The sequence below is a fragment of the Massilia sp. Soil_C_3 genome, assembly GCF_057657035.1.
In genome coordinates this window covers 228,466-285,307 of the sequence record NZ_JBDGJG010000004.1, presented here as the reverse complement: position 1 = coordinate 285,307, position 56,842 = coordinate 228,466, and the positions used below count along the sequence as shown (strand labels likewise).

At 62.3% G+C, this 56,842-nt stretch carries 53 protein-coding genes (1 of these 53 cut by a window edge); 18 read left to right on the top strand and 35 right to left on the bottom strand.

From position 1 onward, the window contains the following. On the top strand, positions 1–1,484 hold the 3' portion of the coding sequence (locus tag AC3A6F_RS09480; RefSeq protein WP_487680083.1) for a phosphatidylinositol-specific phospholipase C/glycerophosphodiester phosphodiesterase family protein. It extends 214 nt beyond the left edge of the window; 1,484 of the gene's 1,698 nt are visible here — the last part of the coding sequence; the start codon falls outside the window, past its left edge; the stop codon is at positions 1,482–1,484. Here AC3A6F_RS09480 and AC3A6F_RS09475 read toward each other — a convergent pair. The 12 genes from AC3A6F_RS09475 to flgA form a co-directional block, all read right to left on the bottom strand. Then, positions 1,473–2,963, bottom strand: coding sequence for a glycosyltransferase (locus tag AC3A6F_RS09475; protein ID WP_487680081.1), 1,491 nt, complete (start codon positions 2,961–2,963; stop codon positions 1,473–1,475). The genes AC3A6F_RS09480 and AC3A6F_RS09475 overlap by 12 nt on opposite strands. An 11-nt stretch (positions 2,964–2,974) precedes the next feature. Further along, positions 2,975–6,181, bottom strand: coding sequence for a glycosyltransferase family 4 protein (locus AC3A6F_RS09470; RefSeq protein WP_487680079.1), 3,207 nt, complete (start codon positions 6,179–6,181; stop codon positions 2,975–2,977). 28 nt (positions 6,182–6,209) lie between these two features. Beyond that, complete coding sequence (wecB, locus tag AC3A6F_RS09465) at positions 6,210–7,355, bottom strand: non-hydrolyzing UDP-N-acetylglucosamine 2-epimerase (RefSeq protein ID WP_487680077.1); 1,146 nt, start codon at positions 7,353–7,355, stop codon at positions 6,210–6,212. A gap of 128 nt (positions 7,356–7,483) precedes the next feature. Then, the gene (locus tag AC3A6F_RS09460) at positions 7,484–9,823 is read right to left on the bottom strand and encodes a glycosyltransferase (RefSeq protein ID WP_487680075.1); all 2,340 of its coding nucleotides are present in this window, start codon (positions 9,821–9,823) and stop codon (positions 7,484–7,486) included. Positions 9,824–9,839: 16 nt separating this feature from the next. Then, positions 9,840–11,786, bottom strand: a complete 1,947-nt coding sequence (locus AC3A6F_RS09455) for a glycosyltransferase family 2 protein (protein WP_487680074.1) — start codon at positions 11,784–11,786, stop codon at positions 9,840–9,842. 98 nt (positions 11,787–11,884) lie between these two features. Next, a complete protein-coding gene (locus tag AC3A6F_RS09450) occupies positions 11,885–12,919 on the bottom strand; it encodes a DUF4214 domain-containing protein (protein ID WP_487680072.1) in 1,035 nt (344 codons plus the stop codon). Between the two features lie 477 nt (positions 12,920–13,396). Further along, positions 13,397–14,752 carry a chloride channel protein gene (locus AC3A6F_RS09445; RefSeq protein ID WP_487680070.1) on the bottom strand — a complete coding sequence of 452 codons (1,356 nt, stop codon included), beginning with the start codon at positions 14,750–14,752 and terminating at the stop codon, positions 13,397–13,399. Between the two features lie 298 nt (positions 14,753–15,050). After that, positions 15,051–15,488 carry a hypothetical protein gene (locus AC3A6F_RS09440; protein ID WP_487680068.1) on the bottom strand — a complete coding sequence of 146 codons (438 nt, stop codon included), beginning with the start codon at positions 15,486–15,488 and terminating at the stop codon, positions 15,051–15,053. A 129-nt stretch (positions 15,489–15,617) separates the two neighbouring features. Next, positions 15,618–16,853, bottom strand: coding sequence for a GGDEF domain-containing protein (locus tag AC3A6F_RS09435; RefSeq protein WP_487680066.1), 1,236 nt, complete (start codon positions 16,851–16,853; stop codon positions 15,618–15,620). A 211-nt stretch (positions 16,854–17,064) separates the two neighbouring features. After that, positions 17,065–17,535 (bottom strand): flagella synthesis protein FlgN, encoded by a 471-nt coding sequence (locus AC3A6F_RS09430; RefSeq protein ID WP_320476045.1) that lies wholly within the window; start codon positions 17,533–17,535, stop codon positions 17,065–17,067. A 3-nt stretch (positions 17,536–17,538) separates the two neighbouring features. Next, complete coding sequence (gene flgM, locus AC3A6F_RS09425; protein WP_005665849.1) at positions 17,539–17,853, bottom strand: flagellar biosynthesis anti-sigma factor FlgM; 315 nt, start codon at positions 17,851–17,853, stop codon at positions 17,539–17,541. Between the two features lie 117 nt (positions 17,854–17,970). Continuing rightward, positions 17,971–18,672: a flagellar basal body P-ring formation chaperone FlgA gene (gene flgA, locus AC3A6F_RS09420; protein ID WP_487680063.1), complete on the bottom strand. Its 702-nt coding sequence runs from the start codon at positions 18,670–18,672 to the stop codon at positions 17,971–17,973. A 166-nt stretch (positions 18,673–18,838) separates the two neighbouring features. On the opposite strand from flgA, the gene flgB reads away from it, so the two are divergent. The 11 genes from flgB (at position 18,839) to flgL (ending at position 29,850) form a co-directional block, all read left to right on the top strand. Next, a complete protein-coding gene (gene flgB / locus AC3A6F_RS09415) occupies positions 18,839–19,255 on the top strand; it encodes a flagellar basal body rod protein FlgB (protein ID WP_487680061.1) in 417 nt (138 codons plus the stop codon). A 14-nt stretch (positions 19,256–19,269) separates the two neighbouring features. Next, a complete protein-coding gene (flgC, locus tag AC3A6F_RS09410) occupies positions 19,270–19,671 on the top strand; it encodes a flagellar basal body rod protein FlgC (protein WP_071361650.1) in 402 nt (133 codons plus the stop codon). Between the two features lie 13 nt (positions 19,672–19,684). Then, positions 19,685–20,401: a flagellar hook assembly protein FlgD gene (locus AC3A6F_RS09405; RefSeq protein WP_487680058.1), complete on the top strand. Its 717-nt coding sequence runs from the start codon at positions 19,685–19,687 to the stop codon at positions 20,399–20,401. A gap of 40 nt (positions 20,402–20,441) precedes the next feature. Then, positions 20,442–21,977: a flagellar hook protein FlgE gene (locus AC3A6F_RS09400; protein WP_487680057.1), complete on the top strand. Its 1,536-nt coding sequence runs from the start codon at positions 20,442–20,444 to the stop codon at positions 21,975–21,977. A gap of 155 nt (positions 21,978–22,132) precedes the next feature. Continuing rightward, positions 22,133–22,873 (top strand): flagellar basal-body rod protein FlgF, encoded by a 741-nt coding sequence (gene flgF, locus AC3A6F_RS09395; RefSeq protein WP_123067759.1) that lies wholly within the window; start codon positions 22,133–22,135, stop codon positions 22,871–22,873. 64 nt (positions 22,874–22,937) lie between these two features. Next, a complete protein-coding gene (gene flgG, locus AC3A6F_RS09390) occupies positions 22,938–23,720 on the top strand; it encodes a flagellar basal-body rod protein FlgG (RefSeq protein WP_487680055.1) in 783 nt (260 codons plus the stop codon). Positions 23,721–23,730: 10 nt separating this feature from the next. Continuing rightward, positions 23,731–24,384 carry a flagellar basal body L-ring protein FlgH gene (locus AC3A6F_RS09385; protein ID WP_487680053.1) on the top strand — a complete coding sequence of 218 codons (654 nt, stop codon included), beginning with the start codon at positions 23,731–23,733 and terminating at the stop codon, positions 24,382–24,384. A 15-nt stretch (positions 24,385–24,399) separates the two neighbouring features. After that, the gene (locus AC3A6F_RS09380) at positions 24,400–25,512 is read left to right on the top strand and encodes a flagellar basal body P-ring protein FlgI (RefSeq protein ID WP_487680052.1); all 1,113 of its coding nucleotides are present in this window, start codon (positions 24,400–24,402) and stop codon (positions 25,510–25,512) included. A 31-nt stretch (positions 25,513–25,543) separates the two neighbouring features. Further along, positions 25,544–26,506, top strand: a complete 963-nt coding sequence (gene flgJ, locus AC3A6F_RS09375; RefSeq protein ID WP_487680050.1) for a flagellar assembly peptidoglycan hydrolase FlgJ — start codon at positions 25,544–25,546, stop codon at positions 26,504–26,506. Positions 26,507–26,596: 90 nt separating this feature from the next. Continuing rightward, positions 26,597–28,594: a flagellar hook-associated protein FlgK gene (gene flgK, locus AC3A6F_RS09370; protein ID WP_487680048.1), complete on the top strand. Its 1,998-nt coding sequence runs from the start codon at positions 26,597–26,599 to the stop codon at positions 28,592–28,594. A gap of 26 nt (positions 28,595–28,620) precedes the next feature. Beyond that, a complete protein-coding gene (gene flgL / locus AC3A6F_RS09365; protein ID WP_487680046.1) occupies positions 28,621–29,850 on the top strand; it encodes a flagellar hook-associated protein FlgL in 1,230 nt (409 codons plus the stop codon). Here the strand turns inward: flgL and AC3A6F_RS09360 are convergent, their stop codons facing one another. Next, complete coding sequence (locus tag AC3A6F_RS09360) at positions 29,851–31,878, bottom strand: AsmA family protein (RefSeq protein WP_487680044.1); 2,028 nt, start codon at positions 31,876–31,878, stop codon at positions 29,851–29,853. 197 nt (positions 31,879–32,075) lie between these two features. On the opposite strand from AC3A6F_RS09360, the gene AC3A6F_RS09355 reads away from it, so the two are divergent. Together AC3A6F_RS09355 and AC3A6F_RS09350 are read left to right on the top strand one after the other, a co-directional pair. Further along, on the top strand, positions 32,076–32,957 hold the full coding sequence (locus tag AC3A6F_RS09355; RefSeq protein WP_487680042.1) for a CPBP family intramembrane glutamic endopeptidase: 882 nt from the start codon (positions 32,076–32,078) through the stop codon (positions 32,955–32,957). A gap of 55 nt (positions 32,958–33,012) precedes the next feature. Beyond that, on the top strand, positions 33,013–33,498 hold the full coding sequence (locus AC3A6F_RS09350) for a GNAT family N-acetyltransferase (protein ID WP_487680040.1): 486 nt from the start codon (positions 33,013–33,015) through the stop codon (positions 33,496–33,498). Here the strand turns inward: AC3A6F_RS09350 and AC3A6F_RS09345 are convergent. The 14 genes from AC3A6F_RS09345 to fliF all read right to left on the bottom strand — a co-directional run bounded on the left by AC3A6F_RS09345 (position 33,495) and on the right by fliF (position 46,343). Then, positions 33,495–34,406, bottom strand: coding sequence for an alpha/beta hydrolase (locus AC3A6F_RS09345; RefSeq protein ID WP_487680038.1), 912 nt, complete (start codon positions 34,404–34,406; stop codon positions 33,495–33,497). The two genes, AC3A6F_RS09350 and AC3A6F_RS09345, sit on opposite strands and share 4 nt — an antisense overlap. Positions 34,407–34,457: 51 nt before the next feature. Further along, positions 34,458–35,303: a flagellar biosynthetic protein FliR gene (gene fliR / locus AC3A6F_RS09340; RefSeq protein ID WP_487680036.1), complete on the bottom strand. Its 846-nt coding sequence runs from the start codon at positions 35,301–35,303 to the stop codon at positions 34,458–34,460. A 79-nt stretch (positions 35,304–35,382) separates the two neighbouring features. Beyond that, a complete protein-coding gene (gene fliQ / locus AC3A6F_RS09335) occupies positions 35,383–35,652 on the bottom strand; it encodes a flagellar biosynthesis protein FliQ (RefSeq protein WP_005665867.1) in 270 nt (89 codons plus the stop codon). A gap of 10 nt (positions 35,653–35,662) precedes the next feature. Further along, on the bottom strand, positions 35,663–36,400 hold the full coding sequence (gene fliP / locus AC3A6F_RS09330) for a flagellar type III secretion system pore protein FliP (RefSeq protein WP_487680034.1): 738 nt from the start codon (positions 36,398–36,400) through the stop codon (positions 35,663–35,665). Then, complete coding sequence (gene fliO, locus AC3A6F_RS09325) at positions 36,390–37,073, bottom strand: flagellar biosynthetic protein FliO (protein WP_487680032.1); 684 nt, start codon at positions 37,071–37,073, stop codon at positions 36,390–36,392. Before fliO ends, fliP begins: the two co-directional genes overlap by 11 nt. 107 nt (positions 37,074–37,180) lie before the next feature. Beyond that, a complete protein-coding gene (gene fliN / locus AC3A6F_RS09320) occupies positions 37,181–37,621 on the bottom strand; it encodes a flagellar motor switch protein FliN (RefSeq protein WP_123067746.1) in 441 nt (146 codons plus the stop codon). Between the two features lie 65 nt (positions 37,622–37,686). Beyond that, entirely contained in the window at positions 37,687–38,670 is a 984-nt protein-coding gene (gene fliM / locus AC3A6F_RS09315) for a flagellar motor switch protein FliM (RefSeq protein WP_109346692.1), read from the bottom strand. 12 nt (positions 38,671–38,682) lie between these two features. Next, positions 38,683–39,204 (bottom strand): flagellar basal body-associated protein FliL, encoded by a 522-nt coding sequence (fliL, locus tag AC3A6F_RS09310; RefSeq protein ID WP_487680029.1) that lies wholly within the window; start codon positions 39,202–39,204, stop codon positions 38,683–38,685. Positions 39,205–39,662: 458 nt separating this feature from the next. Continuing rightward, the gene (locus AC3A6F_RS09305; protein WP_487680027.1) at positions 39,663–40,982 is read right to left on the bottom strand and encodes a flagellar hook-length control protein FliK; all 1,320 of its coding nucleotides are present in this window, start codon (positions 40,980–40,982) and stop codon (positions 39,663–39,665) included. A gap of 7 nt (positions 40,983–40,989) precedes the next feature. Continuing rightward, positions 40,990–41,433 carry a flagellar export protein FliJ gene (gene fliJ / locus AC3A6F_RS09300; RefSeq protein ID WP_123070708.1) on the bottom strand — a complete coding sequence of 148 codons (444 nt, stop codon included), beginning with the start codon at positions 41,431–41,433 and terminating at the stop codon, positions 40,990–40,992. 36 nt (positions 41,434–41,469) lie between these two features. Then, on the bottom strand, positions 41,470–42,903 hold the full coding sequence (gene fliI / locus AC3A6F_RS09295; protein WP_487680024.1) for a flagellar protein export ATPase FliI: 1,434 nt from the start codon (positions 42,901–42,903) through the stop codon (positions 41,470–41,472). Continuing rightward, the gene (locus tag AC3A6F_RS09290) at positions 42,903–43,646 is read right to left on the bottom strand and encodes a flagellar assembly protein FliH (RefSeq protein WP_487680022.1); all 744 of its coding nucleotides are present in this window, start codon (positions 43,644–43,646) and stop codon (positions 42,903–42,905) included. The genes fliI and AC3A6F_RS09290 overlap by 1 nt, the downstream gene beginning before the upstream one ends. Then, positions 43,646–44,650, bottom strand: coding sequence for a flagellar motor switch protein FliG (gene fliG / locus AC3A6F_RS09285; RefSeq protein ID WP_320476021.1), 1,005 nt, complete (start codon positions 44,648–44,650; stop codon positions 43,646–43,648). The genes AC3A6F_RS09290 and fliG overlap by 1 nt, the downstream gene beginning before the upstream one ends. Then, positions 44,643–46,343, bottom strand: coding sequence for a flagellar basal-body MS-ring/collar protein FliF (gene fliF / locus AC3A6F_RS09280; RefSeq protein WP_487680021.1), 1,701 nt, complete (start codon positions 46,341–46,343; stop codon positions 44,643–44,645). The genes fliG and fliF overlap by 8 nt, the downstream gene beginning before the upstream one ends. A gap of 189 nt (positions 46,344–46,532) precedes the next feature. Between fliF and fliE the strand changes: the two genes are divergently transcribed. After that, positions 46,533–46,910, top strand: a complete 378-nt coding sequence (gene fliE, locus AC3A6F_RS09275) for a flagellar hook-basal body complex protein FliE (protein ID WP_487680019.1) — start codon at positions 46,533–46,535, stop codon at positions 46,908–46,910. Between the two features lie 66 nt (positions 46,911–46,976). Here the strand turns inward: fliE and AC3A6F_RS09270 are convergent, their stop codons facing one another. Together AC3A6F_RS09270 and sugE are read right to left on the bottom strand one after the other, a co-directional pair. Further along, entirely contained in the window at positions 46,977–49,124 is a 2,148-nt protein-coding gene (locus tag AC3A6F_RS09270; protein ID WP_487680017.1) for a PAS domain-containing sensor histidine kinase, read from the bottom strand. Between the two features lie 149 nt (positions 49,125–49,273). Continuing rightward, positions 49,274–49,594, bottom strand: coding sequence for a quaternary ammonium compound efflux SMR transporter SugE (gene sugE / locus AC3A6F_RS09265; RefSeq protein WP_320468054.1), 321 nt, complete (start codon positions 49,592–49,594; stop codon positions 49,274–49,276). 105 nt (positions 49,595–49,699) lie between these two features. On the opposite strand from sugE, the gene AC3A6F_RS09260 reads away from it, so the two are divergent. Together AC3A6F_RS09260 and AC3A6F_RS09255 are read left to right on the top strand one after the other, a co-directional pair. Then, positions 49,700–50,602, top strand: a complete 903-nt coding sequence (locus tag AC3A6F_RS09260) for a LysR family transcriptional regulator (protein ID WP_487680015.1) — start codon at positions 49,700–49,702, stop codon at positions 50,600–50,602. A 136-nt stretch (positions 50,603–50,738) separates the two neighbouring features. Then, positions 50,739–51,158 (top strand): hemerythrin domain-containing protein, encoded by a 420-nt coding sequence (locus AC3A6F_RS09255; protein WP_487680013.1) that lies wholly within the window; start codon positions 50,739–50,741, stop codon positions 51,156–51,158. Positions 51,159–51,344: 186 nt separating this feature from the next. Here AC3A6F_RS09255 and AC3A6F_RS09250 read toward each other — a convergent pair whose 3' ends face one another. Beyond that, a complete protein-coding gene (locus tag AC3A6F_RS09250; RefSeq protein ID WP_137172863.1) occupies positions 51,345–51,794 on the bottom strand; it encodes an RrF2 family transcriptional regulator in 450 nt (149 codons plus the stop codon). Between the two features lie 148 nt (positions 51,795–51,942). Here AC3A6F_RS09250 and AC3A6F_RS09245 point away from each other — a divergent pair, with 148 nt between their 5' ends. Next, positions 51,943–52,569: a LuxR C-terminal-related transcriptional regulator gene (locus AC3A6F_RS09245; RefSeq protein ID WP_487680011.1), complete on the top strand. Its 627-nt coding sequence runs from the start codon at positions 51,943–51,945 to the stop codon at positions 52,567–52,569. 201 nt (positions 52,570–52,770) lie between these two features. Here AC3A6F_RS09245 and AC3A6F_RS09240 read toward each other — a convergent pair whose 3' ends face one another. From AC3A6F_RS09240 to AC3A6F_RS09220, 5 genes are read right to left on the bottom strand one after another with little or no spacing between them, the layout of a single operon-like run. Continuing rightward, positions 52,771–53,328: a hypothetical protein gene (locus AC3A6F_RS09240; RefSeq protein WP_487680009.1), complete on the bottom strand. Its 558-nt coding sequence runs from the start codon at positions 53,326–53,328 to the stop codon at positions 52,771–52,773. A gap of 3 nt (positions 53,329–53,331) precedes the next feature. Beyond that, the gene (locus AC3A6F_RS09235) at positions 53,332–53,985 is read right to left on the bottom strand and encodes an SCO family protein (protein WP_487680007.1); all 654 of its coding nucleotides are present in this window, start codon (positions 53,983–53,985) and stop codon (positions 53,332–53,334) included. After that, a complete protein-coding gene (locus AC3A6F_RS09230; protein ID WP_487680005.1) occupies positions 53,963–54,556 on the bottom strand; it encodes a c-type cytochrome in 594 nt (197 codons plus the stop codon). The genes AC3A6F_RS09235 and AC3A6F_RS09230 overlap by 23 nt, the downstream gene beginning before the upstream one ends. Then, entirely contained in the window at positions 54,553–55,155 is a 603-nt protein-coding gene (locus AC3A6F_RS09225) for a cbb3-type cytochrome c oxidase subunit II (protein WP_487680003.1), read from the bottom strand. The genes AC3A6F_RS09230 and AC3A6F_RS09225 overlap by 4 nt, the downstream gene beginning before the upstream one ends. Positions 55,156–55,165: 10 nt before the next feature. After that, the gene (locus tag AC3A6F_RS09220; RefSeq protein WP_487680002.1) at positions 55,166–56,824 is read right to left on the bottom strand and encodes a cbb3-type cytochrome c oxidase subunit I; all 1,659 of its coding nucleotides are present in this window, start codon (positions 56,822–56,824) and stop codon (positions 55,166–55,168) included. Positions 56,825–56,842: the final 18 nt, after the last annotated feature.

Genomic DNA, 56,842 nt, shown 5'->3' with positions numbered 1-56,842 from the left:
ATATCCCCTATTTTTTGCAGTTTGGATACGCAGTGGAAACTATCACTGGCCAATCGATAGCGGATTACCTAGAGGGTATCGCACCAGGAGCTAATGTAATTATAGCTTTGAAAGACGAAGGTACTCAGGCTTTAGACGAGGCTACCATTAAAAGACTTCGTGAACTTGGAATTTTGAAACTTTCCCGCTTGGATTTGTATGCTAGTTATATTTGGTGTGCGAAGAAAATAGAGGACGGTAAATTTGAGGTGCTATATGAGGCGTGTGCTCAATCAGAACTGTCTTGGACGGGATTACTGGGAGGAACGGAAGTAAACGTCATCAGTCAAGGGGCAAAGGTTGGAAACTCATGTGCTATATATGTTAGAGGAGTACAGATGAGTCTTCAACAGAGAGGACTGAATATTGTTACTTTTGACGGCGATGGCACATCTGCTCATGGTTTAAATTTCGATACCTTTGCCACTATATTCAGGAACGGTAGCCTATTCTTGGCCAAAAGTCCCAGATCTTCCACGAGCTATCTTGAAGATGAAATTTTAGTTTCCCATGCCGGAGGTGAAATAGGTGGTATTTGTTATACCAACTCCAAGGAAGCACTAGAGCATAGCTACAATCATCGCGAACATAGAGTTTTTGAGATCGACTTTGAATTAACTAGCGATAATCGTTTAGTTGCCAGGCATGACTGGCTCGATTACTTGTATGATCATCTGGCTCAAAGCAGGCCGCAAGGAGTTTCTCGAGACGAGCCTGCCTCCTTTGATTGGTTTATCAATCAGAAAATTTTAGGTAACTACTCTCCGCTTTCTATCGATGAAGTACTAAGATTTCTGGGGGAGAGAAAAGATGCCTATTTAATCACTGATACAAAATACTTGGACTTGAACCTAGTGAAGCTTCAATTCGAAAAAATCGTAACTGCCGCAAAAAAAATTGGGCCTGAAGTGTTGAATCGTGTCATGCCTCAAATTTATAATGCGGAAATGTTTAGCGCAATTGAATCTGTTTATAATTTTCCAAGATATGTCTATACGCTATATCAGACGGCTGATTCTGATGAGGAAGTTTTAGATTTCGCCAGTCGCACTCCGATCGCATATGTGACTATGAGCTGCGATCGTTATAATGAGGATTTCGTTTCCAGCCTCAATAAAATTGGCGTTAGAACTTATATTCACACAATTAATGATGTAGACGTCGCGAAGAAACTGCTAAAAAACGGGGTCTTCGGATTTTATACTGACATGTTTTTGAGAAATGAAGTTGTTCTCGAAAAAAGGGTGATGGACGCGGAGAAAAACATTCAAGTCGAAATTTTGCAAAAATTCGCCAGAGGATTTCTTTCAATCGAAATAACTAATATCGATAAACTTCTCTCATTAAATAATATGCAGATTGAGAAAATCGTATCTTCTATATTTCAGGAGAAAACGGCATCAGGCGCGGAGACAGCCCTCCGCGAAGCTAAGTTAATTCGATAATTGCATATCAATTTCTCGTAACCGCAATCGATAAGACTCTCCGACGTTGCTCACGGAAAACTGTGAGCTAAGTGCAAGGCTTTTCCCTGTTTTTCTGCCATAGACTTCTGTCATACGCTCCGCTGCATGATCTACGTCGGGATCTGCCCATACTTGATCGTCGTGGTATGGATACTCACCCTGCTTGACGGGAATCAAGCTGCTTCGCACCAATAGTGTCTGAGGTGCTGCGCAAAAGTCGACATTTCCTGAGTAACCTGTAGTAATGACGTTCAGTTTTAGAAGAAGAGCTTCCGCTATCCCCCGACCAAAACCTTCGGCGCGATGTAACGAGATAAAGGTGTTACATGCCCGATAAAGCGCTAGTAGGTCGGGGCGAGATAGCGTCTTCTCTACAATATGAATACGTTCATCCTGAGACACTACCTCTTTCAGTTCATCCCATGCTGCATTGGGCTTGCTGGGCTTGTGAACTTTGATAACTAGACCTACTTCGTCTTTTGAGAATGATCTAATGTTGTGTGGGAAAGCCATCTGAAAGGCCTTCACGGATGCCATCGGGTTTTTACGGTGCATCGAAGAATTAAGGTCGAACGAAAAACAAAACAGATGAGCTTTGGTTGGTAATCCAAAATTCTCTCTGCTCAGATCGTTTATAGGCCCCAAGTCAACAGCCATTGGCATAAATTTTAACGGGACCTGGCATTCTGGTGCGATTGAATTAAAGGTATGTTTCGATGAAGCCCATACTTCATCGACAATACCAAAAATTTTCCGCCACGATTTAGGCCATCGGCTTAGCTCCCATGGCCAGTACCCTATATTATAACGTCCTCGAGTTAACGATTTTCCATTTGTGAGTACGAACCTCGCATGCTCCAGTGCCGTTAAGCAAAAAATGTTGATGGAATAGGGCGCTTTAGTGTCGACATACTTTTCTATGGAGCGGTCTCCAACTGGAATATCCGTCCCTGGTGGAAAGTTGATAATAGTGAATGGCACACCAGCCGCGTGTAAGGCGTGCGCAGCCATACGTAAATCTTCACCAATACCGAGCTGGCCAAAGGCGTAGCCAATCAAATTTACACCGAAAGAAAGCTTCTCCTCGATATTTGGACGCCGGACTTCATCGGCATTCCAGCGTCCGAGATCATATTCCACAACGCCATGTAAGTCATACCATTCGAGGAAACCCTTTATTTGTCCCGGAAGGGGAAAAGCCGCCTGCACATCATCCCGGATTTTGTATATCCAATATTGCAAAAAGGTGAGTCCAGGAATTGGACTCGGTGCTTTCAGGTAAGCATGAAATTCCTGGTCTTCAAGTAGAAATGCATATTCTTTAATTCCGTTTGTGAGGAGCCACTCGAAAAACCATAGGTTCCCTTCATCTGCGGATTTCATGGAATATTGCAGAGTTACTAGATCGGGGCGCAGTTGTCGTAAAATCGACAACCCCCATGGCTCTTTCTCGCTCACCTGATTATCCATTAGATAGTAAATTCAACCTCGACGTACTCCCAGTCCAACACAACCCGCCGCTTACCGTGCTGATTTGGTATTTGTAATGGAAGCTGTAATTGTATGCATATCTGTTCGAAAACCGAAGAAATGTTCTCGAGATCAATCAAAACCAAGCCGTTTGTAGCTGGTCTAGCATTGCCAAGAAGTTCATACTGCTTTCCATTCTTGCCAAATACTTCAAGAATTACATCTTTAAGCAATGCGATATCTTTGTTAAGACGTAGTCGCAAGTTGCATCTTTTTAGAATAGCCTCCGTAGCAGGGACCAAATCCCAGCGCGGGGCTAAACGAACATCTAAATCCGCTGGCATTTCGAGAATGAACTTGCTATCAACGTTGCTGGCTTGTACTCCTGGCGTTTGTACTGACGCCGGAACAAACCAAACTGCCAAATCATGTTCACTCATCAATAAGCGTTGTTTATGAGCACCTGCTTTATTAACCTGCTTTAAAAGAGGGCCGGAATCAAACGCAAAAATACGCGGTGGTAGCGCTAATCGTTCTAGGCGGTTACCTTCCAGTAGGAACCTAATGGCATTTCCAAAGGACATGTCCTCGTCTACTAAATGAACCTGTCGTCGTTCGGACTGGGACATACGGACTACTTGTGCTTTCAATTCACCGGTAGAACGCGCAATCACAGGCAGGCCGAGAGCCAGATATTCCCAAAGTTTGAGAGGGTTCACATGCTCTGTCACTGAATTCGATTTGAAAGGAATGAGCGCGAACTGGGCAAGTCGTGATAATTGTGCCAGTCCGACAGGTTCCATATATTCGATGTGTGTACAAATAGAAGAACTTCTGATTTGTTGACGGATTTTCTTATCCGAAATGGGACCAACGAGAATATACCGAACCAGATGATTATGTTCATCTAAAAACGAAACATCATTCCAGTCTGCAAGGGCGCCCCAGTAGATTCCTATCTTATAACCGTCGCGTCGCCAAGCCGCAACGTCTTGCATTACGTCAGACGATAATACTGCCGACATAGTGTTCGGGCTGCTTCGTCTAGAATTGCCTGATACTGCCTGTAACCAATCCATGGAAACAGCATTGCCCAAGTAAACGACATCGGGACGTTCTGGCTTAATCGTTTCTGAAAGAAGTACGGACGAAGTGGTCAATATATCTGCGTATTTGATTCCCAGCTCAATTAAGGTTTTTGCATCTTCGTCAGGGTGGATATCCTTGTGATCGAGATAATCGAACCAGAAGGAAATTTTCTTAGCATATAGATTCGGTTGGCGAGTTATGTGGTGAGCATACTTTTGCTGCAAACGTTGGAATGCTAAAGCATCACCACCCGACAGGCGTTTGCTAAACTCCTCGCCATACCCAATTAGTGTATATGGATAATAACAAAGGATTACAGCATGATCGGAGAAGATCTCTCCTTTCTCACTGATGAGCTCCATGTTGCGAGGGAGTGTAATTTTAACATTTTTTGTTTGAGAGGTTTGTGCAAAACATGTTTGCGCTCCCATTAAGGCGAGGTCGCTCATCAACGCCTGCGGTCGCTGATTCATGACGTTCAGTTCGATACCCGGGACAGGTGGATGATAGAATAATACCCTAGGCTCTGAATAATATGTCTTTGTGTCGCTTTCGATATTCGGATGGCATTTGTCTAGGAACTGCTTCCATGACCGCGTCCACATATCTTTACTTAAAGACTTGGCGACATTACAAGCATTCAATCCCAATCTCGAGCGTAGGTCGCTATCTTTTAATAACAGTATGATTGACTCGAGTAAGCTCTTTGAATTCGGTTCAATTACCAAACCGTTATATTGATGAATAACGAGCTCGGGAAGCCCGCCAACATGGGTGACGACTACGCATTTGCCACAATGCATTGCTTCGATGCAGCTCAACGATGTTCCTTCGCTATGTAGCGTTGGAACAAGCACCACGTCAGCCACGTCATACGCCTGAGGCATGTCGTCAGCTTCGAGCCAAGTGTGAAACACTTGAGATGGATATAATTCAGCAAGTTTTGCAACCTTCTGAGTATCAACTACATCGCCGCGGCCAACGAATAAAACTACCATATCTTCGTGCTGTGGCAAAAGATGAGTGGCAGTTTCAATCAGCATATCAAGGCCGCGTGCAGCATACAATCTGCGTGGATAGACGAAAACGGTCTTGCCATTTTCTTTTAGCTTCCGGACATGCGAAATTATTGCGTCTTGTTTGCTCGTCCCATGTTCAATTGCGTGATCAAAGCCGGTACCGTCCACATAGTTAATAATTACCTTTGCGTTGGTCTGGCTTAGGTCGACTGGGGCTGCTGCACGTAGAAAATTCAACGTGGCTGCATCGACTGATACGAGATGATCCAGATGTTTTAGAGATGAATGAAGTAACACATGATTTTCGCCTTGTGAGTAACAATTCCCATCGAGGTCCCAAAAAATCCCATGCGAAATTCCAATAGAGCCCTGTGGGCAAAAAGCGGTGGCCAAAATAAATGGTGAAAAGATGGCATGGCTGCCCGGTTCGGCAATTTCTGCGAACGACCTCGACAAATCTAAGATGCTAGAGCGATTCCAGGGAATCCCAATTACCTCGATGTCTCGATAGTAACGACGCCATTTTTCGCCACTGGAGGCCTGTACGATTTTGCAGTCAAATCCTTTATTGCGACAGAGTTCAACTAGATCAACTAGATATCGCTCCGCACCGCCAGAATAATATGTATTGCCCTCAAGATCAAAGAAGGTAATTGTGTAGATGTTGAGCGTACGAAGACTTTGCTCATTGTTTGGCGGAGAATATGTGTAAGGATCAAATGCAAAGTACATCGACCCGTTCCATAGGGAAGCATTCATCTCACCAATTCGCAGTTCCACACTGTTTAGTGAATTGGAAAAATATTCATTATAGTGGGTTAGGTCGATCTGGAATCCGTAGTACCCATGACCTTCTCCAACCCTGGCGTCCTTCAAGTCAACTCGAAATTCGGAAGCAGTATGCTCGCCCCGCAATACCATATTTATGATTAACTGAACTGTCGCCTTCGCATTAGGGCGAGATTGTAGGGCAATCCATCCGCTAACACTTGTCCTAGAAAAAGTGTCAATACTTCCTGTGAAGCCGTCTCCAGTAATTCGTAGGGGGAAAGTCGTCCGTGTGGTGGCGGTGCTGGCAGAAGATAATTCTTTGTCCATTATTTTTTCCGAAACTTGCCTTGGCAATTTAATTGTTATTCAAATATTTAACTGAATTTTCCAAGATTCGTGTAGAAGCGAGGCCGTCCCCGAATGGGTTACTCGCTTGTGCCATCTTTTGGTAATCATCGTAATTATCAAGCAGTGCGCTGGTGCGGCTAACGATTGCATCCATAGACGTTCCGACCAACTGCGCCGTGCCCGCTGTGACAGCTTCTGGTCTTTCAGTCGTGTCACGCATTACCAGTACCGGCTTTCCGAGAGATGGCGCTTCCTCTTGAATGCCGCCGGAGTCAGTTAGTATCAAATACGAACGCTTCATCAAATAGACAAAAGGGAGGTAATCGAGCGGTTCGATCAAGTGGACGTTGTTGCGGCCGGCGAGGAGACGTTCTACAGGCTCTCGTACATTGGGATTAAAATGAACTGGATAAACGAATTCTACGTCTTCCCGGTCTGATAGCCTAGCGATTGCATTACAAATATTTTCAAAACCGCCACCAAAATTTTCGCGTCGGTGGCCTGTGATTAGAACTAGGTGTTTTTTATCATCAAGATAGGAAAATTGCTGCTCTAAGCGTAATTGCATCTCTGAATCTTGCTGGATAAGATCCGACGCAGCCAAAAGGGCATCGATAACGGTATTACCAGTTACCAGAATTGAGTCCGAAGGAATGCCCTCTCGCATTAGGTTTTCTCGAGCCGTAGGTGTTGGAGCAAAATGAAGTGAGGCCAGCTTTCCGGCTGTTTGCCGGTTGAATTCCTCTGGCCATGGAGAGTGAAGATCCCCTGTGCGTAATCCGGCTTCGACGTGCGCTACAGGAATCTTAAGATAGAAGCAGGCAAGTGATGTGGCAAAGGTCGTTGTTGTATCACCATGAACTAACACCAAATCAGGGCGCCAGTTCTGAAATACTTTACGAAGCCCGAGAAGTACTGCACTGGTTACGTCAAAGAGATCCTGGTTTTGCTTCATCAGGTTGAGATCGAAGTCAGGATGTATATTGAATATTCGCAGGACTTGATCCAGCATCTCACGATGTTGTGCGGTAACAAGCACTTTGGTATCGACTCTGGCCGATTTGGCGAACTCTAATGCAACAGGTGCCATTTTAATGGCTTCGGGACGGGTTCCGAATACTAAGCATACACGTGGTTTTTCCGTTTTTGGCATGTGACTTTTATATTATTGAATTTTTCTGTAATCGCAAACATTTCAAAGACTGGTTTAGTCCTTTTCGAGAATTTAAGCATTTTTCCTTCTTGCGATGGTATAGCTGATCTCAATTGAGGTCGACCACGTTATCTCGTTGCGAGTCCTCCACTACGGGGACTACGGTTACGTGGTGGAAGAGCAAGGCCGCCAAACGCCTGACTATTGGGATCTAGATTCAAGCTCGGATGGTATGCTGGATCGGCCGGCAAAACATCGCCCCATCGTAGGCGCAACATTTCGATTTCGCGGCGCGAGCGTACCTGCTTCTGAGGTGTGTCTTCGTGGCCACGGCTCGCTGATTCAGCATGCAAAAGTTTGGCATGCGGCGTCCAGATAACTTTCTTTCCAGAAGCACGGATCTTTAAGCATAAATCTACATCATTGAAAGCCACCGGAAACGCATGGGCGTCCATGCCGTGTACATTTAGGTAGTCTCGGCGCCTTAAGAACAGACAAGCAGCGGTGCAACCGCTGACCTGTTGCGCGAGTTGATTACGCCCGTGGTCTCCCCAGTCGTTAGCCGCTAGGCAATTTCCGAAATGTCCGGCGACATTTCCGACCCCCAGTATGACGCCGCCGTGCTGTACCATTCCATTCGGCCATAATAACTTCGCACCGACGGCGCCTACTTCCGGCCGCAGTAATTGGGATATGATCTCTTCTAGCCAGCCCTCGTGCAGCGCTTCAATGTCGTTATTGACTAGACCAATAATCTCGCCGCTAGCCTCCGTAATTGCACGATTATTAAGGTCGGCATAATTGAAGGGGCCTGGCATCGCTAGTACACGTACACCTTGTTGCGCGACTTCGGCAAAGTAAGTACGCGTTACTTCTTCCACCGAGCCGTTGTCGATCACGATGATCTCAAGCCTTGGCCACTGTGTGAATGCCTGGATCGTGCTGATGCAGCGCTGCAGCAGATCAACGCGGTCGCGGGTGGGAATTACCAGGCTGACAGTAATGTCTTGTGCGCCCTTCGGGAGTAAATAGCGTACGCGACGAGCGGCGTGCGTTACCCCTGCTGGCAGTTTGTCCAGCTCTTCGATCTGTGCCAATGGTTCTACTGCGTGCAGCGCGCGTGAAACTGCGACACAGCGTGCGTTGCGTTCATCCTCGCTAAGTGGCGAAAGCATCTGATACAGCACACGCGGCACGTGGACTATGCTGGTGGATCCTTGTGCCCACGCCGACGCCAATGCGGACCATGCAAAATCAGCAGGGGTATGTACTTCCTGTAGGTCTTTCACCACAGTGTGGTGAACCAGCAGCAGGTCGAGCGGATAGTCGCTGGCCAACGCATAGTCGGGATTCCATGCCGGTTTAAACCACGGCGTTCCGTTGGTTTCGCTGTCGGTATACACAAGTTGCGCGTGGGGCAGAGCGAATCCTTCCAGCGCCCAGGCCAGTGCGTGCGGCGCCAGAGTGTCGCCGGTGCGCACGCAGCAGACCACTTCGCAGTTTGATGCCAGTGCCTGCTGCAGCAGCGCCGCGAATGGCAGCCCGGAAAAAGCCTGCACTGTCATGCCTTGTTGTGATTGCAAGCTAGCCAGTGTACGCTCCAGCGCCGCTGCATCCGCTTCGCCAGTCACAATCACGGCGGTCGTCAGTGTCGGCAGGGTGGCCGGGCCTTTGCTGTCGAAGCGGGCGGACCATTCCGGCCAGGCCGACGTGGGAAGGCTGCGCGGAAGGTGACGCTGATAGATATCGGCCACCTTCAGCAGTAGTTCGTCGGCGTCGTCCGGTAGCAAGCCGACCAGGCCATCCATCGAGCAGCAGATCGTCAACGGACTGCCGTTCAGCGGCCGTCCCTCGTCATCCACCACGCGCACGCTATGCACTTCGCCATCAGCTAGTGACGCTGGCAGGGCAAGGTCAAAGCCATGCGCGCCATCGACGTAGCCGCGCATCGAAGGATGGATGATGTTGGCGGCGACTTGCGCCACCATCTCATTGCCGATGAAAGCACGTACCGCGACGGTTCGCTTCTGGTCGGTAGGATCGAGCGCCCAGCCATGTAGGCGTAGGCCGCCGTCCCCGACGACGGTATTGATGGCCGCCGCCGCCGGTGTCTTTGATTCCTCTTGTCGGAAGCTGCCCGCCAGCGTGACTGCGGTGTTTGCCACGCGCGCCGAGATGATGCCGCCGGACGAGGTCGAGAGCTCGCTGAGATCGGCCACAAAGCCATGGCATAGGTCGTGCGCACCAAGTGCTTCAAGTTCTGCAGTCATGTCGGTACGCGCCACATCGGCCAAGATGCAGGCGACCGGCACATCGTCACGACAGACTTCGACGATTACGCGCGCGTCCGGACGATCCCGATCGAAAACCCAACCGTACACCAGCTGTTTATACATGCCATCGAGCGCGCCATGCCAACGCGCGGCGCCGACAGTCGCCTCATCAAGAATTTCGGATTCGTTTTTCATTCAGGGAGAGCAGAAATCAGGCGGCCTTGGCGCCTGCGTTGCGGGTAAGCCAGTCGTTCAGCCAGGCGGCGGCATTGAATCCGTCGTCGAGGAGCACGGGACGCAGCTTGGAAGGCAGGCCCGCAGGGTCATCGGTCAGTACGGCGCGGCAGCCGGCAATCTGAAGCAGTCGCACGTCGTCCAGCAGCGCCAAGGCATCGCCCTGGAGTTCCGGTACGTGGTCGACCACGCCGGTGTGAAGCAGCGCGTCGCTCGCGCCGCCGATGATCAGCAGCCGCAAGCGCAGCTGCGGCCGGCTGGCAAGCATGCGCGCCAGTGCCAGCACTTGTCGCGCCACCGGCGCCAGCGGATCGTGCCGCCAGACGGCAATGCGCTGCACAGATGACGGCAGCGCAGGCAGCGTCGCCGGCAAGGGTTTCTTCGCCACCGTCTGCGGCAGGGCGGCGGTGTGCTGCGCGGCGTCGGCCTTGCGCAGCCAGCCGGCAGCACGCGACTGGGCCAGTGCATCGCGCAACTGCGCGCGGGCGCCGGACAGGGGATCGCTGCGCGTAAAGTCCGAAAACTCGGAGTAATAGTCGGGATAGCGCGCCACCACCACGCCACGGTTCTGCGCCACGCGCAGCGTCTTTTCGGCGCGGAACGACACCGTGCCTTCGTGCGCCACGAAGACACCGGTAGCCTGCAGATGCCGCCAGCCGGCAGCGCGGGCGCGCATGCACCAGTCGACTTCTTCACCGTAGCCGCGGATCAGCGCGGTGCCATCCAGCATGCCGATGGCGTCGAGCACCGTGCGCCGGATCAGCATCGTGAAGCCGCAGCAGGATGGTAGTTCGATATCCACGCCGCCGGGGGCGGCGCGTACCTCGGCGGCCACCTGGTCGAGCAGCGCGAGTTCGCGCGTATCGGGTGCCGGGGCGGCCTGGCTGATCACCGGGAAGCTGCTGATCTCGCCATTATTGGTCCACGGCGTGACCGAGGCGACGTCTTGCGTCGCATACAGCGCGCGCCCCAGGCGGTCGATCCAGTCGCCATGCAGCTGGGTGTCGGCGTTGAGCAGCAGCACGTCGTGGTCCGGGTGGGCGCGCATGCCGCGGTTGACCGTCTCGATGAAGCCGAGATTGCAGGTATTGCGCAGCAGCGTGATGGCGCCGGCCGCGGCCTGCTTGTCGAGCCAGGCCGACAGGGCAGGTTCCGGACTGCAGTCGTCCACCACCACGATCCGGGCCGGGGTTTGGTTGAGCGGCAGGCTGGTCTTGACGCTCTCGATGCAGGCGCGCACCAGCGCCAGCTCGCGGTAGACGGGGATCACGACCGAAACCGGCCGAATGCCTGCATCGGCAGGGATCGTCGTGGCCGGCGCCGCACCGGCGCGAATGGTCGGCGTCTCGTAGAACGCCAGAGGAGAGCCGGGCAGCAGCTGCCGGCGTCCGTCGGGTTGCATCAGGGTGATCGACCACACGGCGCCGGGGCGCGGCGGCATCAGGCGCACGCGGGAGCCGTCGCCGGGCACCTCGAACTGGTATTGGGTGGTTTCGTCGGACAGCAGCAGGGTGGCGCGTGGCGCCGGGTTGCCGGCGGTGCCGAGGAAAACCATCGCTTCGATCGCGTCGCCATTCTTCCAGCAGGCGCCGGTATGGGTGACGCCAGCTGCGCGCAATATGGGCATCAGGCTGTCATGGCGCCCCGCACGGCAGCGCGCGGGCAAGAAGGCCGGGCCCAGGCTGGCGACGTCGGCGCGGCCGCCGTCCTTCAGCCAGGTCTGCAGCATGACGTCCTGCAGCAGAGGATTTTCCGCTTCACTCAGCCATGCGGCGTGCCAGGCGCGGGAGGCCATGAACGGATAGGCCGTTTGCAGGATCTTGGCGCGCAGGATGGCGGGGATGCGGTTCATGGGCAGGCGGCGGCATACGTACTCGGCGGCCAGTAGCGCATCGGCGTGCTGGCCAGCCGTGAACAATTCCACAGCTCGCGTCAGAAGTGCATCGTCCCGCAAGCGGGACGTGCACGTAGAGAGGAAAAAGGGGGCAGGGCCCCCTTTTGGGTGTTGCATAGTGCTACTTATTACGCGGCTGGATCGATGATGGTGACCGTACCAACGATGTTGGTCTCGACGCCCGAGATCGACGCTTCGGCGAAGGCGGTAGCCACGTCGGCACGCGATGCGCCATCTTCCAGACGTTCCAGCCAGTAGTCGGCACCAGCGGCGTCGTCACGACCGAACAGACCTGCGTACAGCGCGTCGATGAACTCGGCGTTGTCCTGGTCTTTGCTGGTGTACTCAGCCGAGCCCAGGAAGCCACCGGCAATCGCGTGCAGCGATTCGTGGGTTTCTGCGACGTCGAACCAGTATTCCAGGCCTGCAGCGTCCGCGTTGCGGCCCAGCAGAGCGTGGTACAGATTGGCCACGGCGGCTTCTTTCGTGTTGTCAGCGAAGATCAGCGCATCGGTGCCGTTCAGCTGGACGTAGTTCACATCGGTCAGCTCGACCGACACGCCGGTCTTGGCGTTGACGATGACAGCTTTGCCGTCGGCGGTAGCGACGGTGAAGTCTGCTTCAGCGCCGGTGGCTTCAACGATGGTCTTGTCGTTGCCGACGACCGTGCTCTTGCCTTGTGCGGCAACCACGTGGGTCCAGCCCGAACCTGCGACGACGGTGTCCTTGTCGCCAGCGATGACTTGGGTGTTCTTGCCGTCAACGATGGTGATGGTGTCGGCGCCTGCGGTACCAACCACAACGCGCTCGATGTCTTGACCTGCGACGGTTGCTGCCGACGAGTTGCCGGTTGCGCTCGCTGCTGGAGCAGCACCGATGCTTGCATTAACGCCGCCTGAGCCCTGGAAGAAGATTGCCGGGATGTCGGCAGTCACGTTGACGTTGGTGCGTTCGGTAGCCGAGGTTTCCACGAACACGATATCGACGCCAGCGGCATCGCTGATGGTGGCGTTGTTCGAAGCCTGGACGTTGTTGGCAACGATCGTGGCGTTGTTAGGCGTGGAGATCAGGTCAAGGATGCTGCTGATCGTCTCATCGGTGAAGAAGGTCGCCGAGGTGGATTTCAGCTGGTTGCTGATCGCGGTGGCGTTGGTATCGTACATTTACTACTCCTAAGTAGGATCAAAATTCCCGGTATGACCGGACGCTCCAGGTGCACAAGCACTGCCTGCGGACCTTGCTTGCGCACCCTAGATATCGTGGGCCCGTGGTGACTGGGGCGGCTCCCGAAGCAATACTGCTGACGGGAATTCGATACAAATCGAAGAGTTCGGCACGAGCTTCGCCGTCATTGCTACGGGCCAAATTGAGAGCGTTATCAAGGCCAGCAATCTTGACCCCACCGATTCACAAAGTTTCCATGATGCAGTGCGCAATCGTCGGGATTCTACATGGATCATTCCTCAACAAAACTCTCCGATTGTTTCATGGCCATAAAATGTATTCAATTGTGTGCCGCGTATTTACGCGCAAATGCCACAATATTATGAGCAGATAAATGCACTATACCAATAGCATTCCCACAATGAAATATATTTAGGCGAGATTGCTGCTTTGCGGCACAGGTACTTGACAAGAGATTATTGTGCGTGTCCGTTTCGGTCACTCGTCTCGCGCGCCGGTCTCGGCGGCAACTGAATCGCAGCCAGCGCACCATACAGCGGTGGACTGAGCACCCGCGACACGGTACTCGCCACCACTGCACAAGCCATCAGGCTCAGCACCATACTGTGTCCATCGACCATTTCCATGACGATGATGAATGCCGTCAACGGAGCCTGGGTCGCTGCGGCAAGAAAGCCAACCATCCCCAGTGCGATCAGTGCCGGCGCATGCGGATAGCCGGTCAGCAGGGCGACGTCATGGCCCAGGGCGGCTCCGATCGACAGCGACGGTGCGAAAATCCCTGCCGGCACCCCCGACCACGCGGTCAGCCAGGTTGCGACGAATTTGAACAGCGCGAATGCAACCGGCACGCTGGCCTCGTTCTCGAGCAGACCACGGGTCGCTTCGTTGCCGCTGCCATAGGTGGCGCCGCCGCTGACGATGCCGATGACGGCGACCGCCAGGCCGCAGCCAAGCGCGAAGCGCACCGGATAGCGGGCGCGCCAGCGGCTGGGCAGGTCGGGAGACGTGCCGCGCAGGCTGGCCAGCAGCACGCGCGCGAACAGGCCGCCGGCGAAGCCGCAGACCACGGCGGCCAGCAGTCCTGGCCACAGCAGCGACAGGCCGATCGGGCCGGGATGGATCACGCCGAAGTGGGGGCCGTTGCCATGGACCGAGACGGCGATGAGGCCGGCCAGCACGATGCCCGCCACGATCAGGCCGCTATTGCGCTGCTCGGGTGTGCGCGACAGCTCTTCGATCGCGAACATGATGCCCGCCAACGGGGTGTTGAAGGCGGCGGCGATGCCGGCGGCGCCGCCCGCCACTAATAAAGAATGCGCGCTGATGCCGCTGCGCCGTGGCAACCAGCGCCGGGCCGACAGCATCACGCCGGCCGCGATCTGCACCGACGGGCCTTCGCGCCCCAGCGACAGGCCGCCCAGCAGGCCGGCCGAGGTCAGGCCAATCTTGGCAAGGCTCAGCTTGAGCGACACGAGGAGGGGCCGGCGACCGCCCGACAGCGCCGGATCGAGCGCCGCCATCACTTGCGGGATGCCGGAGCCACCGGCGCCGCGCACATACCGGCGCGTCACCCAGACGATGGCGGCACAGCACAGCGGCGTCCAGATCAGGGGCGCCCACCATGCCAGCTCATTTAGTTGCTGGAATTGTCCAAAGGCGGATTCGGCAAGCCAGGTGAAGGCAACCACGACCAGGCCTGCGATGGCAGCCATGCTGACCACGACGATCCGGGTGCGCCAGAGATGAGGAGAAACGAATTCCCGCCGGAAGGCGGAGCGCACATCGTGCGAAGAGGGTTCGGGCGGCATGATGGCCGGTGAATAGTGGAAGCCATCATTATAAACATTTGTACGAATGTATTGCTGGTTCGTGCGTAATTACGACACTAAACACATTAGCCAAAATTCGCAGCACCTCGGCGTTAACACATTAGCCGAAATTCCCACCACCCCGTCGTTCCCGCGAAGGCGGGAACCTAAGTTCGTTGCGCCGTCGATCTGTTCAAATACTTCGTCAGCGCGAGCATGCTTAGGTTCCCGCCTCCGCGGGAACGACGTGCAGAGGTCGCTGCCAGAATGGCAGCCGCTACCATTGAGCCTACCAACCCTACCTCGGCCCATCCCCCGGCGTGCCCGAACTCTCGGCCCCATCCGCCAGCCGATCGCTGATCTTGTCATCGCTGGCCCTCCCCACATAATCCTGCGCCGCGCGGTCGAGATGGGTGCCCGGCGAGCCGCCGGTTGCCGCGCCGCCGATCGCCGACTGGCTGTTCTGTCCATCTTCCGACTTGCCCAGCACGCCGCCCGGGATCGGCCCGGACGCATTGCCGTGACTGCTCTGCGCCGCCCCGGCTGGGCCGACATTGCTTTCAGACGAAGCCTTGGCGAAGTTGCTGTTGACGCCGGACTGCTGGTTGCCCGAGCCGATGCTCGACGTGCCGTCCTGGTCGTCGGTCACGAAGCCGGCGTAGGAATCGGCGCGGCCCTGGCGCAGGCCCCGGTCGGTATTGTCCTGCTGGATGTCCTTCGATTTCTTATCTTCCATGATGCTCTCCTTGGCACAGCTGACAAAATGAGCATCTGGGTCCACCGGCCATCGTTCCCAATAGGAGGGCAGAGCGCCTGCGCGTAGGACTTTCCGTTCAAGCCGCCTGATCGTGCCGGACGGGCAGTCTTAGCCGGCCTGGCGCGCACGCGCCGACTGCAGTTGCGGCGCCAGCGCGATCACCTTGTCGCGGCCGGCCGACTTGGCCGCGTACAGCGCGGCGTCGGCGCGTGCCAGGGTCGCCTTGAACGGCTCGTCGGCCTGGGTCACGGTCACGCCGATACTCAGGGTCAGCCGGCATTGTCCGGCGTGGCGCTGCAGGGTGGCGGCCAGCTGGCGTAGCCCGTCCTGCAGCTTTTCGCCGACCGTGCAGGCCTCGGCCAGCGTGGTTTCCGGCAGCAGCACCGCGAACTCGTCGCCGCCCAGGCGCGCCATGCAGTCGGCCGCGCGCAGCGAGGCGCGGGCGCGTTCGGCCACCAATTGCAGGGCGACGTCGCCGGCTTCGTGGCCGCCGCTGTCGTTGATGGCCTTGAAATGGTCGAGGTCGATCAGCATCAGGGCCAGCGGTTGGCCGTTGCGCCGGCTGCGCGCCAGCTCGCGCTCGGCGATGTCGAAGATGGCCTTGCGCGACCAGGCGCCGGTCAGGTGGTCGTGGTTGGCGATGTACTCGGCCTGCTGCAGGATGTAGCGGTGCATGGTCAGCAGGCCGCCCAGGGTCAGTGCGGGCAGCGCTAGCGCGGCGGCGGTCAGGATCGCCAGGCTGACGGTGCTCGGTTGCAGCAGCGAGCCCGGTGGCTCGGCCGCCAGCAGCAGCCAGGCCATGCGCACGGTGTGGCCCGCCACGACTAGGCCGCACATGAGCAGCACGAAGCGCTGCACCTTGTTCAGGGTGGCCGGCGGCTGCTGCTCCGGTAGTCCCGCACAGGGCTGCGCCGGGCCGGCGCCGCGGCGCAGCAGCACGCTGCGCGCGATGTCGACGCAGACGGCGGCCTGGAACAGCGAGGCCACCGCGCTGCGCGCTGCGAAGGAGTAGAAATAGTAATGGAATAGCGCGATCAGCAGGCCGACCGCCCCGACCAGCAGGGCCAGCGGCTTGATGCGGGCCGGCAGGCCGGCCAGCTGGCGGTAGCCGGCTGCCAGCGCCGCGCCGGCGCCGGCATAGGCCATATTGGCCCCTTCATAAGCCAGCGGCGGCGGCAGTTCAAGGCCGAAGGCGTACAGCAGATTGCCCACCAGCCCCAGCACGGTGGACGCCAGCATCGCACGCATGCCCCGCACGTTCTCCGACCCGGCCGCCAGCAGGGCCAGGAAGACGAGAAAGCAGAGCAGGGCGGCGATCAGGAAGATCTGCTGGGTGGCGAGCATGGGAAACAGCCTATGGATCGGGCCGCTCAGGTAGCAAAAATAGTGACAGTTAGCGGCAGCCCGTCGTTCCCGCGCAGGCGGGAACCTCAGTTTTTTGCGTTACCAATACGCTGGCAAGCTTGGGTTCCCGCCTGCGCGGGAACGACGTGATACGGATGATGCAGCATTATGCCGCTAATGTTTTGCTAGCAGGAATGTTTATCGTGACTCTTCAGCCGACAACATACCGCTTCGACACCCCCAGCCCCACGGTCTGGCCGCTGGCGCCATAGATCGCGCCGGTTGGCGCGTTGGTTGGGGTGCGCAGGGCGTTGAGTACGCCCTGGTTGTGCGCCAGTTGCTTGCTGATCAGCATGCCGTTGACTCGGTTCAGTTCCTTGGCTTCGCGCGCCACGTGCAGCATGCGCTCCCATTGTTCCCGCACGCCGCCATCGTCGCTGGCGGCCAGCCATGGCTCCATGCCCGCTTCCGATCCCTCGCATCCGGCTGCCTGCAGCGCCGCGTGGCGCTGTTGCGACAGGCCCGACAGGCTGGCCAGCAGCGCGTTCTTTTGCGTGGTCAGGCTGGACAGCTCGTCGGCGTCGAGCGCGACCAGGGATTGCTGTTCCTGTTTCATCAATGCCACGAGGGCATCGAGGTGCTGGTGTTCTGCGGCAATAGTCTGGGTCGGGCTCGGAGTCATGGTTTAGCGTTGTCTTGAATGGAGCAAGTCGCGTACGGTTTCTAGCAAGCCGTCCGCCACTTTCTCGGAGTTGACTTGGAACTGGCCATCGGCGATGGCCATCTTGATGCGTTCGACCTTCTTCGCGTCGAACACCTGCGCGCCGCCGCCCACCGCATTGGCCATGGCCTGGCCTTGCGAGGACAGCCGCACGCTGTCGGTCTGCGCCTGGGTCGTCGGCGCCGTCGTTGCTGCCTTGTCGGCGCCACGCGCGGTATTCGTCTGCGTGGTCGCCGGCTGGAGGCCAGGGTTGCCCTTGAGCGTATCGTTGATTTTCACAGCATCATCCTTCTCGGTTCGGAGCGGAAGCTCCGGGATCTGCTTGATGTAACGGCTGCGCCTTTACAAACTTTAGCGATCAATCACGAAATCGATGCGTCAAAATCCACAATTACTTTAGAGAACTATTTCCACCATCCCGCCGTTGCGCGCCAGGCCGCTGACGACGGTGCCAGACTGGGTGCGCACCTGCACCACCTGGCCGTCGATGGCGTTGTTGATCGCCTTCGCTTCGCTCGAAACCGAGAAGTTCGAACCGCGCGAAACCAATCGTACCGCCTGGCCCTGCTTGATCACCTGCTGGCTGCGCAGGGTGTCCGTGCGCAGCGCGGTGCCGGCCGGCAGCGAGATGGTCGGGGTGCGGCCGATCGCCTGCGCCACGTCGGTGATGATGCCATTCGGCATGGCGGCGATGTCGGCCTTTACCAGCACCAGCTGGCTCGCGTCGAGCGGCTGGCCCTGGGCCAGCGGCACGGCGGCGGCGACGTAGTCGGCCACCACGCTCACCTGCGCCTGCAGATAGAGCGACCAGGCCGGCGCGCTGCAGCGCACGCCCACCGTGGTCTTGCCCCAGGGACGGGCGCCCGGTTGCAGGAAGGCTTCCGGCGCCGGGCAGGCTGGCAGGGAGAGGCGTGGATCGACGCTGCCCACCTTGACCGTCACCTGGCCCGGCAGGCCGGCGCTCTGGGTCTTGAGGAACTGCTCGGCGACCGCGCGCACGCTTTCCGGCTTCTGGCGTGCGGCGCCGGGCGTCTGTTGCGCCTGGGCGCCGCCAACCAGCAAAGCCAGCAGCGAAAACGCGACAAATTGCTGTTTCATAGTGATTCCAGTTGAAGGGACATCGGGAATGCTGCAATCTTAGGTCCAATGATTCCGTAGCGAAACATTGAATAGCGGGGGATTTCCACCTCCTTATCCGTCGATTGGCCGGCAGGCCGGGTCCGTATCATCGCTTCTGTCCAAACAAGCCACCATCGGAGGCAGCATGATCGGCAATCTCGACAACTACCTGCGTTTCAATGAAACCGCACTGTCCCTGCGCTCGCAGCGCCAGGAGCTGCTGGCGTCGAACATCGCCAACGCCGACACGCCCAACTACAAGGCACGCGACATCGACTTCGCCAGCGCCTTGCAGAATGCGATGGCGGGCGGCAAGAGCGCCGGCGCGATGAATACCACCAGCAGCAACCATATGCCGCGCGGCGCCGCCACCGGCGACACCCTGGCCAATGGCACGCCGGTGATGTACCGCGGCGTGGTGCAGGGCAGCGTTGACGGCAATACCGTCGACATGGACGTCGAGCGCAACCAGTTTGCCGACAACGCGCTGCGCTACGAGGCCGGGGTCATGATGATCAACAGCCAGCTCAAGGGCCTGATGACGGCGCTGCAGAGCCAATAAGGAGCTGACTGATTATGTCGCTATTTAATATCTTCAATGTGTCGGGCTCGGCGATGAGCGCCCAGGCCCAGCGCCTGAACACCACCGCCAGCAACCTGGCCAACGCCGACAGCGCCACGTCGCCCACCGGCGAAGCCTACCGCGCCAAGGCGGTCGTGTTCGAGTCGGTGCCGACCGCCTCGGGCGCCACCGGCGTGCGGGTGCGCGAAGTCGTCGAAGACCCGTCGCCGCTCAAGCAGGTCTACGATCCCAAGCATCCGATGGCCGACGACAAGGGTTATGTGTCGATGCCCAACGTGAACGTGGTCGACGAGATGGTGAACATGCTGTCGGCCTCGCGCTCCTACCAGACCAACGTCGAAACCATGAACGCAGCCAAGACCATGCTGCTCAAGACCCTGACCATCGGACAATAAACCTTTATTTATCATGACCAGCCCGATCAGCACCCAGAGTGCCGCCAATAATATCTCCGACCTGCAGTCGGCAATGAACGCCAAGCCAAAGCCTGAAGTGGACGGCGTCCAGGCCGACACCGACAAGTTCATGACCCTGCTGGTGACCCAGCTGCAGAACCAGGATCCATTGAACCCGATGGACAATGCGCAGATGACCAGCCAGCTGGCCCAGCTGCAGACCGTGACCGGCGTGAACAAGCTGAACACGACCCTGGAATCGCTCAAGGCCAGCTACCAGTCGACCGAGTCGCTGCAGGCCACCCAGCTGATCGGCGCCGGCGTGCTGGTCGAGGGCGAAGGCATCCTGCTGCACAAGAGCCAGGCGATCCTGGGCCTGGAACTGGAAACCCCGGCCGACAAGGTGCAGATCACCATCGTCGATTCCAAGACCGGGAAGGACGTCGCCTCGATCGAACTGGGCGAGCAAGAGGCCGGCATCCTGCCGATCGCCTGGGACGGCGTGCCCGACCCGACCAAGGTCGACGCCGACGGCAAGCCGATCGCGCTGCCCGACGGCGCCTACACCTTCCGCGTGGAGGCTTCGCGCGGCGGCGAGAAGCTCAAGGACGTCAAGACGCTGGCCTTCGACAGCGTCGCCAGCGTCACCACCGGCGGCAAGGATGGCGTCAAACTCAATCTTCCTGGCAAGGGTGCTGTGACCCTCGCCGATATCAAGCAAGTCATGTAAGCAAGCCGCTTACGCCTTTTACTTATTCAGGAGTATTACCATGTCTTTCCAACAAGGCTTGAGCGGCTTGAACGGCGCCGCCAAATCGCTTGACGTCATCGGCAACAATATCGCCAACGCCAGCACGGTCGGCTTCAAGGGCTCGACCACCCAGTTCGCCGACGTCTACGCCAACGCGCTCAACGGCGCCGGCGGCATTTCGGCCGGTATCGGCGTGAAGGTCGCGGCCGTCGCCCAGCAGTTCAACCAGGGCAATATCGAAACCTCGGGCAATCCGCTCGACATCGCCATCAACGGCGCCGGCTTCTTCCGCATCGAACAGGCTGGCGTGGTGCAATATTCGCGCAATGGCCAGTTCTCGCTCGACAAGCAGGGCTTCATCGTCAATGCGCAGGGCGCGAAACTGACCGGCTACGGCCTGGGCCCGAACGGCCAGCTGGCTGCCGGCGCGCCGGTGCCGATCAAGATCGACACCTCGGACCAGCCGCCGAAGGTCACCGAGAACATCTGGGCCGAAATCCAGCTCGATTCGCGCGTCGAGCCGCCGAAGAACAAGCCGTTCAATGCGGCCGATCCATTCTCGTATAACAAGCAGAGCGCCATGTCCACCTATGACACGCTGGGCAATCCGCATACCCTGCAACTGTATTACGTGAAGACCGAGGCCGGTAGCTGGGATGTCTACACCAGCATGGGCGGCACCGAGAAAACCGCGCTGGACACCGCCGGCGTCACGCTGACCGACGGTCCTACGCAGACCGCGCGCGGGAACTGGGACAGCGCGGCCACGGCCGGCAAGGCCGGCGCGATCGCGAACTACGCGACCGCCGCCGCCGGCGCCGTGCTGACCAAGGCGCTGGCTGTTTACGCGGACGCCAAAATGACGATGAGCGCGGACGACCAGGCCGCCATCGCCGCCGCCGCCAACGCCGCCGCCGCCGTGCCGGGCACGACGCCGGAGCAGGTCGATGCGGCCATCCTGAAGGCGCTGAAAGTGCCTGCGGCAAAGCTCGGAACCCTGAATTTCGACACCAATGGCGCCCTGAACATGGCGACCAGCGGCACCTCGCCTGGCTTCAACGGCAAGTTCTCGACGTCCCTGCCGGTGGTGCCGGCCACCGGCGCCGAACTGCAGATCCCGGTGACCTTCGACTTCGCCAACAGCACCCAGTACGGCGGCCCGACCAGTGAAGGCCGCCTGGACCAGGACGGCTACAAGCCGGGCGCGCTGCAGCGCTTCACCACCGGCGCCGACGGCACCATCCTGGGCCAGTACAGCAATGGCCAGACCAAGCCGCTGGGCCAGGTGATCCTGGCCAACTTCACCAACCCGAACGGGCTGGAGTCGCTGGGCAATAATGCCTGGGCCGAATCGGCCGCCTCGGGCACCGCGCTGATCGGCACCGCCGGCACCGGCGGCATGGGCGTGATGCAGTCGGGCGCGACCGAAGCCTCGAGCGTCGACCTGACCGCCGAACTGGTCAACATGATCACCGCGCAGCGCGTCTACCAGGCCAATGCGCAGACCATCAAGACGCAGGATTCGGTGCTGCAGACGCTGGTGAACCTGCGTTAATCACCGGTGATGCTGGCGTGAGTTGAACGCGTCGGCAAGGGACTTGCCGACCCTACGTAGGGTTGGCGGGTCTCCCGCCGACGCGTTCAACGCACACTCGCATACCAACAACGCAACACGACGCCGCATTACCGCAACAATCAAAGGACCACACCATGGACCGCCTGATCTACACCGCCGCCTCCGGCGCCAAGCACATCCTCGAGCAGCAGGCCACGACCTCGAACAACCTGGCCAACGTCAGCACCACGGGCTTTCGGGCCCAGATGGACGTGTTCCGCGCTGCGCCGGTGCAGGGCCCGGGCCTGCCGACGCGCGCCTTCGTGGTCGACTCGACCGCCGGCAACGACTTTTCGTCGGGCGCGCTGCAGGTCACGGGCCGCGACCTGGACGTGGCGGTGAAAGGGCAGGGCTGGCTGGCGGTGCAGATGCCGGACGGCACCGAGGCATACACCCGCAACGGTTCGCTGCAGATGAGCCCGAACGGCGTGCTGACCACCGCATCCGGCCAGACCATCGCCGGCGAGGGCGGTCCGATCACGCTTCCTCCCGACGCCACCGTGACGGTCGGCGGCGACGGCACCGTCTCGACCATCTCCAACGTCGATTCGCCGGCTGCGCCGGCCGTGCTGGGGCGCCTGAAGCTGGTCAATCCTCCTGAAGGCGACCTGGTGCGCGGCGACGACGGATTGTTCCGCCTGAAGGATGGCGGCAACGCCCAGCCCGACCCCAATGTGCGGGTGGCTGGCGGCGCCCTCGAGGGCAGCAACGTCAATCCGGTCGATTGCATGGTCGACATGATTTCCCTGGCAAGGTCGTTCGACACGCAAATGAGCCTGTTGAAGAACGCCGAGAATAACGCCGCAAAAGCGACCCAGATCCTCGCTTTGAATTGATAGTTGCCCCGGCATAATTCTATTGTGCGTGGCGGTGTTCGCCTGCCACCAATAGGAGAATGCCATGATTCGTTCGCTGTACATCGCCAAGACCGGTCTGGAAGCCCAGCAGACCAATCTGGACGTCATTTCGAACAACCTCGCCAACGTCAGCACCAACGGCTTCAAGAAGTCGCGCGCCGTGTTCGAGGACTTGCTGTACCAGAACGTGCGCCAGCCGGGCGCCCAGTCGTCGCAGCAGACCAACCTGCCGTCGGGCCTGCAGATCGGTACCGGCGTGCGCACTGTCGCCACCGAGCGCATCCACACCCAGGGCAATCCCCAGCTGACCGGCAATGACAAGGACGTCATGGTCAACGGTCCCGGCTACTTCCCGGTCATGATGCCGGACGGCACCCAGGCATATACCCGCGACGGCTCCTTCCAGAAAGACCAGAACGGCCAGCTTGTCACCTCGAGCGGCTTCGTGGTCCAGCCCGCCATCACCGTGCCGGTGAACGCCGAATCGATCAGCGTCGGCCGCGACGGCACCGTGTCGGTCAAGATCGCCGGCGAAGCCGCGCTGACCCAGATCGGCGCCTTGCAACTGGCCACCTTCATCAATCCCGCCGGCCTCGAGTCGCGCGGCGAGAACCTGTACGTCGAAACCACCGCCTCCGGCGCGCCGAACCTGAACGTGCCTGGCACCAATGGCGCCGGTAACCTGATGCAGGGTTACGTCGAAGCGTCGAACGTCAATGTGGTCGAAGAGATGGTCGCCATGATCCAGACCCAGCGCGCCTACGAGATCAACAGCAAGGCGATCACGACATCCGACCAGATGCTCCAGAAACTGTCGCAGCTCTAATCCAGTGCTCATGAAAACCCTGTCCGTGTCTTTCCTCGCAGCCGTGGTCCTGCTTGCCGGTTGCAATACCGCGCCGACCACCATCGTGCAAGGCCCGACCAGCGCCCGTCCGATGCTGGTCGACAGCGCGCCGGCCTCCGACGGCGCCATCTTCAACGTCAACAGCTACCGCCCGATGTTCGAAGACCGCCGCGCACGCCATATCGGCGATCTGCTGACCGTCAACATCAGCGAGCGCACCACCGCGACCAAGACCGGCGCCAGCTCGGGCAACAAGACCGGCAGCGCCAGCTTCACCGCGCCTGGCCTGCTGGCAGGCGTCATCGGCGCCGGTGTCGACCTGGAGTCGGGCACCAAGTTTGCCGACGGCGACAACCAGAGCGCCTCGAACAACTTCAGCGGCACCATCGGCGTGACCGTCACCGAAGTGCTGCCTAACGGTAACCTGATCGTGGCCGGCGAAAAGCAGGTCGCGATGAACAAGGGCACCGAGTTCATCCGTTTCTCGGGCATGGTCAGCCCGGACACCATCCAGGCCGGCAATACGGTCTCGTCGGCGGTGATCGCCGATGCGCGGGTCGAATACCGCACCAACAGCCGTCTCGACCGCGCCGAGGTGACCTCGATGCTGTCGCGTTTCTTCCTGTCGATGCTGCCGTTCTGATTGCTAGAGAATCCCATGCGTAAAACTACCTCCTTCATGCTGCTGGCCGCCGCCCTCATCGGCGCAGCGCCCCTGGCCCAGGCCGAGCGCCTGAAGGACCTGGCGACCATCGCCGGCGTGCGCCAGAACCAGTTGTCCGGCTACGGCATCGTCGTGGGCCTGGACGGCACCGGCGACCAGACCACGCAGACCCCGTTCACCGTGCAGTCGATCAAGGCGATGCTGCAGCAGAAGGGCGTCAACCTGCCGCCCGGCGTCCAGCTGCAACTGAAGAACGTGGCGGCCGTCATGGTCACCACCTCGCTGCCGGCCTTCGCCCAGCCGGGCCAGACGCTGGACATCACCGTGTCGTCGATCGGCAACGCGAAAAGCTTGCGCGGCGGTACGCTGCTGATGGCGCCGCTGCACGGCGCCGACGGCCAGGTGTACGCGATGGCCCAGGGCAGCCTGGTGGTCGGCGGCGTCGGCGCGCAAGCCCCGGGCGGCGGCGCGCAAGTGCAGGTGAACCACCTGTCGGTGGGCCGCATCTCGGGCGGCGCGACCGTCGAGCGCGCGGTGGCCTCGAACCTGGGCGCCGACAACCAGATTCGCCTGGAACTGAAAGAGACCGATTTCGCCACCGCCGCGCGCGTCGTGGAGGCCGTCAACGACCAGTTCGGTCCTGGCGTCGCGACCGCCCTGGACGGCCGCGTGGTGCGCGTGCGCACCCCGTCGTCGAGCGACCAGCGCGTGGCCTTCCTGGGCCAGCTGGAACAGATCGACGTCAAGCAGCCGCTGGCCTCGGCCAAGGTGATCATGAACGCGCGCACCGGTTCGGTGGTGATGAACCAGGCCGTGATGCTGGAAAACTGCGCGATCTCGCACGGCAACCTGTCGGTGACGATCGGCGCCGACACGCAAGTGAGCCAGCCGAATCCGGGCACCCTGGGCGCCACCGTCGTGACCCAGAATCCGACCGTCGAGATCAGGAAGGAACCGGGCCAGGTGCTCAACGTGAAGGGCGGCGCCTCGCTGGCCGAAGTGGTGAAGGCGATGAACTCGATCGGCGCCACCCCGCAAGACCTGCTGGCCATCCTGCAGGCGCTCAAGGCGTCCGGTTCGCTGCGCGCCGAACTCGAAATCATCTGATCGCATCTCAATCCAACCTGCCGAGCCACGCATGATCGCTTCGACCACTTCCGCCGACCAGACCGCCAAACTGGCGCTCGACACCAACAGCCTCAATGGCTTGCGGCAGAGCGCGAAGGACGGCTCGCCGGCCGCCATGAAGGAAGCGGCGACCCAGTTCGAAGCGATGTTCATCAATATGATGATGAAAAGCATGCGCGACGCCACGCCGCAGGAAGGCCTGATGGACAACCAGCAGACCAAGACCTTCACCACCATGCTCGACCAGCAGACCAGCCAGAACCTGGCCAAGCGCGGCGTCGGCCTGGCGGACGTGCTGGTGCGTCAGCTGAGCTCGCAGCAGATGGGCCAGCAGGCGCTGGCGATCGGCGCCGATGGCGTGAACGCCGGTGCTGCGGCCGGCGCCACCGCGCCTGGCATGAAGGGCCTGCCGACGGCGATGAACGCCGCCGCCATGTACCAGAACAGCGCCGGTACCCAGGCCGCCAGCAAGGCGCCGCCGCTGGCCGCCACCACCGAGAGTGGCCGGGTGCAGGCGCCGCACGTGCGCGCCTTCCAGGAAAAGATGCACGAGCACGCCCACGCAGCCGAGCAGACCACCGGCGTGCCGGCCAAGTTCATGCTGGGCCAGGCCGCGCTCGAAACCGGCTGGGGCAAGCGCATGATCAAGAATGCCGACGGCACCAGCAGCAACAACCTGTTCGGCATCAAGGCCGGCCCGAGCTGGAAAGGCAAGGTTGCCACCGCCGTGACCACCGAATACGTGAACGGCAAGCCGCAAACCCGGGTCGAGAAATTCCGCGCCTACGATACGCCGGCCGATTCCTTCCGCGACTATGCCAAGCTGATCACGAACAATCCGCGTTACGAAAAAGTCGTCGCCAGCGGTGGCGATGCCGAGACGTTCGCCAAGGGCCTGCAGCGCGCCGGCTATGCGACCGACCCGAACTACGCGGCCAAGCTGACCCGATTGATCAAGAACTCGCTGGCCTGAAGCCCTGGCCCAGAAAAATGTCCTTACAAATGACCGTCAAGTTTTTCCAAAAACTGCCGTAGACGGACTTGTTAAAGAGAGAAAAAAATCATGAGTAGCCTCCTCGCCATCGGTAAAACAGGTCTGTACGCAGCACAGGCGGCCCTGTCCACGACCGGCCACAACATCACCAACGCCAATGTGGCCGGCTATAGCCGCCAGGTGGTGGTGCAGGCGACCGCGGCGGCCCTGAACACCGGCGTCGGCTTCATGGGCACCGGCACCCAGATTTCGCAGATCAAGCGCTACAGCGACGACTTCCTCAATACCCAGGTACGCACCGCCCAGGCAGGCACCAGCGGCCTGGAATCGTATTATTCGCAGATCAAGCAGATCGACAATCTGCTGGCCGACACCACTTCGGGCCTGACCCCGGCGACCCAGGGCTTCTTCAAGGGCATCCAGGACATGGCGGCCAACCGCGCCTCGGTGCCGTCGCGCCAGGCGATGCTGTCGAGCGCCGAGACGCTGGCCACGCGCCTGAATGACCTCGATGCGCGCCTTGGCCAGATCCGCGAAGGCGTCAATTCCGAGATCGAGTCGAGCGTCACCGCGATCAACACCTATGCCAAGCAGATCGCCAAGCTCAATGACCAGATCGGCAACTACGCTTCGTCGGATCAGCGTCCGCCGAACGACCTGCTGGACCAGCGCGACCAGCTGGTGCTGGAACTGAACAAATACGTCAAGGCCGACGCCCGGCCAGGCGACAACAACAGCCTGACCGTGTCGATCGGCAATGGCCAGCCGCTGGTGGTGGGCCAGGATTCCTTCCAGCTGGCGGCCATCGCATCGCCAACCGACCTGAGCCGCCTCGAAGTGGGCTACCAGGTGGGCGGCAAGGTGTCGGTGCTGCCGGATGGCGCGCTGCCCGGTGGCAAGCTGGGCGGTGCGCTCGAGTTCCGCAGCACGACCCTGGACAAGGCCCAGAGCCAGTTGGGCAAGATCGCGGTGGGCCTGGCCTTCGAGTTCAACCAGCAGCACGAGCTGGGCCTGGACCAGAATGGCCAGCCGGGCAAGCCCTTCTTCAGTATCGCGCCGGGATTTGTCGGCGCCAGCATCAATAACGCCAAGGGCACCGCCACGGATCCCGCCGCCGCAGTGACGGCCAAGATCGTCGATCCGAGCAAGCTGAGCGACAACGACTACGAGGTCAAGTTCAACGATGGCGAATACCATGTGGTCAGCCTGCCGGGCCGGCAAGCGGTCGGTTCGGTCGAGCCCGATGCCGACGGCAATGCCACGCTGGTCGTAAACGGCGTCGAACTCTCGTTCTCGGAACGTCCACGCCAGGGCGATACCTTCCTGGTGCGTCCGACCATCAATGGCGCCGCCGATTTCAAGGTGTTGATCAACGACGTGTCGCAGATCGCAGCCGCGGCGCCGATCCTGGGTGGCGACCTGCCGACCAACACCGGCACCGGCAAGATCTCCGAGACCAAGGTCGACAGCGAGTTCCTGGACACGCCGCCGGCGCTGCCGATCACGCTCACCTTCAACAAGGGCACGCCCGCCGCGCCTCCCGCGCCCGCCACCCCCGACACGGTCACCGGTTTCCCGGCCGGCGAGACCATCTACAAGGTGGACGCCAAGGGCAACAAGACCGAAATCACCGGCCCCGTCGAATTCGAGAACGGCGCCACCTACAGCTTCGGCGGCATCAGCGTGACCATGACCGGCGCGCCCAACGGCGGCGACCAGTTCACCATCAGCGACAATAGCAGCGGCGTCGGCGACACCCGCAATATCGCGGCGCTGGGCGAGCTGCAGACCAAGAACATCTTCAACGGCGGCACTGCCACCCTGCAGTCGTCGTACGCCCAGATGGTGAGCGAAGTCGGCAACAAGACGCGCGAAGTCCAGATCAACGCCGCGGCCGGCAATGCCCAGCTGGCGCAAGCCCAGGGCGCGCAGGCCGACGTCTCGGGCGTCAACCTGGACGAGGAAGCCACCAACCTGATCAAGTACCAGCAGGCCTACCAGGCGGCCAGCAAGGTGATGCAGATCGCCGGCACGATCTTCGACTCGCTGCTGTCGATCAGCCGCTAACGCCCGGGCCCACGCGAAAGAACATCATGCGCATCAGTACCCAGAGTTTCTACAACACCTCGACCAACCAGCTCAACAACCTGCAGTCGGCGCTTGCGCGCACGCAGATGCAGCTGTCGACCGACCGCCGCCTCTTGACCCCGGCCGACGATCCGGTGGCGTCGGCGCGCGCGCTCGAGGTGACCCAGTCGCAGAACATCAACGCCCAGTTCGCGACCAACCGCAGCAGCGCCAAGTCGTCGATGGGTCACGTGGAATCGGCGCTCCAGAACGCCGGCGACCTGCTCCAGGAAATCCAGGAGCTGGCGGTGGAGGCCGGCAACGGCATCATGCTGCCCGCCGACCGCGAGAAGCTGGCGACCGAACTCGAAGGACGCCTGACCGACCTGCTGGGCGTGGCAAATACCTCCGACGGCGTGGGCGGCTACCTGTTCTCGGGTTTCAAGACCACCACCCAGCCGTTCACGGCGACGCCGAACGGCGCCGCCTACCAGGGCGACGCGGGCGTGCGCCAGCTGCAGGTGAGCGACTCGCGCAAGGTGCCGCTGTCGGCCTCCGGCAGCACCGTGTTCGAATCGATCCCGACCGGCAACGGCGTGTTCACGACCAAGGCCGACGCCGCCAACAAGGGCGCAGCGATCATCTCGTCGGGCTCGGTCGTCAACCGCCCGGGCCTGGACAATACGAAGTACGAGATCGAGTTCGGCATGAGTACGGACACGCCGCCGGTGCCGACCTATTCGGTGTACAACACCAGCAACGATCCGCGCACCGTGTTGCCGGACCAGCAGGACCTGCCCTACAAGGAAGGCCAGCAGATCGCCTTCGGCGGCATGGCGATGGACATCAAGGGCGTGCCGACCGCCGGCGACAAGTTCAGCGTCGAGCCGAGCCAGAAGCAATCGGTGTTCACCACCGTCACCGACCTGATCAAGACGCTGCGCTCGCCCACCGATGGCTCCACCGGCAAGGCGGCCCTGACCAACCAGCTGAACTCGGCGATCGACAACCTCAAGAACGCCCACGACAACGTGCTGACGGTGCAGGCCTCGGTCGGCGCCCACATGAACGAGCTCGACTACCTGGACAGCGCCGGCATGGACCTCGACATCCAGTATGCGAGCACGCTGGACGACCTGCAGGGACTGGACACCGTCAAGGCGATCTCGGACTTCTCGCAGCAACAGCTGACCTTGCAGGCGGCGCAGATGTCGTTCAAGACGATGTCGGGGCTTTCGCTGTTCAACGTCATCTGATCAGCGCGCCGCCACCGGCTTCGGCGGCGTCTTCGCATTCACTTTCGGCGGCTTGGTCGCCTCCTTGATCTCGGCGCCGCAGTTGGTGTCCGGCGCCTTGTCGACGTTCACCAGCGGCAGCAGGGCGGCCAGCGGGTTCACGGCGGCCAGCGCCACGGCGGCGCCGGCCTTCAGCGCCAGCGGACCCACATGCGGCCCGACCTTCGGATCGGTAAAGGTGCCGCGCGCATACAGCGGCGTGCGCAAGGTCAGGATGCGCGCGCCCTTGGATTTCGGCCGCACGTCGACGTCCAGGCTTTCGCTGGCCAGGTCGACGTAGCCCGAGGCATTCACCACCGCATCCTCGCTGTCGAGCACGAAGCGGTCGATGTTGGCGCGGCCGTTGCGCACCGTGGTCTGCGCCGCCACGCAATTGAGCATGGTCTGCTTGTCGCCGAAGATCTTGGCGTAGACGGCGTTCGCCACGTTCAACCCGGCCAGTTCGAGGATGAACTGGCTGACCGTGCCTTCGGTGACGACGGCATTGATTTCGCCCTGCGAGGTGCCTAGCATGGCCGCCACCGTATTGCCCTTGCCGGCCAGCACGCCATCGCCATTGACTTCACCGAAGCTGGCCTGCAGCGATTGCAGCTTGGGGAACAGTTCGCGGATCTTGAGGCCGCGCGCCGCCAGGCGGGCCGAGGCGTCGAGCGTCTTGTTGCTGCCGTCGAGGCGGATGTTCGATACGATGCGTCCGCCCGCCATGCCGAAGCTGAGCGGGGTGAGCGTGAGCACCTTGTTCTTCATGCGGATGGTCGTCTCGAGGTTATCCAGCGGAATGTCGTTGGTGCGCACGATGCGCTTGCCCGAGAACTTGACGTCGGCATCCAGCGCATCCCATTTCTCGGTATTGAACCCCTCCACCGGCAAGGCCTTGCCGGCCGGCGGCGCCTTGACGCGGCCCGCTGCCTTGGTGCCGGCGCCGGTATCGGCGCCGATGGTCGGACCGAGGTCGGCCAGACGCAGTTGCTTGGAGGTCAGAGTGCCGCTCAGGAAGGGACGCGGCTTGCGCTGGGCAAAGGTCAGGGTGCCGGCCAGGTCGCTGGCGCCGACCTTGCCCGTGAAGTCTTTATACGTGAACGTCCAGAATTCGCCGTCCTTCTTGCCCAGCAGCTCGCCGCGCGTGGAGTAGGGCGGCGTTTCCGGCAGCAGCACGCCGGTCAGCCCGTACAGGTCGGCCATGCTGGCGCCGGCCAGTTCCATCTTGAGGGCGAAGCCGGAGGGCGAGCGCGGATCGCGGACCACGCCGCGCAGGCCGAGCTTGTTTTCTCCGGCGCTGGCCTTGGCCTCGATCGGGAAGGTGATGTCTTCGCCGGTCAGCGACAGCACGGCCCCGGCCTTGCCGCCACCGACGATCTTCGCCTTGTTATAGGTGCCGGATAGCGTGAAGGCCAGGCCATACGGCGGCACGCCCTCGGCCGGCGCGGTCTGCTGGCCGTCGATCGAGCGTGCATCCAGACGCAGGTCCAGGCGAAGCGGCTCGTCCTGGTAGCGCAGCTTGCCGCTGTTGAAGGACAGGCGCTGGATGTCGACCTCCCATTGCGACGGACCGTTGTCCTTGAAGGTCCAGGAATTGCGGCCGTCCTCAAGGCGCTGCACGGCGATGTCCGGCCCCGCCAGGCGCAGGTCGGTGATGACGACGTCCTTGCGCAGCAGCGGCAGCACATGCAGGCCGACCTCGACGCGCTGCGCCGCGGCCATCTGCGGGCCGACGGTGCTCCAGGTCGGGTTGCTCATGGTGACGTCGTTGGCGCTGACGTACGGACGCGGCACATAGCGCCGCCAGCCGCGTTCGCTTTCCAGGCCACGCTGGAACTTCACGTCCAGGTCGCCCCGGATCGCGAATTCACGGCCGGTGGTTTCCGACACCTTGCGGTTGATATACGGCCGCAACATATTCCAGTCGAACAGGAGGAAGAACAGGATCACGATGACCGTGATTCCGAGCAGGATCCAGCCGACGATCTTGAGAGGTCTTGATGTTTTCATGTCGATAGCGGCCACATGCATGGCTTGGTGGAGGCGCTTCGCCCTGGGATGTTCAGGCTACCCCTGCCATGCGGGTTTGTTTGTTGGCTAAGTAGCATTACGGCGCAAAAGGTGGAATTTCAGGCATCCGGGGTCTGGCCAATGGCGTAAGTACGGGTTGCTGCCATTCAACCTTGCCCGGAATATAATCACGCTCCATGACCATTCCCGCCCACGTCCTGCTCACTTTCGGCCTGCTGGCTCTGACTGCCCTGTCCCTGTGGGCGCCGCTGCCCGCGATCCGCGGCAACCGTGCCTGGCCCTGGTGCGGCGGCCTGGTGCTGGCGATACTCGCAGGGCTGCATGGCGGCATCCTCGACTGGCGGGCGCCGCTGTCGATCGCGGTCTTTGCCGCACTGGCCTGGGGCGCGCGCGCGGCGCGAGGCAAGACCACGCGGGCGCTGCTGCTGGTGCTGACCGCCGTCGCCGCCCTGGCGCTGGCCCTGCACAAGGCGCCGGGCTTCCACAATCCGATGCTGGCCGACGGCATCCGTTTCTCCGCCGACGGCGCCCTGTTCGCGCTATGGGCCAACTTCGACAAGGCGGTGGTCGGCATCGTGCTAATGGGCGTGTTCTGCGAGCGGATCGGCAGCGCCGCCGAATGGCGCGAAATGCTGCGCCGGATCGCGCCGGTGGTGGCGTCGGTGCTGGTGGTCGTGCTGGGGCTGGGCTGGCTGCTGGGGCAGATCCGGCCGGACGTCAAGTGGGCGCCGTATTCGGCTTGGTTCCTCGCTTCCAACCTGCTGATCACCTGCGTGGCGGAAGAGGCGTTCTTCCGCGGCTTCCTGCTCGAGAAGATGGCCCATGCCATGCGCGGCTGGCGCGGCGGGGTGCTCGTCGCCACGCTCGTGTCGTCGGTCCTGTTCGGCCTGGCGCACCTGGGCGGCGGGAGCCTGCTGGCGCTGCTGGCCACGATCGCGGGCCTGCACTATGCGGCAGCCTACCTGCTGTCGAAGCGGGTGGAGGGGGCGATCCTGGCGCACTTTGCCCTCAATGGGGTGCACTTTTTGGCGTTTACCTATCCGGCACTGGCAGGTTGAGCACTGGCGCGGCGAAGCCATTACACTGCTATCTATTGCCTTATGGAGATTGCAGATGCCGGGCCTCAGGATCCACGAATTCAGCGACGCGCTTGCGCACCACTTTTACGACATCAACGCGGAGTGGATCAACGCCATGTTCAAGCTCGAAACGACCGACCGCGATGTGCTGGAAAACCCGCGCGCGAAGATCGTCGACCCGGGCGGCGTGATCCTGTTCGTGGAGGCGCGCGGACTTGGCATCGTCGGCACCTGCGCCTTACAAAAAACGGGTGAGCGCAGTTTCGAGCTGACCAAGATGGGCGTGCGCGAAAGTGCGCGCGGCCTGAAGGCCGGCGAGTTCCTGCTGGAGGCGATGATCGCGCGCGCCATGCAACTCGGGGCCGAGCCGCTCTACCTGCTCAGCAACGCCAAGTGCGCCGCCGCCATCCACCTGTACGAGAAGCTGGGCTTCGAGCACGACGCCGGCATCATGGCGGATTACGGCGCGCGCTATGCGCGCTGCGACGTTGCGATGCGCTACCGCGCGCCGGCGAGCTAAGCCAGGAAGAACTCCAGCCCGCGCGCCATGGCCGGGAACATCGCCGAGCCATGGTTTTCGTGCGCCAGCAGGTGGAACTCGACCCTCGCCAGCGTCTGCTCCGCCTGCAGCCGCCCGGCGAGTTCGCGCGCCTCGTCGACCATGCGCCGCGTGGCCGCGATCGCCTGGCGGCCTTCCAGCACGGCGCCGTTCGCCGCCGGCTGTTCCAGCTCGCCCACGGTCAGCATCAGCGAGGGCTTCGAGGCCAGCGCGGCAATGCGTTTGGCGAATCCGTCCATGCCGGACAATACCGCGCGTTCGCCATACCAGATCGATGGGCTGGCCGCGAGATAGGTCTGGAACATGGCGGGGCGGGTGAACAGCGCGTGCAGCGTGCACAGGCCGCCGTAGGAGTGCCCATACACGGCCTGACGCGCCAGGTTGAGCGACGCCAGCGTCGCTACCAGCGGCTTGAGTTCTTTCTCGATGAAGTCGAGGAAGAGGTCGGCGCCGCCTTCGGCCGCCGATCCCGCGGCGCCGGTCGGCGGTGTGTAATCGCGGCCGCGTGCGCTGTTCCAGGGCTGGTCGCCGGCATAGCCGATGCCGACGATGACGGGCGGCGTCTGGCCGGTCACACTGCTGCGTACCCCCGCCGTGCGGCCCATCAGCGCCAGCGTCGGGAAGGTGGCGTTGCCGTCCAGCGCGTACAGCACCGGATGGCCCGCTGCAGGTGCTGGGCCCGACGGCACGGCGACGAAGATGCGGTAATGCTGGCCAGTGATGGCGGATTTCAGCTCGTATTGCCGGGCCAGCGGCAGGGTGGCGGTTTGCCATCCCTCGGCGGCGCGCGCCAGCGGGGTGGCGAGGCTGGCCAGGGTGGTGACGGTGGTGACGCCGAGCAGGCGGCGGCGAGGCAGGGATTGGAGCATATGAAACAAGATGAATGAGAATTATTCTCATAATAACCTTGTTTCCTGTGATCATCCAGGCGCCGGCACCACCGGCGTCGCCTGCGCAGGCGCCGCGCCCGGCGCGCCCGGCTGCGGATTACCGGCGCGCGGCAGTGAGCGGCTGGTTTCGATCCCCTGGTTGAACAGGTTCACGATCGGCGCGCCGAGGTAGGGCAGGACCAGGCTCAGGGTCAGGAAGCCCACGCCCAGGGTAATCGGGAAGCCGATGCCGAAGATGTTCAGCTGCGGCGCGGCGCGGGTCAGGATGCCGAGGGCGACTTGGGTGATCAGGAGGGCGGCGATGATCGGCATCGAGAGCTGGAGTCCGGCCGAGAAGATGCGACCGCCCCAGCGCGCCAGTTCCAGCGCCGCGTTCGAGGAAAACGGCGTTTCGGTGATCGGCATCGTGATGAAGCTCTCGGCCAGCGCTTCCAGCAGCACCAAATGGCCGTTCACGGCCAGGAAGGCCATGGTCGCGACCAGCGCCATGAACTGGCTGACGGCCGCCGAGCGTCCGCGCGTGCTGGGGTCGAAGAAGACGGCGAAACCCAGGCCCATGGTCTGGCTCGCGATCTCGCCCGCGTATTCGATCGCGGCGAATACGAGGCGCATGGCGAAGCCCATCGCCAGCCCGATGATCATTTCCTTGACCAGGATAAGTAGGCCCGCCCACGACGTGGGATCGGCGGCCGGCAACGCCGGCACCAGTGGCGCGATCACCAGCGCCAGGAAGACTCCCAACAGCACCTTGACCCGCATCGGCACGCCGGCATTGCCGAACAGCGGCGCCGCCGCGATCAGCCCCATGATGCGCGACAGCGGCCACAGCAGGCCGGCGATCCAGGCATTGATCTCGACCGAAGTCAACGTCAGCACGAAGTGCCTGACCAGGTAGGCTGGACGGCTTTGCCGTCCACGCGTGCAACAAGAATTCGCATGGCGCTATTCGTCCACGCTACCCGATCAACCCCGGAATCCCGGTAAACACCTGCCGCATGTAATCGAGCATCACCGACAGCATCCACGGCCCGGCCACGACCAGGGCGACGAACACGCCGACCAGCTTCGGAATGAAGGACAGGGTCGCCTCGTTGATCTGGGTCGCCGCCTGGAAGATACTGATGATCAGGCCGATGATCAGCGCTACCAGCAGCAGCGGCGCCGAGATCATCAGGGTCACTTCCATGGCCGTGCGGCCCATCGTCATCACGCTTTCGGGTGTCATGGCCGCGTCCTCAGTAGAAACTCTGGGACAGCGAGCCCAGCAGTAACTGCCAGCCGTCGACCAGCACGAACAGCATCAGCTTGAATGGCAGGGCGATGACGGCGGGAGACATCATCATCATGCCCATCGCCATCAGCACCGACGCCACCACCATGTCGATGATCAGGAACGGTATGAAGATGGCGAAGCCGATCTGGAACGCCGTCTTGAGTTCGCTGGTGACGAAGGCCGGGATCAGGACCCGCAGCGGAATGTCTTCGGGACCCTGCAGCGCTTCGGAACGCGAGATCTTGACGAACAGCGCCAGGTCGGACTGGCGCGTCTGCTTGACCATGAATTCCTTGAGCGGCACCGCGCCGCGTTCCATGGCGTCTGTCATCTGGATTTCGTTGCGCTGCAGCGGCAGGTAGGCTTCGCTGTAGATGCGGTCGAAGGTCGGGCCCATCACGAAGAAGGTCAGGAACAGCGCCAGCCCCACCAGCACCTGGTTCGGCGGCGCACTCTGGGTGCCCAGCGCCTGGCGCAGCAGCGACAGCACGATGATGATGCGGGTAAACGCCGTCATCATCAGCAGCGCGGCCGGCAGGAAGGTGAGGGAGGTCAGCAGCAGCAGGGTCTGGACCGGCAGCGAGTACGACGTGCCGCCGCCCGGCCCCGGGCTGCTCTGGAATGCCGGGATGCCGGGCTGGGCCGCCGCGATCAGCGGCAGGGCCAGTGCGCCGGCCAACAAGAAATATTTAGCTCGCATTGCGTTTGTCGATCGTCTTCTTGAGCCAGTCGGAGAAGTTATTCGCCGGGATGGTGCCGTGGGCGGCAGCCGGCGTCAGGTCCGCTTCCTGGCGTGGCATGGTGTGCAGGGCGTTGACGCGGCCCGGCGCGGCGCCGACCACGATCCACTGGTCGCCGACTTCGACCACCATGATGCGTTCGCGTCCGCCCAGGTTCAGGGCGCCGACCACGCGCAGGTTGGCGCTGCCGCCGCTCATCTTGGGGCCGTAGCGCTTCATCGCCCAGGCCAGGCCGGCCAGCAGGCCGAGCACCAGCATCAGGGCCAGGATGGTCTTGAGCAGGCCGCCGGCGCCGGGGCTGGCGGTGGACGAGGTGGGCATCGAGGCGGGCATCGACACCCGCGGCGCTTCGCTCAACGGCGCGGTGGACGTCGGCGACACGGGCGCGGTGGAGACCGGTGGCGTGGTGTCGGCGGCTACCGCGCCGTCGCCCGGCAGCGGGGCGGTCGGCGGGGCTTTCGCGGTGGGCGTGGTCGCCGGAGCCGGCACGGCCGGCGCAGGTGGACGGCCGGTGGTGGTTTCGCCGGGACGGCGTGGCGTGTCGGAATTCTCGTGGGCGGCCGGGGCCGGCGCGGTCGAGGTGTCGGTCGTCGCGGGTTGCTGGGCAAGGGTGACGAGGGGGGCAAACAGCAAGGCCGCCGCGATGGATCGACGCGTCGGCGGCGAAGCCGCCAACCCTACGCCTGCGTATCCGGTGACAGGAGTGCGATCGAAGAACAGGGTAAGGGCGCGGCGCGGGGTCATTTATTCAGTTTGCGAATCCGTTCAGATGGCGTGATGATATCAGTGAGCCGGATCCCGAACTTGTCATTCACGACCACCACCTCGCCCTGGGCGATCAGGCAGCCGTTGACCAGCACATCCATCGGCTCGCCGGCCAGGCCGTCCAGCTCGACCACCGAGCCCTGCGCCAGCTGCAGCAGGTTCTTGATGGCGATCTTGGTGCGGCCCAGTTCCACCGTCAATTGCACCGGGATGTCGAGGATGAAGTCGATGTCGTTCGGCGTCTCGTTGCGCGCGCCCTTGTTCGAGAAATCCTTGAACACGGCGGCAGCCGCGGCCGGGGCGGTCGCCTGCTGTTGCTGGCGCTCGAGCGCCGCGGCTTCGGCCGCGGCCTGCTCGGCAATCGCCGCGCCCCAATCGTCGTCGATGTGGTCCTGGTCTTCCTGGTTGTCCGACATGGTGTTCTCCTGTATTGCTTCTATCTTGCCGCGGCCGGCGCCCTGCGCCTGGCCAATCATATCGATTACTTGCTGAAGGTGTCGCTATTGGCGAGCAGCTTCTCGACCTTCAGCGCATATTGCCCGTTGTGCACGCCGTAACTGCAGTCCATCACCGGCACGCCGTCGACCGTGGCCTGCAGCATCTCGGGCACCACGATCGGGATCACGTCGCCGATCTTCATGTTCAGGATCTCGTCGAAGTTCGCCTTGCCGTTGCCCAGCACCGCGACCAGTTCGACCTCGGCCACCTGGATCTGCTGCGTCAGCAGGCGCACCCAGCGCTTGTCGACTTCCAGCGCTTCGCCCTGGATGCTCGAGGTCAGCGCATCGCGGATCGGCTCGATCATCGAGTAGGGCATGCAGAAGTGGATCTGGCCCGACACCGATCCCAGCTCGACCGTGAAGGTGCAGGACACCACGACTTCGTTCGGGGTCGCGATGTTGGCGAACTGCGTGTTCATCTCGGAGCGGATGTACTCGAACTCGATCGGATACACCGGCTCCCACGACTTGCCGTAGGCCTCGAACACGATGTCGAGGATGCGCATGATGATGCGCTGCTCGGTCTGGGTAAAGTCGCGGCCCTCGACGCGGGTGTGGAAACGCCCGTCGCCGCCGAACAGATTGTCCACCAGCAGGAACACCAGGCCCGGATCGAACACCATCAGGGCGGTGCCGCGCAGCGGCTTCATGTGGATCAGGTTGAGGTTGGTCGGGACCACCAGGTTGCGGATGAACTCGCTGTACTTGGAGACCCGCACCGAACCCACCGAGACCTCGGCGCTGCGGCGCAGGAAGTTGAACAGGCCAACCCGCAAATACCTGGCGAAACGCTCGTTGATGATCTCGAGCGTCGGCATGCGGCCGCGCACGATGCGCTCTTGCGTTGCCAGGTTATAGGTGCGTACCCCCGAGGTGTCTTCAGGCGTCGCAATGTCGTCCTGATCGCCGTTGACCCCTTTTAAGAGGGCATCGACTTCTTCCTGTGAGAGGAAATTATCGGCCATGTTTCTAGGTAATTACTGGATGATGAACGAGGTGAATAATACGTCGGACACTTCCTGTTCGTCGCCCTGTTTTTCAAACGGCTCGGTAATCGCCGCCTGGATTTCGGACGCCAATTGCTGTTTGCCCTCCACCGTATTGATTTCGGACGCCTTTTTGCTCGACAACAGGAGCAGCACGCGATTGCGCACGATCGCCATATTATCCTTCACCACGGTCGCCTGTTCCGCGCTCTCGACCTGCAGGGTGAACTGTACCTGCAAATACTGCTCGCCGTTTTCCGGCTGCAGATTGACGGTGAAGGCCTCGATCGGCACGTATTCCGGCTTGGCCGCCGGGTCCTTCTTTTTCTTCTTCTTGGTTTCCTTGGCCGGAGCGTCTTCTTCGCCATGGGCGGCCGAGGACTGGCTGAAATACCAGCCACCGCCGGCGCCCGCGCCAAGCACGAGAACAGCGGCGAGGATCATGATGATGAGCTTTTTCTTCGAGCCGGCCGGCGCCGCTGCCGCCGCGTCCGCTTTCGGATCAGCCTTCATTTTCGGATTCGCTTTCAAAATAGGTCTTCAGTGCTGGTTAATGGGTACAACATTATGGCATTGTCGCGGAAAGATGCACCCGGGCAAGCCTAGAAAAGAGGGAGGAAGAGGCAGTAAATCCGGAATTGTTGCAGGCGCGCGATGATGGAAAGTAAAAGGGAGGACGATTCGTCGTCGCGCATTTTCTTTCGCCACCCTCAAAACGTCGTTCCCGCGACCTCAAACCGTCGTTCCCGCGGCCTCAAACCGTCGTTCCCGCGAAGGCGGGAACCCAAGTTTGCATGCACTGTGGCTACGCTGAAAGTGGCTGGCAGCGCTTCGGACTTGGGTTCCCGCCTCCGCGGGAACGACGTGCCCAAGCTAACGACGTGCCTAAGCTAACGACGTGCCCAAGCTAACGACGTGCCCAAGCTAACGACGGTCGGCGCTAACGACGCGTTTAAAGCCCGTGGCCGGGATCAGGCAAACAAATCCACCATCCCGCGCTCGCCCAGCCCCACGGTGCGGGTACGCGGCGCCACTTCGTTCAACGCTGCCTCGCCCTCGTCGCCAGTGCCGGTGCCGGCCAGGTTGCCATTGGCGCCTGTGCCGCCCGGCGTACGGCGTTGGTCATCCTGCTGCTGGCGTGCGCCGGCGTCGACCGTCGCGTTGTTCAGGGCGATGCCGCTTTCACTCATCATCTCGCGCAGGCGCGGCAGGGCGTTTTCCAGGGCCTGGCGCACTTCGAGCTGCTCGGCCGAGAAGGCCACGGTGGCCTGGTCGTTGCTCACATTGAGCACGATCTGGACCGGACCCAGGTCGGGCGGATTCAGCGTCAGGGTAGCGGCCTGCTCCTTGCCGACCATGTAGACGATGCGCTGGCTGACCTGGTTGTCCCAGGCCTGGCTGCCCACCCGGGCCGGGATGCGGTCGCCCGGCACGGCGGCCGGGTTGCCGACCGCGTCCGCCATCTTGGCGGCCTGGGCCTGCAGCTGGGCCAGCGGGGCCGGGGCTTCCTCGACGACCGAGGCCAGCTGCTGCTGGCTCTCGCGCAGCTGGGTCTGGAACTGGGCGGCATCCTGCTGGCCTTCCGGCAGGGAGCCCGCCTGGACCTGGGGTGCGTTCGGGTCGACCGGGGCGCGCTGCACGCCGGTGGCCAACGTGACGCCCTTGCCGAGTTCGTCGGTGACGGCGGCGCCGGCCGCGGCGTCATCGCCCGCGCCGGTAGCTGCGCCGGTCATGTTCTCCAGCGCGCTTGCCAACGCTTTCAATTGTTGGTCGCCGGCGTCGGCGGCCGCGGCGTCAACTGGCACCGCTGCTGCATCGGCGGGCGCAGGCCTGGTCAGGCTGGCCATGAAAGCCAGCATGTCGGTGACCGGCGTCGTGGCCGCAGCGGCTGCCTCGGCGGCCTCGGCCGCATCTTCGGCCGCGCCTTTCGCTGCCTCGGCGTCGTCCTTGCCTTCGGCGGACGCGGTCTTCGCAGTCTGCGCTTCGCCTTCATGGCTGGCCGGCTTGGCGCCGGCCCTGGCCGGCTCGCGCACCGGTTCGCGGTTGGCGGGCTTGTCGGCGGCATTCGGTTTCGACTGCTGCTGCGCGGCCGGCTTCGGCTGCTGGGCAGCGGGAGTCGGTGCCTGTGGCTGCGGCGCCTGCTGGCGCGCCGCCAGTTCGCGCGACAGGGTGGCGCCGAAAGCGCCATTGTTGCGTGCGCTGTCGGCCAGCCGGTCCTGACTCGCGCTGCGTGGCGCGGCGGCATTGGCGCCAGTGGTCTGGAACAGGAGATTCGTAGTCTGCGTCGTCATGTTTGGCTCAGCGTTGTTTGTAGCGGGCGCCACGCGCCGCGTGGTCGTCCATCTGTTTCTGGTCGCGCTTGTTCTGCACCTTGAGCGCTTCGCTCGCGGCACGTTCGTTCAGCGTGCGATACGACAAGCGCTTGCGTTCGCTTTCCTGCAAGGTCTTGCGCTCGGTGTCTGCCTTGAATATTGCATGCTTCAACACGTCGCGCTGGCCATTCAAGGCGTTGTCCAGCTTGCCAATAAAGGCAACGAAGTTGTGGTACGCGAACGGCGTGATGCCGGCCACCTGGGCCGCATCCAGCTTGCGCGCATATTCGTCGCGGTAGCCGACCAGCATCTCCAGCTTCTGTTCGGCTTCCTCGACCAGTTTATTGGCCGCGCCCAGGCGCTTGGCGGCAGCATCGGAATCCTTCTGCGCCAGGTCGATCAGTGTTTCAAGTGCGGATAGTTGGGCCATGGTGCTGCGATTCTACCGCTGAGCAATTCTTGGCAATCAGTTGAATAGCGAGGAAAGTTGCCCCAAGCTCTGGGGAAGCGTGGCGTTGTCGTGGATTTCCTGGCACAGGAATTCCTCGATGACCCCATTCTTCGCGATGGCCTGGTCGAGCACCGGATCGCTGCCGGCGGCGTAGGCGCCGACATTGATCAGGTCGCGCGAGCGCTGATAGCGTGAATACAATTGTTTGAGCTTGCGCGCCGCCAGCTGGTGTTCGTGGGTCGTGATCGAGTGCATGGCCCGCGAAATCGACTGCTCGATGTCGATCGCCGGATAATGCCCGGCCTCGGCCAGGTGGCGATTGAGCACGATGTGGCCGTCGAGAATACCGCGCGCCGCATCGGCGATCGGATCCTGCTGGTCATCGCCCTCGGACAGCACGGTATAGAAGGCCGTGATCGAACCGCCGCCTTCCAGGCCGTTGCCGGCGCGCTCGACCAGCACCGGGAGTTTTGCAAAGACCGAAGGAGGGTAGCCCTTGGTGGCCGGCGGCTCGCCGATCGCCAGCGCGATCTCGCGCTGCGCCATCGCATAGCGGGTCAGCGAATCCATGATCAGCATCACGTTCTTGCCCTGGTCGCGAAAGTGCTCGGCGATCGCCGTGGCGTAGGCCGCCCCCTGCAGGCGCAGCAATGGTGGCGAGTCGGCCGGGGCCGCCACGACGGCCGAGCGCGCGCGGCCTTCGGGGCCCAGGATCTGGTCGATGAATTCCTTGACCTCGCGGCCCCGTTCGCCGATGAGCCCGACCACGATGACGTCGGCTTCGGTATAGCGCGCAATCATCCCCAGCAGCACCGATTTGCCGACGCCGGTGCCCGCGAACAGGCCCAGGCGCTGGCCGCGGCCGACGGTCAGCATCGCATTGATGGCGCGCACGCCGACGTCGAGCGTGTCCTTGATCGGCGCGCGGTCGAGCGGATTGACCGGCCGTGCATTGAGCGGGCCCACCTCGGTCGTGGCGAGCGGGCCGAGGCCGTCGAGCGGGCGGCCGGCGCCATCGACCACGCGGCCCAGCAGCTGCATGCCGACCGGCAGGTGGCGCGCGCGGTCTTGCGGACGCCGGCGCCCGTGCGGCACGGTGCCCGGCGGCGGCAGCACGCTCTCCACCGGGAAGACGCGCGAACCGGGCACCACGCCTTCGGTATCGCTTTGCGGCATCAGGAACAGGCGCTCGCCCTCGAACCCGACCACTTCGGCCTCGATGAAGCCACTGGCGGTGGGGATCGTGGCGGCGGCGCCGACCGCGAGACGCAGGCCGACGCATTCCATCACCAGCCCGGCCACGCGCGTGACGCGACCCGACACCTGCAGCGGATCGGCGAAGCTGACCAGGGTGTCGCAATCGCGCAGGAAGGATTTCCAGCGCGCGGTATGCGGGTCGCGGTCGTGGTCGGCGCCGGCGCCGGCATCGTGGTGCTGGTGGTCGTCCATCAGTCGCCCAGCCACTCGACGTTGGCGCCCAGCGCATGGGTCAGGCGGTTCCAGCGCGCCGAGGCCTGCGCATCGATCTGATTGGTCGCGGTCTCGACCTTGCAGCCGCCGCGCCCGATGGAACCGTTCTCGACGATGCGCCAGCCGCCTTTCGTCAACTCTTCGGCCATGCCATGGCGCACCAGTTCGGCGTCCTGCGGGTTCAGGGTGAGCACGGCCGGCTGTTGCAGCACGGGCAACTGGTCGATGGCGTCGCGCACCACCGACAGGATGAGTTCGGGACGCACGTCGAACCCGGTGCGCACCATGCCGCGCGCCAGGCGCAGGGCCAGGTCGAGCACGTCGCGGGCGATGGTCTCGTCGGCCTGGGCGATGGCGTCGCCGAAGTTGGCGGCCACCTGGCGCAGCTGCTCCAGCTCGGCCGCGGCTTCGCGCTGGCCGGCCTCGGCGCCTTCGGCGTAACCCTGTGCATGGCCCTCTTGATGGCCCTGGGTGCGGCCTTCGTCCAGTCCTTGCGCGTAACCTTCCTGGCGCGCGGCTTCGCGCATCGCTTCCAGTTCTTCTACGCTCGGCAGGGAAAATCCCGGCGGCAGGCCGGAATCGGCGTCAGCAGAAGCAGGAGCGCCGGGCGCCGCCGCCGCGGCTTCGGCCGCGCGGCGTGCGAGCGTGCTGGGGCGATCGTCGCCGAACGACGCCATTTCCCAGCGCTGGTAGGCGCTCTGCTGTTCTTTCGGTAGTGCCATCAGACGAACGAATCCTCACCTTTACCGCCCAGCACGATCTGGCCTTCGTCGGACAGACGACGCACGATCTGCAGGATCTGTTTCTGCTGCGATTCTACTTCGGACAGGCGCACCGGACCCTTCGATTCCAGGTCTTCGCGCATCATCTCGCTGGCACGCTGCGACATATTCTTGAAGATCTTCTCGCGCAGATCCTGCGAGGCGCCCTTGAGTGCGATGATCAGCATCTCGGACTGCACTTCGCGCAACAGCAACTGGATGCCGCGGTCGTCGACGTCGATGATGTTGTCGAACACGAACATCTCGTCCATGATCTTCTGCGCCATGTCGTTGTCGTAGTTCTTGATATTGTCCATCACGGCCGACTCTTGCTCGCCGCTCATGAAGTTCAGGATCTCGGCCGCGGTGCGCACGCCGCCCAGCGAGGACTTCTTGATGTGTTCATTACCCGACAACAGCTTGGTCAGCACGTCGTTCAGCTCGCGCAATGCGGCCGGCTGCACGCCGTCCAGCGTGGCAATGCGCAGCACGACGTCGTTGCGCAGTCGTTCGGTAAAGTTTGCCAGAATTTCGCAAGCCTGGTCGCGCTCGAGGTGGACCAGGATGGTGGCGATGATCTGCGGGTGCTCGTTGCGGATCAGCTCGGCCACGGAGACCGAGTCCATCCACTTCAGGCTCTCGATGCCCGAGGCGTCCTTGCCGCCGAGAATACGGTTCAGCAAGACCGCCGCCTTGTCGTCGCCCAGCGCCTTGGTCAGCACCTGGCGGATGTACTCGTCCGAGTCGAGGCCGACGGTCGAATGCAGATTGGTCTCTTCGACGAACTCTTCGAGCACCGTGACCACCTGGCCGTGCTGCACCGCCTTCATCTGCGCCATCGCGGCGCCCAGCTTGAGCACTTCGCGCGGGCCGAGGAATTTCATCACCTCGGCCGCTTCGGCTTCACCCAGGGCCAGCATCAGGATTGCCGCCTTGTTCGTGCCGTCCTTGTCTTTATCACTCATTTGAACCCAACCATGCTTTGATCACGTTTGCGACGATGCGCGGATCCTGGTTTGCCAGGTCTTTCGCCAGTTTCAGGTTGGCGCGGTAACCCATGTCACGGCGAATCTTTTCTTCTTCCTCGAGCTCTTCCTCGTCCGGCTCGGCTTCGTCTTCGCCTTCCTCGCCTTCGGCCTTGTCGTCTTCCTTCGGCTCTTCGGGCACGGCGGTCGCTTCGTCGAACTTCTTGATCGCCGGGCGCAGCAGCGGGCGCAGGAAGCGGAAGTACAGGAAGGCGATCACTGCGGCCACGAAAGCGTAGCGGGCCAGGTCCTTGAACAGCGGCATATTTGCCGGGTCACGCCACCAGTCCGGTTCTACCACTGCTTCGGCCGGCTTGTCCACACCGTCGAACGGTGCGTTGGTCACGTTCAGGGTGTCGCCGCGTGCCTGGCTGTAACCCATTGCCTGCTTGACCAGCTCGTTGATCTGGGCCACTTCGTTGGCCGCCAGCGGACGCACGGTGACCTTGCCGGTGGCCGGGTCGACGATGCGGCGGTAGTTGACCACCACGCCGACCGTCAGGCGCTTGACGCCGCCCATCGGACGCTGTTCGTAGCGGATGGTCTTGTCGACTTCGAAATTGGTGGTCGAATTCTTGGTGCTCGGGCCTAGGGCGGCAGGCGCTTCGGCCGGGGCTTCGCCATCGATCGGCGCAGTGTTCACGCCCGGCGGCTGGTTCGACAGCGCGCCCGGGATGCCCGAGGCGCCGGCGCCGGCGCCTTGCGTTTCCGAGGTCTGCTGGCTGCGGATCGCCTGCGGCTCGGGCGGCGAATTCGGCTTGTACATCTCGGCCGCGGTATCCACCTGGGCGAAATCGATCTCCGCGGTCGCCTGGGCGCGCACATTGCCCTCGCCGACCAGCGGCTTGATCATCGCTTCGACCTGCTTGATGATGTTTTCCTGGACCTGGTCCACGTATTTCAGCTGGGTGGCGTCGAGCATCTTGTTGCCCGCGCCTTTGCCGGCCTGTTCCGACAGCAGGGCGCCGGTCTGGTCGACCACGGTCACGTTGCCGAAGGTCAGCTCAGGCACGCTGGAGGCGACCAGGTGGACGATGGCGCTGACCTGGCCCTGGTCGAGGGCGCGGCCCGGCTGCAGGTTGAGCAGCACCGAGGCGGTCGGCTTTTGCTGGTCGCGCACGAACACGGACGGCTTCGGCAGCGCCAGGTGGACGCGCGCGGCGCTCACCGAACCCAGCGACTGGATCGAACGCGCCAGCTCGCCTTCGAGCGAACGCTGGTAGTTGACCTGTTCCAGGAACTGGGACACGCCCAGCTTCTGGTTTTCCATCAGCTCGAAGCCGACGTTGCCGCCCTTCGGCAGGCCTTGCGCGGCCAGCTTCAGGCGCAGGTCGTGGATCTGCTCGGCCGGCACCAGGATCGCGGTGCCGCCTTCGGAAAACTTGTATTGCACCCCCATCTGGTCGAGCGATGCGGTGATCGCGCCACCGTCGCGGTCGCTGTAATTCGAAAACAGCACGCGATATTCAGGCGCCTGGCTCCACATCCAGACAGCGATCATCAGCGCCAGGATGAGCGCGATGCCACCGCCGATGGCGACGCGCTTGCCCATGGTCGTCTGGAAAAACGACTGGGGCGCTGCCGGAGGCTGGCCCTGGGTGGTGTCGAGAAGGTCTTCCGCAGTTGCTGCCATGTTGGATGGATTCAGATGAATGGGTGGGAACAGGCAGCATTATGGAGCCCGGGGGCAACATTCAAACCCCGAAATAGGGGGCGTTTACCGCCCTAACTCACGGGTGAAATTGGCGCCTGCGCTGCTATTCTGCTTTCCTGAGTGCATTTGTAGATGATTCTACAAGGCAATAACATGCAGGAGGGTAACATGAGTATTGGCGGTATCGGCGGCATCGACAGCGGCCGCATCCAGGCCATGATGGAGCAGCTCAAGGCGGCGGCCACCAAGCCGGACTCGGCGGGGCCGGTTGCCCCTAGTGGGCTTGGCAGTGCCAGCGCGGTTGGTGGCAAGTCCGCGGTCAAGCTCGACTTCGCGGAAGCCTTGCACAATTCCTTGCAGGGCGTGAGCGACCGCTCGGCCGAGGCGCAGGCGCTCAGCAAGCGCTTTACCATGGGCGACGACACGGTCAGCCTGTCGGACACCATGGTGGCAATGCAGAAATCGAGCATCGCCTTCCAGGCGACGGTGCAGGTGCGTAACAAGCTGGTGTCGGCCTATCACGACATCATGAATATGCAGGTGTGACGGCGCCGGTGGGATTCAGGGCCCGCCGTTGCGCAGTCGATGGGCAGGCATTCGCATGTCCCCGGTTCATTCTTCCGCGACAGGCAGCGTCACGGTCAGCGTGCTGCCGGCGCCAGGACCATCGCTGTGCGCGGTCACCAGGCCGCCATGGAGCAGGACGATCGTTTTTACGAGAGCCAGACCGATGCCGAGGCCGCCTTGCGCCCGGTCGGGCGTTCTTTCCGCCTGGCTGAACAGGTCGAAGATGAACGGCAGCAGCTCGGACTTCATGCCGATGCCGTTATCCTGTATCCGGATCACGACGGTTCGCGTGCCGCGAGTCAGGCTCACCACGATCCTGCCGCCGTTGGGCGTGTATTTGGCCGCGTTGTTCAGCAGGTTCGTGAAGGCCTGCACCAGCCGGTTGGGGTCGCCCGATATCTGCGCACCACCGGCATCGCCCTCGATCAGCAAGACGTGCCCGCGCGCCGCTACCAGGGGGTGTGATTGCTCGACCGCGCTGGCGATGATCGTCATCGGATCGAGCAAAGCGCAATCCAGTTCGATCTGGCCACGGGTGACCCGTGACACATCGAGCAGATCATCCACGAGCGACGTCAGGTGCCGTACCTGGCGCCCGATCACGTCGCTGGAACGCCGGATGCGCTCCGCGTTCGCGGTGCCCAGCTTGAGCATCTCCGCCGCCGCGGATATCGGCGCCAGTGGATTACGCAATTCGTGTGCCAGCATGGCGAGAAACTCGTCTTTTCGTCGATCTTGTTCTTGCAGGGAATGATAGAGACGGGCATTCTCGATACCATTTGCCGCGATCGATGCCAGCTGTAAGAGGATGGCCTCGTCTTCTTCCGAGAATTCGCCTTGTATCTTGTCCGATGCCTGGATCAGCCCGATATTCTTGCCCATCCGATCGATCAGTGGCACGGCGAGCCATCCTCGCATGGGAGGGTGGGCTTGCGCGTGCGTCCCGAATCCGCGCCAGCGCGGATGCGCTTCCAGTTCCGCTTGGGTCAGGCGCATGACGCGGTTGGTACGGCAGACTTCCGCATAGATCCCGCTGCCATCGGTGCGCGTGGCGTAGTCGCGATAGTGGGCGTACTTGTCGGAGAGCGAGACCGCGTTGATCGCTTGCGACCATCCCGTGCCTTCCGTCAGGGAAACGACGGCCTGGTGTACCTGCAGGATATCGCGTGTCTCATCGACGAGGACGTCGGCGATCTCGCCATCCCAGAGGACGGTCTGTAACTTTCGCGCGGCCTGGGCGACTTTCGACAGCAGGGCAACGTTGCGTTTCTCGCGTTCCAAGCGCTGCCCGAGTTCTGCTTCCGCCAGAACAATTTCGTGAATATCAGTATTGGTACCGATCCATTCGCGGATCGAGCCTGTCGTCTCGATGATGGGTACGCCCCGAACTTCGGTCCAGCGGTACTGTCCATCCATCCGGCGCAGGCGATATCGCACTTCGAACAACGATGTCGTCGCCACGCATTCGAGCCACCGCGTCCGGGCCGCCTCGCGGTCATCCGGATGGACTGCCTCCAGCCATCCAAAGTCGCGCCACTGCTCGTAGGTTTGTCCGGTAAAGGCGCGCCACGAAGGAGAGTCTTCGACGACCCGGCCGTCGGGAGTGTTGCTCCACACGATCTGGGATGTGGCCATCACCAGGGAACGAAACCGTTCCTCGCGCATACGTAAAGCGGTTTCCGCCTGAATCTTGTCGGTGATGTCTTCATGCATGAGCATGACTTCGAGCACCTTGCCATCACCATCTTTAATAGGGTGCGCCCTTGCTGTTACCCAACGCGCTGGGCCGGAACCGTTCAGGACGGCGACGTCATACCGGACGACCGGAATCCGGATCGACTCCCCATCGAATGCCCGCTGCAGTAGCGCAGCGATGCCGCTTTCGAGGAGCTGGGGATCGCGGAGGACGTTGTAATCCTCGCTCAGGACGAACTGCTTCAATGCCGAGCCTTCGTGGATTTCCCAAAGTGCTTCCCAGGCCCTGTTCACCCGCATTGTCCGACCGTCGGGTGCGAGTATCTGAAGGCTCAGCGGAGACTGGTCGAACAGCTCCTTGAAGCGCTGATCGGCAGCGGCATCGACGCTGGCGGGCGAATTGGGACCAACACCGGTAGGCAGCATTTTTTCTGGCGAATGGGAAAGGGGGCACATCATGGCACATCCGACGCGTCGGCGCATGATCAGCTGTGCCACTGGCACGTCGACCGGGACGGCATCGGGGCAGAAACGGACGGCGCGAATCCGACAAAGCGCGCAAACAGCACGCTATACAGGGAATTCGCGGGACGGGCGCCGACGCTGAAAAACATTCCTGCAACGGCCGCGCATGATGTGGGTGCAGTTCAGGCGGGGCTCGCCAGCTTCAGTCCGACGATGCCGGCCGCGATCAGGCCGATGCAGGCAAGGCGCGCCGGGTTGGCCGATTCGCCGAACAGGACGATGCCGACCAGGGCCGTGCCGACCGCACCGATACCGGTCCAGATCGCATACGCCGTACCCAGCGGCAGCGTCTTCATGGCCTGGGACAAGAGGCCGAAGCTGACCGCCATCGCCGCCACGGTGCCGACGGTCGGCCACAGGCGGGTGAAACCTTCCGTATATTTGAGGCCGACGGCCCAGCACACCTCGAACAAACCGGCCAGAAACAAGACCAACCACACCATGATGTTCTCCTGAATGAATACGACAGACCTTGCCGCTGATATATGACTTATCTTATGTGAATGGTGATGATGGAAAAAGTCAAAAGCTATCAGTATGATTGATAGATGACTTTCGATCTCGACCACCTGCGCCTCCTGCTCGCCGCCGTCGACCACGGCTCCTTCTCCGCTGCCGCGCGCGCACTGGGGCGCGTGCCGTCCTCCGTCAGCATGGCCATCGCCAACCTGGAAGCCGAACTCGGCCTCGAACTGTTCGACCGCAGCGGCCGCGAACCGCGGCCCACCGTGCACGCGCTGGCCTTGCTGCCGCAGGCGCGCCTGCTGGTCGAGCAACTGCGGCTGCTGAACCAGCACGCGCTGTCGCTGAGCCAGGACCTCGAACCTTCGCTGACCCTGGTGCTGGTGCCCGAGCTGATGGCCGCCGCGCCCTGGCACGATGCCTTACGGGCGCTGTCCGACGAGTTCCCCTTGCTGGAAGTGAACGTCCTGAGCGCGGCCCAAGCCGATGCGCTGGCGATGTTGCAGGATGGCCGCGCCGACCTGGCGCTGGTGTTCGAGCGCTATGGCACGGATCCGCGCGAAGGTTTCCAGGAAGTGGCCCACGAAACGCTGGTGGCGGTGCTGGCGCCCGATCACCCGCTGCTGGCGCGGGTGCCGGCTGGCGCGATCCGCGACCAGCACCTGCTGGGTGAGCGCCAGATCGTGATGGCCGGCCGCCACGCCGACCAGGTCGACAAGCGCATCGCCATGTCGCGCCTGCAGTGGAAGACCGACAATCCGGTGGCGGCGCTCAGCCTCGTCACCGCCGGCCTGGGCTGGGCCTGGCTGCCCGCGGGTTTCGTGCGTGCGCCGCTGGCGGATGGCCAGCTGGTGCACATCCCTTCCGCCAACTTCACCAACATCATGAAGCTGTTCGTCGACGTGGTATGGGCCAACAACCGTCCGCAAGGACTGGCGGCGCGGCGCTTCGTGGCGCTGCTGAACGAGCGCCGCATCCATTCATCCTGAGGCCAGGGCAGGCCGCAAGGCTGGCCGAACGCGGTGTGCGTCAAAAGAAGCATAATGTTTGCATCTTTGAGAAAACCGCATTACACTTGGTTAACTGCTGAGCACAAGCCTCGGTAGACAGATGAAGGAAGCGATCATGAACATCGATAAATTCAAGCACCAGCACCTCGATATCCTCGACAGCATCGACCGCCTGCGCGCCAGCAGCCAGGAGGGCGTGGTCGAGCACGCGGAAGAGATCGCCGCGCAGATCGTCGCGATGAGCGGCGTGGTGCGGCTGCACCTGGCGGTCGAGAACGACACCCTGTATCCGGCGCTGGCGCGGGGCGACCTGCGCCTGGCGCGCATGAGCCAGGCCTACCAGAACGAGATGGGTGACATCGCCGCCGACTACCTGGCATTCGCCGGGCGCTGGAACCTGGCCAGCCGGCTGGTCAAGGCGCCGGAACAGTTCAGGCAAGAGGCGAACCGGGTGCTGCGCAATCTGTACCAGCGCATCCGGCGCGAAGACCGGGAATTCTATCCGGCGATCGAGGCCGGCGCGGTCGCCGCCTAAGAACCTATCCCGGTAGGTGGGAGTCGTTCCTGCCGCGCCTGGCAAGCGTGCGCTGCGTTGCTCGTCGTTGCATGGCTAGCCATGCGGCCTCCTCGCGCCTTGCTCACGCTCGCCATGCATCGCCATGAACTTCCCCCCACCTACCGGGATAGGTTCTAAGAACCTACCGGGATAGGTTCTAAGGGTTCAGGCGGCCTTGCGCCGATGCACCGTGACCGGCACTTCGCGCGGACGCGGTTCGGGCAGCAGGGAAGCCAGGGTATGGCGGTCGAGTTCGGCCAGATAGGCGGCGGTGGCATTGCCCAGCACGCCCTTCAGGCCGCACGCCTTGACCAGGCCGCAGGGCGTGCCGTTGGGGTCGAAGCACTCGGCCATGTAGAAGTCGCTCTCGCTCATGCGCACGATGGCGCCGACGTTGATGTCCTTCGGTTCGTGTGCCAGACGGAAGCCACCGTTGCGGCCACGAATGGTTTCGATTGTGCCGTTGCGTGCGAGTTCATTCACCACCTTCATCAGGTGGTTTTTAGAAATGTTGTGCAGGTCAGCGATCTCCTGGATCGTCACCAGGCGACCGGGGTTGCTGCCCAGGTGCAGCAGCGTGCGCAACGTGTAATCGGTGAAGGAGGTCAGACGCATGATCGCCCAAGTATAACGCATTCCGTCATGCCGCCGACCCGGAGCCGGCGGCGCAATTTTTACATGTATTAACTTGCCGGACTTAACTTGTCGTTCCAATATGAACGAACGGGTAGCGAGCCCGACGCAGCTAAATCAGGAGTACACCATGCCTACCATTCCATCCGCCGTTCATATCATCCACAACGATCCGGTGATGACCGCCGGCCTGCACGCCATCCTTGCCGACCGTCCCGAATGGCGTGTCAGCACCCACCTGAGCCAGCCCGAGGCGCGGCAGGTGGCGCGGGTGCTGGTCGCCGATTACGACACCGGCCTCGCGCTGGCGCGCCAGCCCGAGCACGCCGGCGTGCGCCGCCCCAGTGTCCTGATCGTCACCCAGCTCGACAAGGAATGGGAAGTGCGCCTCGCGATGGACGCGGGCGTGCATGGCTACGTGCTGCAGTCGTGCAGCCAGGACGAGCTGCTCAAGGCGGTCGCATCGCTGGCGCAGGGCCAGCGCTACCTGAGCGAGTCGGTGACGCGCAGCGTGGCCGATAGCCTCAGCCGCGAAAACCTGACCGGCCGCGAGACCGACGTGCTGCAATTGCTGGCCGAAGGCTGCTGCAACAAGTCGATCGCGCGCAAGCTGGGCATCGGCGTCGGCACCGTCAAGACCCATGTAAAGGGCGTGATGAGCAAGCTCGACGCCACCGCGCGCACGCATGCGGTGGTGGTCGCCACCCAGCGTGGACTGATCCGTCCTGGCAGCGGCATCCGCAGCGCGTACTACTGAGCACATGGCGCTGCGGGTTCCTGAAAGGCCCATAGCCCAAGCACGTCATTCCCGCGCAGGCGGGAATCCAAGTATGCGTGCATGACCACATCATTTGATGCTTGCCACTGTACGGAGGCCTTGGATTCCCGCCTGCGCGGGAATGACGTGTTGGGGCTGCGGGCCAAGCGGAGTGCCCGGTCAGTGGGCACTGAGTGGCCGCTACTGCTTCTCCGGCGGATCCGCAAAATGCCGGGCATCGACGATGCACCAGGCGATGCCCAGCGCCAGCGCCAGGCCGACCAGCGCGCTGCCGGTAACGGTCTGGTCGTCGAGCAGGTAGGCGTTGCACAGGCGCTGCGGCAGTTCGCGGTACAGCATGCCGGCGATCGCCATCATGGCGCAGATATTGGCGACATAAAACAGCTGGACCACCACATGGGCCCGGCGCAGGGCGCCCGGCAGGGCGGCGCCGAGCAGCAGCAGGCTGGCGAATTTGGCGCCGGCCGCGAGCGGCTCGAACAGCGCCTGTTCCAAGGCGCGCGGAATCATCCAGTAGGTGGTGATGAAGGCCGTCGCGGTGAAGGTCGTGAGGCCCTGGAAATCCCAGCGCGCCAGGCCCGGCGGCAGGCGCAGCGCGGGGCCCAGCAGCGCGCCGCACAGCACCAGCAGCGGCAGTTGAACCAGCATGTGGCGCAGCATCGATGCTTCCAGCGGCGCGCGGGTGGCCAGCAACACCCCTAGCAGCGCGGGGCCGCTCCAGCGCATCAGGCGCGTCATCGCCTAGGTCCTTTCCGCGGCGCGCGCCAGCGCATCGTCGAGCGCCGTGCCGGGTTCGGTGTAGTCGAGGATGCGCACCAGACGGCCGCTGCGGTCGACCACGTGGAAGGCCGCGTTGTGCTCGAACTCGCCCAGCGGCGCCGGCACCACGATCACGCCGAAGGCATCGAGCAGGCGGCGCCGTTCGGCATCGAGCGGTATCCCGTACAGGCGCCACACGTCCGGATCGGTCTTCATCATGCGGCCGTATCGGGTCAGCGCGCTGGCATCGTCGCGCGGATCGAAGCTGATCGTCACCAGGCGCACCTTGTCCGCCGCGCCGCGCGCGTGGATCTCGTCCTGCATCTGCTGCAGCTCGGTGCCGACCACGCGGCAGATCGACTGGCAGCGCGCATAGATGAAGGTGACCAGGGTGACGCGGCCGTCACCGGTCAGCTCGTCGGCGAGCAGGCGCGCCGCGCCGTCGGCGCCGCTCAGGGTCGCCGGCGGCAAGCGCAGCGGACGTTCGGCCACCTCGATGCGGCGCGCGGCCTCGGTCGAGATCGCGCGAAAGCCGCTGCTGCCGTAATACAGGGCGGCGCTGCCGGCCAGGGCGACGGCCAGCACCGCAAGGAGGGTGGCGCGGCTACCGGCGCTACTCGAACGAGGCGAGTTCATCGTCGCCCTTCCACGGCGCCGTGCGCTCGGCGCTGGCGCTGCGCGCCTCCGCCACCAGCTTGGCGTCGATGCTTTCCGCGCGGTTGCCGAACTGGCTGCGGATATGGCTCAGCAGGGCGGCCATCTGGGCGTCGTCCAGCTTGTCCTTGAAGGGCGGCATCATGCCGTTGTAGGCGGCGCCTTTCACCGTCAGGGTGCCGGAAACGCCGTGCAGCACGATCTGCGCCAGGCGCTTCGGATCGCCCGTCACCCACTCCGATTCCGCCAGCGGCGGGAACACGCCCGCCAGGCCCAGGCCGCTGGCCTGGTGGCAGGCCACGCACTGGGCGTTGTAGATCTGCGCGCCGTCGACCTTGGCGCCCGGCGCAGGCCCTTGCAGGGTGGCCAGGGTGCGGTGGTCGCCGAAGGCGGCGTCGTCGTTGCTCTGGGTGATGTAGATGTAGCCGATGCCCCAGGCCACCAGGCCGATCACCACCGCTAACAGCGGCTTCGGGAACGGACGCTCGCCCTCGGTCGGATCCGGGTTCTCGCGGCGCTGGGCGCGTTCGTGCTCATGCTGATGTTCGCTCATTTTCGTTCCCTCTGCGTGCCGATGGTCTCGACCGCCGGATAGGTGTGATCCAGGCCCACCAGGTAGGCCACCAGGTCGAGCGCCTCCTGGCGCGCCACCACCACCTTGCCGGCCGGCGTATAGCCGCGCGGCAGCGTCACCACGCGGTCGCCCTCATCGGCCTTGTCCTTGACCTCGAACAGGTAGGGATAGGCCGGCATGATCGAGCCGGCGACGTAGGCGCGCGGCTGGTACATATGGCCCAGGTGCCAGTCGACGCTGGGCTGGCGCGCGCCGATGTTGAACAGGTCGGGGCCGGTGCGCATGGTGCCCAGCAGGTGCGGCTTGTCGTAGTGGTAGTCGGCCGCCACCGAGGCGCGGCCCCAGCCGCGCTTGTCGTCCGGCGCCTGTACGGGATCGCGCGGCTGCTGCGAGTGGCAGTAGATGCAGCCGTTGGCGATGTACACCTGGCGTCCGCGCAGCTCGGCCGAGGAATAGGGCTTCAGGCCCGGCGGCGGTTCTCCGTCCTTGAGCTGCATGTGCGGCACCACCACCAGCGCCGATGTCGCCAGCGCCAGCGTCACCATCGCGCCGCCCAGCAGTTTGAGTTCGTCTTGCATGATCTTCCTTTCAGGCGGCCGTTGCGACCGAGGTGGTCCTCAGCGGTTCGTTCAGCAGCGCCGCGCCTTCGCGCGCCACGCCGCGGCGGGTCGCCATCAGCACGAAGTGGATCGCGAACACCAGGTGCCCGAGGGCCATGATGGCGCCGCCCACCGAGCGGCTCTTGAGCCAGGGGATGGTCACGTTGACCGAATCCATGAACGGCTTCGCCGCGTCCAGCATGGCCAGGCCCTGCAGCCAGCCGCCGATCGACAGGCCGACGAAATAGATGCCGAAACCGACCACCACCAGCCAGAAGTGCAGCGAGATCAGGTTCGGATACGGCCACTCCCAGTCCATCACGCGCGGCATCACGAAGTACACCGCGCCGAACATCACGAGGGTGAAGAAGCCGTACAGGCCGAGGTGGGCGTGGGCCACCGTAAAGTGGGTGAAGTGCGCCACCGTGTTCACGCTGCGCAGCGCTTCGATGGAGCCCTGGACGGAACTGAGCGTGTACATCATCCCGCCCAGCACGATGAAGCGCAGCGTGGGCGAATCCCACAGGCGCCTGAAGTGGCCCTTCATGGTCAGGTGCTGGTTGATCGAGAACGCCAGCACCGGCACGATCATCATCACGCTCTGCACGATCGACAGCGTGATCAGCCAGCCCGGCACCGGGCCGCCGATCAGGTGGTGGCCGCCGACCTGGCCATAGAAGAAGGCCAGCGACCAGAAGCCCACCAGCGACAGGTTGTACGACTGGATCGGGCGGCCGATGATCTTCGGCAGGAAGTAATACACGCAGGCCAGCGCCATGGGCGTGTAGAACAGGCCCAGCACGTTGTGGCCGAACCACCAGTTCATGGCCGCCTGCTGCACGCCGAAGTGCATCGCCGGCAGGTTACCGACCAGGAACAGGGTGGGGAACCAGAACAGCGCCGCGCCCATGTACCAGACCGACACGTACAGGTGGCGCACGGTGCGCGCCTGCAGCGTGTAGACCAGTGGCAGTCCCACCAGGGCGCCGCCGACCACGAACAGGATGTCGACCTGCCACGGGATCTCGAGCCACTCCATGCCGTCGGACAGGCCCACCGCGATGCAGCCCAGGCCCGCGATCAGGCCCGCGTTCCACACCATGGCGCCGGCGATCGCATAGCGCGCGCCGACCAGCGGCGTCTTGAGCAGGCGCGGCAGCAGCCACATTGCCAGCCCCAGCGCCGCCATCGGCGCCCAGCCGTAGGCGACCGCGTTCAGGTGGATGGTGCGCATGCGCCCGAAGGTGAGCCAGGCCTGGTTCACCAGCAGGTCAGGTTCGTGCAGTTTGATGGAGCTGAGTAGTCCCGCGGCGGTCGCCACCAGCAGCCACACGACGGCGCAGGCCAGGAACAGGAAGGTCACGAGCGAGCTCGAACGGTCGGCCTCGACCCGCGCCTGCAGTTCCTCGCCCAATCGCCGCGCCTCGTCCTCGGTGAGGGGCGGGGCGGCGTCATGCGCGGCCTGAGCGGCGGCCTGGCTGGGCGTGGCGGCGGGGTCGTCGCTGCGGCCGATCTCGCCTTCCGAGAAGATGGTGCGGGCCGCGGCGGGGCTGGCCTCGAACAGGCGGTTGCGCAGCGACCAGACGAAGATCGCCAATCCCGTCACCGAGAGGATGAACGAGGACAGCAGGATGGTCATGGTATTCATGGCGGGTCCAGGCGAAGG

Coding starts and splice junctions, on each gene's coding strand:
- flgG (WP_487680055.1), top strand. CDS start 22,938: ATGATTCGTTCGCTGTACATCGCCAAGACCGGTCTGGAAGCCCAGCAG.
- flgC (WP_071361650.1), top strand. CDS start 19,270: ATGTCGCTATTTAATATCTTCAATGTGTCGGGCTCGGCGATGAGCGCC.
- AC3A6F_RS09385 (WP_487680053.1), top strand. CDS start 23,731: ATGAAAACCCTGTCCGTGTCTTTCCTCGCAGCCGTGGTCCTGCTTGCC.
- AC3A6F_RS09445 (WP_487680070.1), bottom strand. CDS start 14,752: ATGCCGCCCGAACCCTCTTCGCACGATGTGCGCTCCGCCTTCCGGCGG.
- AC3A6F_RS09225 (WP_487680003.1), bottom strand. CDS start 55,155: ATGCAAGACGAACTCAAACTGCTGGGCGGCGCGATGGTGACGCTGGCG.
- wecB (WP_487680077.1), bottom strand. CDS start 7,355: ATGCCAAAAACGGAAAAACCACGTGTATGCTTAGTATTCGGAACCCGT.
- fliE (WP_487680019.1), top strand. CDS start 46,533: ATGAGTATTGGCGGTATCGGCGGCATCGACAGCGGCCGCATCCAGGCC.
- flgJ (WP_487680050.1), top strand. CDS start 25,544: ATGATCGCTTCGACCACTTCCGCCGACCAGACCGCCAAACTGGCGCTC.
- sugE (WP_320468054.1), bottom strand. CDS start 49,594: ATGGTGTGGTTGGTCTTGTTTCTGGCCGGTTTGTTCGAGGTGTGCTGG.
- AC3A6F_RS09380 (WP_487680052.1), top strand. CDS start 24,400: ATGCGTAAAACTACCTCCTTCATGCTGCTGGCCGCCGCCCTCATCGGC.
- fliP (WP_487680034.1), bottom strand. CDS start 36,400: ATGCGAGCTAAATATTTCTTGTTGGCCGGCGCACTGGCCCTGCCGCTG.
- AC3A6F_RS09245 (WP_487680011.1), top strand. CDS start 51,943: ATGCCTACCATTCCATCCGCCGTTCATATCATCCACAACGATCCGGTG.
- AC3A6F_RS09355 (WP_487680042.1), top strand. CDS start 32,076: ATGACCATTCCCGCCCACGTCCTGCTCACTTTCGGCCTGCTGGCTCTG.
- AC3A6F_RS09470 (WP_487680079.1), bottom strand. CDS start 6,181: ATGGACAAAGAATTATCTTCTGCCAGCACCGCCACCACACGGACGACT.
- fliJ (WP_123070708.1), bottom strand. CDS start 41,433: ATGGCCCAACTATCCGCACTTGAAACACTGATCGACCTGGCGCAGAAG.
- AC3A6F_RS09360 (WP_487680044.1), bottom strand. CDS start 31,878: ATGAAAACATCAAGACCTCTCAAGATCGTCGGCTGGATCCTGCTCGGA.
- AC3A6F_RS09305 (WP_487680027.1), bottom strand. CDS start 40,982: ATGACGACGCAGACTACGAATCTCCTGTTCCAGACCACTGGCGCCAAT.
- fliN (WP_123067746.1), bottom strand. CDS start 37,621: ATGTCGGACAACCAGGAAGACCAGGACCACATCGACGACGATTGGGGC.
- AC3A6F_RS09405 (WP_487680058.1), top strand. CDS start 19,685: ATGACCAGCCCGATCAGCACCCAGAGTGCCGCCAATAATATCTCCGAC.
- AC3A6F_RS09430 (WP_320476045.1), bottom strand. CDS start 17,535: ATGACTCCGAGCCCGACCCAGACTATTGCCGCAGAACACCAGCACCTC.
- flgL (WP_487680046.1), top strand. CDS start 28,621: ATGCGCATCAGTACCCAGAGTTTCTACAACACCTCGACCAACCAGCTC.
- AC3A6F_RS09440 (WP_487680068.1), bottom strand. CDS start 15,488: ATGGAAGATAAGAAATCGAAGGACATCCAGCAGGACAATACCGACCGG.
- fliI (WP_487680024.1), bottom strand. CDS start 42,903: ATGGACGACCACCAGCACCACGATGCCGGCGCCGGCGCCGACCACGAC.
- AC3A6F_RS09235 (WP_487680007.1), bottom strand. CDS start 53,985: ATGAACTCGCCTCGTTCGAGTAGCGCCGGTAGCCGCGCCACCCTCCTT.
- flgK (WP_487680048.1), top strand. CDS start 26,597: ATGAGTAGCCTCCTCGCCATCGGTAAAACAGGTCTGTACGCAGCACAG.
- AC3A6F_RS09255 (WP_487680013.1), top strand. CDS start 50,739: ATGAACATCGATAAATTCAAGCACCAGCACCTCGATATCCTCGACAGC.
- flgF (WP_123067759.1), top strand. CDS start 22,133: ATGGACCGCCTGATCTACACCGCCGCCTCCGGCGCCAAGCACATCCTC.
- fliF (WP_487680021.1), bottom strand. CDS start 46,343: ATGGCAGCAACTGCGGAAGACCTTCTCGACACCACCCAGGGCCAGCCT.
- fliM (WP_109346692.1), bottom strand. CDS start 38,670: ATGGCCGATAATTTCCTCTCACAGGAAGAAGTCGATGCCCTCTTAAAA.
- flgA (WP_487680063.1), bottom strand. CDS start 18,672: ATGAAACAGCAATTTGTCGCGTTTTCGCTGCTGGCTTTGCTGGTTGGC.
- AC3A6F_RS09400 (WP_487680057.1), top strand. CDS start 20,442: ATGTCTTTCCAACAAGGCTTGAGCGGCTTGAACGGCGCCGCCAAATCG.
- fliQ (WP_005665867.1), bottom strand. CDS start 35,652: ATGACACCCGAAAGCGTGATGACGATGGGCCGCACGGCCATGGAAGTG.
- AC3A6F_RS09450 (WP_487680072.1), bottom strand. CDS start 12,919: ATGTACGATACCAACGCCACCGCGATCAGCAACCAGCTGAAATCCACC.
- AC3A6F_RS09240 (WP_487680009.1), bottom strand. CDS start 53,328: ATGACGCGCCTGATGCGCTGGAGCGGCCCCGCGCTGCTAGGGGTGTTG.
- AC3A6F_RS09260 (WP_487680015.1), top strand. CDS start 49,700: ATGACTTTCGATCTCGACCACCTGCGCCTCCTGCTCGCCGCCGTCGAC.
- AC3A6F_RS09290 (WP_487680022.1), bottom strand. CDS start 43,646: ATGGCACTACCGAAAGAACAGCAGAGCGCCTACCAGCGCTGGGAAATG.
- flgB (WP_487680061.1), top strand. CDS start 18,839: ATGATCGGCAATCTCGACAACTACCTGCGTTTCAATGAAACCGCACTG.
- AC3A6F_RS09435 (WP_487680066.1), bottom strand. CDS start 16,853: ATGCTCGCCACCCAGCAGATCTTCCTGATCGCCGCCCTGCTCTGCTTT.
- fliL (WP_487680029.1), bottom strand. CDS start 39,204: ATGAAGGCTGATCCGAAAGCGGACGCGGCGGCAGCGGCGCCGGCCGGC.
- AC3A6F_RS09345 (WP_487680038.1), bottom strand. CDS start 34,406: ATGCTCCAATCCCTGCCTCGCCGCCGCCTGCTCGGCGTCACCACCGTC.
- AC3A6F_RS09350 (WP_487680040.1), top strand. CDS start 33,013: ATGCCGGGCCTCAGGATCCACGAATTCAGCGACGCGCTTGCGCACCAC.
- AC3A6F_RS09460 (WP_487680075.1), bottom strand. CDS start 9,823: ATGAAAAACGAATCCGAAATTCTTGATGAGGCGACTGTCGGCGCCGCG.
- AC3A6F_RS09230 (WP_487680005.1), bottom strand. CDS start 54,556: ATGAGCGAACATCAGCATGAGCACGAACGCGCCCAGCGCCGCGAGAAC.
- AC3A6F_RS09250 (WP_137172863.1), bottom strand. CDS start 51,794: ATGCGTCTGACCTCCTTCACCGATTACACGTTGCGCACGCTGCTGCAC.
- fliG (WP_320476021.1), bottom strand. CDS start 44,650: ATGAGTGATAAAGACAAGGACGGCACGAACAAGGCGGCAATCCTGATG.
- AC3A6F_RS09220 (WP_487680002.1), bottom strand. CDS start 56,824: ATGAATACCATGACCATCCTGCTGTCCTCGTTCATCCTCTCGGTGACG.